The 57,671-nt window shown below is 71.4% G+C and carries 51 protein-coding genes (1 of these 51 running past the window's edge); 12 read left to right on the plus strand and 39 right to left on the minus strand.

The genetic code is table 11. The annotated features are described in order from the left end of the window. Positions 1-26: 26 nt before the first annotated feature. A complete protein-coding gene (locus tag AB0I29_RS13245; protein ID WP_285100829.1) occupies positions 27-1,202 on the plus strand; it encodes an acetoin utilization protein AcuC in 1,176 nt (391 codons plus the stop codon). A gap of 92 nt (positions 1,203-1,294) precedes the next feature. Further along, the gene (locus AB0I29_RS13250) at positions 1,295-2,617 is read left to right on the plus strand and encodes a phytase (RefSeq protein ID WP_357482037.1); all 1,323 of its coding nucleotides are present in this window, start codon (positions 1,295-1,297) and stop codon (positions 2,615-2,617) included. Positions 2,618-2,673: 56 nt separating this feature from the next. On the opposite strand, the gene AB0I29_RS13255 is transcribed toward AB0I29_RS13250, so the two are convergent. The 11 genes from AB0I29_RS13255 to AB0I29_RS13305 form a co-directional block, all read right to left on the minus strand. After that, positions 2,674-3,399 carry an ABC transporter permease gene (locus tag AB0I29_RS13255; RefSeq protein ID WP_285100827.1) on the minus strand — a complete coding sequence of 242 codons (726 nt, stop codon included), beginning with the start codon at positions 3,397-3,399 and terminating at the stop codon, positions 2,674-2,676. After that, the gene (locus AB0I29_RS13260) at positions 3,396-4,151 is read right to left on the minus strand and encodes an ABC transporter ATP-binding protein (protein WP_357482039.1); all 756 of its coding nucleotides are present in this window, start codon (positions 4,149-4,151) and stop codon (positions 3,396-3,398) included. Before AB0I29_RS13260 ends, AB0I29_RS13255 begins: the two co-directional genes overlap by 4 nt. A 25-nt stretch (positions 4,152-4,176) precedes the next feature. After that, positions 4,177-4,803, minus strand: coding sequence for a TetR family transcriptional regulator (locus AB0I29_RS13265; protein WP_285100825.1), 627 nt, complete (start codon positions 4,801-4,803; stop codon positions 4,177-4,179). Positions 4,804-4,963: 160 nt separating this feature from the next. Then, positions 4,964-6,145, minus strand: coding sequence for a multiple monosaccharide ABC transporter permease (mmsB, locus tag AB0I29_RS13270; RefSeq protein WP_285100824.1), 1,182 nt, complete (start codon positions 6,143-6,145; stop codon positions 4,964-4,966). Further along, positions 6,142-7,722 (minus strand): multiple monosaccharide ABC transporter ATP-binding protein, encoded by a 1,581-nt coding sequence (gene mmsA, locus AB0I29_RS13275; RefSeq protein WP_285100823.1) that lies wholly within the window; start codon positions 7,720-7,722, stop codon positions 6,142-6,144. Before mmsA ends, mmsB begins: the two co-directional genes overlap by 4 nt. A gap of 150 nt (positions 7,723-7,872) precedes the next feature. Continuing rightward, the gene (gene chvE / locus AB0I29_RS13280) at positions 7,873-9,048 is read right to left on the minus strand and encodes a multiple monosaccharide ABC transporter substrate-binding protein (protein ID WP_285100822.1); all 1,176 of its coding nucleotides are present in this window, start codon (positions 9,046-9,048) and stop codon (positions 7,873-7,875) included. Positions 9,049-9,327: 279 nt separating this feature from the next. Next, positions 9,328-10,194, minus strand: coding sequence for a carbohydrate ABC transporter permease (locus AB0I29_RS13285; protein ID WP_285100821.1), 867 nt, complete (start codon positions 10,192-10,194; stop codon positions 9,328-9,330). A 44-nt stretch (positions 10,195-10,238) separates the two neighbouring features. Beyond that, positions 10,239-11,174, minus strand: a complete 936-nt coding sequence (locus tag AB0I29_RS13290; protein ID WP_357482044.1) for a sugar ABC transporter permease — start codon at positions 11,172-11,174, stop codon at positions 10,239-10,241. Beyond that, positions 11,171-12,523 (minus strand): extracellular solute-binding protein, encoded by a 1,353-nt coding sequence (locus AB0I29_RS13295; protein WP_357482046.1) that lies wholly within the window; start codon positions 12,521-12,523, stop codon positions 11,171-11,173. The genes AB0I29_RS13290 and AB0I29_RS13295 overlap by 4 nt, the downstream gene beginning before the upstream one ends. Before the next feature lie 134 nt (positions 12,524-12,657). Further along, complete coding sequence (locus tag AB0I29_RS13300; protein WP_285100818.1) at positions 12,658-13,017, minus strand: hypothetical protein; 360 nt, start codon at positions 13,015-13,017, stop codon at positions 12,658-12,660. 1 nt (position 13,018) lies between these two features. Continuing rightward, positions 13,019-14,095, minus strand: a complete 1,077-nt coding sequence (locus tag AB0I29_RS13305; RefSeq protein ID WP_285100817.1) for a LacI family DNA-binding transcriptional regulator — start codon at positions 14,093-14,095, stop codon at positions 13,019-13,021. Between the two features lie 116 nt (positions 14,096-14,211). Between AB0I29_RS13305 and AB0I29_RS13310 the strand changes: the two genes are divergently transcribed. Beyond that, a complete protein-coding gene (locus AB0I29_RS13310; protein WP_357482049.1) occupies positions 14,212-15,768 on the plus strand; it encodes an alpha-L-arabinofuranosidase C-terminal domain-containing protein in 1,557 nt (518 codons plus the stop codon). Between the two features lie 87 nt (positions 15,769-15,855). Here the strand turns inward: AB0I29_RS13310 and AB0I29_RS13315 are convergent, their stop codons facing one another. The 16 genes from AB0I29_RS13315 to AB0I29_RS13390 all read right to left on the minus strand — a co-directional run bounded on the left by AB0I29_RS13315 (position 15,856) and on the right by AB0I29_RS13390 (position 36,808). After that, positions 15,856-16,635 (minus strand): GTP pyrophosphokinase family protein, encoded by a 780-nt coding sequence (locus AB0I29_RS13315; protein WP_285100815.1) that lies wholly within the window; start codon positions 16,633-16,635, stop codon positions 15,856-15,858. A 45-nt stretch (positions 16,636-16,680) separates the two neighbouring features. Continuing rightward, the gene (locus AB0I29_RS13320; RefSeq protein WP_357482051.1) at positions 16,681-20,295 is read right to left on the minus strand and encodes an alpha-L-arabinofuranosidase C-terminal domain-containing protein; all 3,615 of its coding nucleotides are present in this window, start codon (positions 20,293-20,295) and stop codon (positions 16,681-16,683) included. Between the two features lie 150 nt (positions 20,296-20,445). Continuing rightward, the gene (gene yjfF, locus AB0I29_RS13325; RefSeq protein ID WP_357482053.1) at positions 20,446-21,471 is read right to left on the minus strand and encodes a galactofuranose ABC transporter, permease protein YjfF; all 1,026 of its coding nucleotides are present in this window, start codon (positions 21,469-21,471) and stop codon (positions 20,446-20,448) included. Then, positions 21,468-22,544: an ABC transporter permease gene (locus AB0I29_RS13330; protein WP_357482055.1), complete on the minus strand. Its 1,077-nt coding sequence runs from the start codon at positions 22,542-22,544 to the stop codon at positions 21,468-21,470. The genes yjfF and AB0I29_RS13330 overlap by 4 nt, the downstream gene beginning before the upstream one ends. Then, entirely contained in the window at positions 22,541-24,067 is a 1,527-nt protein-coding gene (locus tag AB0I29_RS13335; RefSeq protein ID WP_357482057.1) for a sugar ABC transporter ATP-binding protein, read from the minus strand. The genes AB0I29_RS13330 and AB0I29_RS13335 overlap by 4 nt, the downstream gene beginning before the upstream one ends. 100 nt (positions 24,068-24,167) lie before the next feature. Then, complete coding sequence (locus AB0I29_RS13340) at positions 24,168-25,172, minus strand: ABC transporter substrate-binding protein (protein WP_285100810.1); 1,005 nt, start codon at positions 25,170-25,172, stop codon at positions 24,168-24,170. Between the two features lie 272 nt (positions 25,173-25,444). Next, a complete protein-coding gene (gene araA / locus AB0I29_RS13345) occupies positions 25,445-26,959 on the minus strand; it encodes an L-arabinose isomerase (protein ID WP_357482059.1) in 1,515 nt (504 codons plus the stop codon). Then, a complete protein-coding gene (locus tag AB0I29_RS13350) occupies positions 26,956-27,696 on the minus strand; it encodes an L-ribulose-5-phosphate 4-epimerase (RefSeq protein ID WP_357482061.1) in 741 nt (246 codons plus the stop codon). The genes araA and AB0I29_RS13350 overlap by 4 nt, the downstream gene beginning before the upstream one ends. Further along, positions 27,696-29,360 (minus strand): FGGY-family carbohydrate kinase, encoded by a 1,665-nt coding sequence (locus tag AB0I29_RS13355; RefSeq protein WP_357482064.1) that lies wholly within the window; start codon positions 29,358-29,360, stop codon positions 27,696-27,698. The genes AB0I29_RS13350 and AB0I29_RS13355 overlap by 1 nt, the downstream gene beginning before the upstream one ends. Positions 29,361-29,692: 332 nt before the next feature. Next, complete coding sequence (locus AB0I29_RS13360; protein WP_285100805.1) at positions 29,693-31,042, minus strand: sugar ABC transporter substrate-binding protein; 1,350 nt, start codon at positions 31,040-31,042, stop codon at positions 29,693-29,695. 62 nt (positions 31,043-31,104) lie between these two features. Next, positions 31,105-31,968 (minus strand): carbohydrate ABC transporter permease, encoded by an 864-nt coding sequence (locus AB0I29_RS13365; protein ID WP_285100804.1) that lies wholly within the window; start codon positions 31,966-31,968, stop codon positions 31,105-31,107. Beyond that, positions 31,968-32,861 (minus strand): sugar ABC transporter permease, encoded by an 894-nt coding sequence (locus AB0I29_RS13370; RefSeq protein WP_357482067.1) that lies wholly within the window; start codon positions 32,859-32,861, stop codon positions 31,968-31,970. The genes AB0I29_RS13365 and AB0I29_RS13370 overlap by 1 nt, the downstream gene beginning before the upstream one ends. A 229-nt stretch (positions 32,862-33,090) precedes the next feature. Continuing rightward, positions 33,091-34,092, minus strand: a complete 1,002-nt coding sequence (locus AB0I29_RS13375; protein WP_285101245.1) for a LacI family DNA-binding transcriptional regulator — start codon at positions 34,090-34,092, stop codon at positions 33,091-33,093. A 47-nt stretch (positions 34,093-34,139) separates the two neighbouring features. Further along, positions 34,140-34,943, minus strand: coding sequence for a pyrroline-5-carboxylate reductase (proC, locus tag AB0I29_RS13380; RefSeq protein ID WP_285100802.1), 804 nt, complete (start codon positions 34,941-34,943; stop codon positions 34,140-34,142). 76 nt (positions 34,944-35,019) lie between these two features. Then, positions 35,020-35,673 carry a hypothetical protein gene (locus AB0I29_RS13385; RefSeq protein WP_285100801.1) on the minus strand — a complete coding sequence of 218 codons (654 nt, stop codon included), beginning with the start codon at positions 35,671-35,673 and terminating at the stop codon, positions 35,020-35,022. A 190-nt stretch (positions 35,674-35,863) separates the two neighbouring features. Beyond that, positions 35,864-36,808: a phosphatase PAP2 family protein gene (locus tag AB0I29_RS13390; RefSeq protein WP_357482070.1), complete on the minus strand. Its 945-nt coding sequence runs from the start codon at positions 36,806-36,808 to the stop codon at positions 35,864-35,866. A 101-nt stretch (positions 36,809-36,909) separates the two neighbouring features. On the opposite strand from AB0I29_RS13390, the gene radA reads away from it, so the two are divergent. Both radA and disA read left to right on the plus strand, forming a co-directional pair. Next, positions 36,910-38,343: a DNA repair protein RadA gene (radA, locus tag AB0I29_RS13395; RefSeq protein WP_285100799.1), complete on the plus strand. Its 1,434-nt coding sequence runs from the start codon at positions 36,910-36,912 to the stop codon at positions 38,341-38,343. Between the two features lie 53 nt (positions 38,344-38,396). Continuing rightward, complete coding sequence (gene disA, locus AB0I29_RS13400; protein ID WP_285100798.1) at positions 38,397-39,479, plus strand: DNA integrity scanning diadenylate cyclase DisA; 1,083 nt, start codon at positions 38,397-38,399, stop codon at positions 39,477-39,479. A 19-nt stretch (positions 39,480-39,498) separates the two neighbouring features. Here disA and AB0I29_RS13405 read toward each other — a convergent pair whose 3' ends face one another. After that, positions 39,499-40,311, minus strand: a complete 813-nt coding sequence (locus tag AB0I29_RS13405; protein WP_357482073.1) for a hypothetical protein — start codon at positions 40,309-40,311, stop codon at positions 39,499-39,501. A gap of 252 nt (positions 40,312-40,563) precedes the next feature. Between AB0I29_RS13405 and AB0I29_RS13410 the strand changes: the two genes are divergently transcribed. Then, on the plus strand, positions 40,564-41,460 hold the full coding sequence (locus tag AB0I29_RS13410; protein ID WP_357482075.1) for an A/G-specific adenine glycosylase: 897 nt from the start codon (positions 40,564-40,566) through the stop codon (positions 41,458-41,460). A gap of 7 nt (positions 41,461-41,467) precedes the next feature. Here the strand turns inward: AB0I29_RS13410 and AB0I29_RS13415 are convergent, their stop codons facing one another. Continuing rightward, on the minus strand, positions 41,468-41,995 hold the full coding sequence (locus AB0I29_RS13415) for an amino-acid N-acetyltransferase (RefSeq protein WP_285100796.1): 528 nt from the start codon (positions 41,993-41,995) through the stop codon (positions 41,468-41,470). A gap of 184 nt (positions 41,996-42,179) precedes the next feature. On the opposite strand from AB0I29_RS13415, the gene AB0I29_RS13420 reads away from it, so the two are divergent. The 3 genes from AB0I29_RS13420 to glpK all read left to right on the plus strand — a co-directional run bounded on the left by AB0I29_RS13420 (position 42,180) and on the right by glpK (position 46,345). Further along, positions 42,180-43,925 carry a glycerol-3-phosphate dehydrogenase/oxidase gene (locus AB0I29_RS13420; RefSeq protein ID WP_285100795.1) on the plus strand — a complete coding sequence of 582 codons (1,746 nt, stop codon included), beginning with the start codon at positions 42,180-42,182 and terminating at the stop codon, positions 43,923-43,925. A gap of 107 nt (positions 43,926-44,032) precedes the next feature. Then, positions 44,033-44,767: an MIP/aquaporin family protein gene (locus AB0I29_RS13425; RefSeq protein ID WP_285100794.1), complete on the plus strand. Its 735-nt coding sequence runs from the start codon at positions 44,033-44,035 to the stop codon at positions 44,765-44,767. Positions 44,768-44,830: 63 nt separating this feature from the next. Further along, positions 44,831-46,345 carry a glycerol kinase GlpK gene (gene glpK / locus AB0I29_RS13430; RefSeq protein ID WP_357482078.1) on the plus strand — a complete coding sequence of 505 codons (1,515 nt, stop codon included), beginning with the start codon at positions 44,831-44,833 and terminating at the stop codon, positions 46,343-46,345. Positions 46,346-46,416: 71 nt separating this feature from the next. Here glpK and AB0I29_RS13435 read toward each other — a convergent pair whose 3' ends face one another. Further along, positions 46,417-47,010, minus strand: a complete 594-nt coding sequence (locus AB0I29_RS13435; RefSeq protein ID WP_357482080.1) for a helix-turn-helix domain-containing protein — start codon at positions 47,008-47,010, stop codon at positions 46,417-46,419. Further along, complete coding sequence (locus tag AB0I29_RS13440) at positions 46,994-47,701, minus strand: hypothetical protein (RefSeq protein ID WP_357482082.1); 708 nt, start codon at positions 47,699-47,701, stop codon at positions 46,994-46,996. The genes AB0I29_RS13435 and AB0I29_RS13440 overlap by 17 nt, the downstream gene beginning before the upstream one ends. Positions 47,702-47,793: 92 nt before the next feature. On the opposite strand from AB0I29_RS13440, the gene AB0I29_RS13445 reads away from it, so the two are divergent. Beyond that, positions 47,794-49,098 carry an alpha/beta fold hydrolase gene (locus tag AB0I29_RS13445; protein WP_285100790.1) on the plus strand — a complete coding sequence of 435 codons (1,305 nt, stop codon included), beginning with the start codon at positions 47,794-47,796 and terminating at the stop codon, positions 49,096-49,098. A 159-nt stretch (positions 49,099-49,257) separates the two neighbouring features. Here the strand turns inward: AB0I29_RS13445 and AB0I29_RS13450 are convergent, their stop codons facing one another. Next, entirely contained in the window at positions 49,258-49,869 is a 612-nt protein-coding gene (locus AB0I29_RS13450) for a hypothetical protein (protein ID WP_285100789.1), read from the minus strand. Between the two features lie 121 nt (positions 49,870-49,990). Next, positions 49,991-51,481, minus strand: a complete 1,491-nt coding sequence (locus AB0I29_RS13455) for a helix-turn-helix transcriptional regulator (protein WP_285100788.1) — start codon at positions 51,479-51,481, stop codon at positions 49,991-49,993. 187 nt (positions 51,482-51,668) lie between these two features. On the opposite strand from AB0I29_RS13455, the gene AB0I29_RS13460 reads away from it, so the two are divergent. Then, entirely contained in the window at positions 51,669-53,591 is a 1,923-nt protein-coding gene (locus AB0I29_RS13460; protein WP_357482085.1) for a phosphoenolpyruvate carboxykinase (GTP), read from the plus strand. Between the two features lie 147 nt (positions 53,592-53,738). On the opposite strand, the gene trpS is transcribed toward AB0I29_RS13460, so the two are convergent. Both trpS and AB0I29_RS13470 read right to left on the minus strand, forming a co-directional pair. Beyond that, positions 53,739-54,896, minus strand: coding sequence for a tryptophan--tRNA ligase (trpS, locus tag AB0I29_RS13465; RefSeq protein ID WP_357482087.1), 1,158 nt, complete (start codon positions 54,894-54,896; stop codon positions 53,739-53,741). A gap of 106 nt (positions 54,897-55,002) precedes the next feature. Continuing rightward, the gene (locus AB0I29_RS13470; protein WP_357482089.1) at positions 55,003-55,170 is read right to left on the minus strand and encodes a hypothetical protein; all 168 of its coding nucleotides are present in this window, start codon (positions 55,168-55,170) and stop codon (positions 55,003-55,005) included. On the opposite strand from AB0I29_RS13470, the gene AB0I29_RS13475 reads away from it, so the two are divergent. Continuing rightward, the gene (locus AB0I29_RS13475) at positions 55,169-55,648 is read left to right on the plus strand and encodes a tRNA (cytidine(34)-2'-O)-methyltransferase (RefSeq protein ID WP_285100785.1); all 480 of its coding nucleotides are present in this window, start codon (positions 55,169-55,171) and stop codon (positions 55,646-55,648) included. The genes AB0I29_RS13470 and AB0I29_RS13475 overlap by 2 nt on opposite strands. A gap of 7 nt (positions 55,649-55,655) precedes the next feature. Here the strand turns inward: AB0I29_RS13475 and AB0I29_RS13480 are convergent, their stop codons facing one another. The 4 genes from AB0I29_RS13480 to AB0I29_RS13495 form a co-directional block, all read right to left on the minus strand. Next, a complete protein-coding gene (locus AB0I29_RS13480) occupies positions 55,656-56,399 on the minus strand; it encodes a hypothetical protein (RefSeq protein ID WP_357482091.1) in 744 nt (247 codons plus the stop codon). Between the two features lie 43 nt (positions 56,400-56,442). Further along, positions 56,443-56,793, minus strand: a complete 351-nt coding sequence (locus AB0I29_RS13485) for a type II toxin-antitoxin system PemK/MazF family toxin (RefSeq protein WP_285100783.1) — start codon at positions 56,791-56,793, stop codon at positions 56,443-56,445. Then, positions 56,780-57,001, minus strand: a complete 222-nt coding sequence (locus AB0I29_RS13490; protein ID WP_357482094.1) for an antitoxin — start codon at positions 56,999-57,001, stop codon at positions 56,780-56,782. The genes AB0I29_RS13485 and AB0I29_RS13490 overlap by 14 nt, the downstream gene beginning before the upstream one ends. Positions 57,002-57,068: 67 nt before the next feature. Further along, on the minus strand, positions 57,069-57,671 hold the 3' portion of the coding sequence (locus tag AB0I29_RS13495; RefSeq protein ID WP_357482096.1) for a ThuA domain-containing protein. Its footprint extends 66 nt past the window's final position; 603 of the gene's 669 nt are visible here — the last part of the coding sequence; its start codon lies off the right edge, out of view — the gene reads right to left on this strand; it ends in the stop codon at positions 57,069-57,071.

Consider the following 57,671-nt stretch of genomic DNA (forward strand, 5'->3'; position numbering starts at 1 on the left):
CGGGCCGGGTCCGTTACCGTGGGCGGGTGCACCTCGCCCGGCTGGTCTGGAGTCCGCGACTCCTCGAGTACGACTTCGGCCCCGGGCACCCCATGTCGCCCGCCCGCCTCGACCTGACGATGCGGCTCATCAAGGCGCTCGGCCTGCTGGAGAGGCCCACGCTCGAGGTGGTGGACGCCGAGCCCGCGACCGACGCCGTGATCGAGTCGGTGCACGACGCCGAGTACGTCGCCGCCGTCCGGCACGCCGGGACCACGCTGGAACCCGACCTGATGCGGGGCCTGGGCACCGACGACGACCCGCTCTTCGCGGGGATGCACGAGGCCGCCGCCCGCCAGCTCGGCGGGTCCGTCGCGCTGGCCGACGCCCTGTGGCGCGGCGAGATCACGCACGGTGTGAACGTCGCGGGCGGCATGCACCACGCGATGCCGGGCGCGGCGTCAGGCTTCTGCGTCTACAACGACGCGGCGGCCGCGATCCGCCGGCTGCTGGACCTCGGCGCGGAACGCGTCGCCTACCTGGACTTCGACGCCCACCACGGCGACGGCGTCGAGGCGATCTTCTGGGACGACCCGCGGGTCCTGACCGTCTCGATCCACGAGGACGGCCGCACCCTGTTCCCCGGCACGGGCGCCTCGGCCGACGTCGGCATGCCGGGCCCCGCCGAGGGGACGGCCGTCAACATCCCCGTCCCGGCGCGCACCTCGGGACCGGCCTGGCTGCGGGCGATCGACGCCGTCGTGCCCGCGCTGGTCCGGGAGCACCGCCCGCAGGCGATCGTCTCCCAGCACGGCTGCGACGCCCACGGCCGCGACCCGCTCTCCAACCTCAACGTCTCCGTGGACGCGCAGTGCACCGCGCAGCAGTGGGTGCACGCCCTCGCGCACGAGCACGCCGACGGCCGCTGGCTCGCCCTGGGCGGCGGCGGGTACGCGGTGTCCGACGTCGTCCCGCTCGCCTGGGCGGCGCTCGTCGCCGAGGCCGCGCACGCGCCCCTGGCGCAGGGGACCGCGCTGCCTGCCTCGTGGCGCGACGCCGTCGAGGCCCTGGACCTCGAGGCCGCCCACACGCTGGGCGCGGCCGAGGTGCCGTTCCGGAGCTGGCGCGACGGCTACGACCCGGCCGACCCGGTGGACCGCGCGGTCCAGGCCACCCGCCGAGCGGTCTTCCCCTTCTGGGGCCTGGACCCCCTGCTGGACTGACACCCCGGGTCTTCGGGCCCAGCCGGATCGGCGGCCGAAGCGTTCGTGTGGAGTTCAGGTCGGCGACACCTGGGGGCGGGAGGCTCGGGGCCATGCGACGTCGCCTCGCCGCCCTGCCGGCCGCCCTGCTGCTCGTGTCCCTGCTCGCGCCCGTCGCGGCACCCGCGTCGGCCGTCGCGGACGGCCCGGACGGCGTCGGCGGGAAGCACCGGACCGCCACCGTGACCACCTCGGTGGAGACTCCCCCGCTGTACGACGACGAGGCCGGCGGCAACGCGTCCGGCGACGACCCGGCGATCTGGGTGCACCCGGACGACTCGGACCGCTCGATCGTGGTCGCGACGGCCAAGGAGGGCGGCCTGCGGGTCTACGACGTGGCCGCGACCGAGCTGCAGTCGGTCGCGGCCACGCCGGCCCCGCGCGCGGACGGTGTGCCCGGCCGGTTCAACAACGTGGACCTCGCCTACGGCCTGGACGTGGCAGGCGAGCCGACCGACGTCGCCGTCGTCTCGGACCGGTACAACGACCAGATCCGCTTCTTCGCGATCGACCCGGCGGGCGCCGACGCCGCGACGCCGCTCACCGAGATCACCGCGCCGGAGCTGGAGTTCCTGTTCAGCCCGGACCGCGAGACGGTCGCCGAGGACCAGACCGCCTACGGCCTGGCCGTCTACCAGCCGCGGCGCGGCGGGACGTACGCCGTGGTGACCCAGGAGGGCAGCACCACCATCGCGACGGCGCGCCTCACGACCGGCCCGGACGGCGTGGGCTACACCGACGTCGAGCACCTGGAGATCCCCGGCGAGTTCCGCCTGCCGGACGGGACCACCTGGGTTCCGTGCGAGGAGCCGGGCGTCGAGCCGCAGCTCGAGGGGGTCGCGGTCGACCGCCGCACCGGCACCCTGTACGCGACGCAGGAGGACGTCGGCCTGTGGCGTGTGCCGCTCCCGCTCGGCTCGGGCGAGCCGCGCCTCGTCGACAAGGTCCGGGACTTCGGCGTGCACGACGCCTACGACCCCGAGACCGAGGAGTGCGCCCCGGTGGACCCGGAGGCACCGTCGTACGGCGGGACGAACCTGACCGCCGACGCCGAGGGCGTCGACATCTGGTACGGGCCCGGCCGCACGGGCTACGTGATCGTCTCCAGCCAGGGTGACGACACCTACGGCGTCTACGCCCTGACCGGCCGCAACCGGTCGCTCGGCACCTTCCGCGTGGCGGGCGACGGCGTGGACGACGTCAACGGCTCCGACGGCCTGGCGGTGTCCAACGCGCCGGTCGGCGAGTACCGGTCCGGGCTGCTGGTCACGCACGACGAGCCCGAGACCGGCCCCGACGTCGACCCGGACCGGGACGCCACGGGCTTCTCGTACGTGCACTGGGGCGACGTCGCGAAGGTCCTCCGCCTGCGGTGACCACGTGTCAGACGTACAGATCACTCGAGTGATCTGTACGTCTGACACGTGGTGGGTCAGGCCGTGCGGCGGCGGAGCGTCAGGACGCCCAGCACCACCGCGCCCACGATGAACAGGACGATCACGCCGACCGCGCCACGGACGTCGGCCCACTCGTCCCCCGCGGCGAGCGACGTCATCGCCTCGATGGCGTAGGTGAGCGGGAACACCCGGGACAGCCACTCCAGGACCTCGGGCATCTGGTCGCGCGGCATGAGGAGGCCGCAGGTGATGAGCTGCGGAAAGATGATCGCGGGCATCATCTGAACCGCCTGGAACTCGCTGCGCGCGAGCGCCGACGCGGCCAGGCCGAGGGTGCAGCCGAGGATCGCGTCCAGCAGCGCCACCACGACGACGAGCCAGAGCGGGCCGGCCACGTCCATCCCCACGAGGACGGCGAACCCGACCACCACGAACGCCTGGACCAGCGCGAGCGTCGCGAACGCGAGGCCGTAGCCCGCCACGAAGTCGCCCTTGCGGATGGGCGTGGTCATGAGCCGCTCCAGCGTGCCGGACTGCCGCTCGCGCAGCGTCGCCACGCTCGTGACCAGGAACATCACGATGAGCGGGAACAGGCCCACGAGCATGGGGCCGAACTGGTCGAGCACCTGGGGCTGGTCGTCGAACATCCAGGCGATGAGCCCGATCAGCAGGCACGGCAGCAGCAGGATGAGGGCGACCGTGCGGTGGTCGCCGCGCAGCTGGGACAGCACGCGGCCGGCGGTGGCGAGGGTCAGGGTCATCGCGCGGTCTCCTCGTGCGTCGGGCTGGCGGCGGCGTCGGCCGCGTCGATCAGGGCGAGGAACGCGCGCTCGGCGTCCGGCGCCCCGGTGCTGGTGAGCAGCTCGTCGGGCGTGGTGTCGGCGACCAGCCCGCCGGCCCGCATCAGCAGCAGGCGGTCGCACTGCGTGGCCTCGTCCATCACGTGGCTGGAGACCAGGAGGGTGCGCCCCTCGGCCGCGAGCCGCCGGAACATCGTCCACAGGTCGCGGCGCAGCACGGGGTCGAGGCCGACGGTCGGCTCGTCCAGCACGAGCAGCTCGGGGTCGCCGACCAGCGCCGCGGCCAGCGAGACGCGGGACCGCTCACCGCCGGACAGCGTGCCGACCCGCTGCTTCTCGTGCCCGCCGAGGTCGACGGTCGCCACGGCGGCCGCCACCGCCCTGGCCGGGGCAGGGACACCGGCGAGGGCCGCGAAGTACCGCAGGTTCTGCGCCACGGTGAGGTCGGTGTAGACGCTGGCGTCCTGCGTCACGTAGCCGACCTTGCGGCGCAGGCCCGGGCTGCCCGCCGCGGCGTCGAGCACCTGGACCGTGCCGGTGACGTTGTCCTGCACGCCCACGACGGTGCGCATGAGCGTGGTCTTGCCGGAGCCGGACGGCCCCAGCAGCCCCACGACGGATCCCGCGGGCACGTCGAGCTCCAGCCCGTCGATGATCGGCCTCCCGCCCCGGACGACCCGTAGGTCCCGGATGACGACCGCGTTTTTCCTCATGTGAGGAATTGTGCTCCTGCGGCGGCTACCGCGCAAGGCCCTCCGCCGCGGAGAGGGCGCCGGTGAGATAGCGCTGCAGGGTGGGGCCCACGAGCCGCGCCACCTCGGCCGGGGCGAGCGAGGCCAGCGGCTCCACGGGGATCAGGTAGCGGGTGAGCAGCACCCCCGACATCTGCGAGGCGACGAGCGCGGTGCGCAGCGGGGCGTCGGGCACGGCGAGGGCGCGCATCACCGGTGCCAGGATGGCCGCGCCGATGAACTGCGGCAGCAGGCCGCGCAGCTCGGCATCGGACATGACTGCGGGGATGACCACGCGGACGGTGTCCCCGCCGTCGAAGTCCCAGATGCCGATCACCGCCTCCACGAGGCGCTCCCCGAGCGACTCGACCGGGCCGGCGGAAACCCGCTCCACCACCTTGTCCGGCTCGATCCCCGCCACGCCGAGCGTCGCCGTCAGCAGGCGCGCCTTGTCGGGGAACCAGTGCCGCACCGTGCCCGGGTCCACCCCGGCACGCCGGGCCACGGCCCGGAGGGAGGCCGCCTGGTAGCCGTTCTCGACGAACTCGTCGCGGGCGGCGGCCAGGATCTCGGCGCGGGCGTCCTGCCCGGCGGGACGGCGGCCTCGCCGGGGCGCGGGATCGGGTTGGGCCATCCCGCCATTCTCGCCCACCACCCACCGTCGGCCCGGCCCCCAAGGACGATGGAGCGTCGAGACCGCCGAACGACAACGACCTCAGGCACCGCCCCCGGAGGAGTCGGTGCTTGAGGTCGTTCCTCGGAGGCGGGCCCCGAAGAGGCCCGCCCCGCACGGGTCAGCGGGTGGCCGACGCCCGCTTCTTGTTCCAGACGTCGAACGCGACGGCCAGGAGGAGCACGATGCCCTTGACGATCTGCTGCGTCGACTGGTCGACGCCCATGAGCGACATGCCGTTCGACATGACGGCCATGATCAGTCCACCGACCATCGCGCCGGTCACGGTGCCGATGCCGCCGGTCACGGCGGCACCACCGATGAAGCACGCCGCGATCGCGTCGAGCTCGAACATGTTGCCCGCGGCCGGCTGGGCGGCGCTCGACCGGGCGGAGAACACGATGCCCGCGACGGAGGCGAGGAAGCCCATGTTCACGAACATCCAGAAGTTCACGCGCTTGACCCGGACGCCGGAGAGCTGCGCCGCGGCGAGGTTGCCACCGATGGCGTAGACGTGGCGGCCGAACACGCTGTGCTTGGTGATCAGCGTGTAGGCCAGGACCAGCACGGCCAGGATGATCAGCACGGCAGGCAGGCCGCGGTACGTGGCGAGGTTGTAGGCGAACCACATGACGACGGCGGCGACCACGACCAGCTTCAGCACGAACAGGACCGGAGCCTCGACCGTCTGGTTGTAGGCGATCCGCGCGCGGCGGTTGCGCCACGAGTTGTAGGCGAAGCCCAGCACGCCGATCGCGAAGATGACCAGCGTGAAGGTGTCGTACCCGTACCCGCCGAGCAGGCCGTTGAGGAAGCCCGTGGCGATGCTCGTGTACTCGGCCGGGAACGGCGAGAGCGAGACGTTGTTCAGCACCTCGAGCGTGAGGCCGCGGAACAGGAGCATGCCCGCCAGCGTCACGATGAACGCTGGAATTCCTACGTACGCGACCCAGAACCCTTGCCAGGCGCCGACCAGGAGTCCCGTGCCGAGTGCGGCGAGGACGCCGACCCACCAGGGCAGCCCGTTCCGGATCACGACGACGGCGGCGACCGCACCGGTCAGCGCGACCACCGACCCCACCGACAGGTCGATGTGCCCGCCGATGATGATGATCACCATGCCGATGGCGAGGATCAGGATGTACGAGAACTGCAGCACGAGGCTGGTGAGGTTGCGCGAGCTGAGCAGCAGTCCGTCGGTGAGCACCGAGAACAGCACGATGATCAGCACGAACGCGATGTAGATACCGCTGGTGCGGATGTTCCGGGTGAGCAGGTCCCGGATGTCGGCGATGCCGGTCATGCCGTCGCCTCCTGCGTCTCCTGCGTGGTCTCCTGCGTCATGAGAGCCATGAGTCCTTCCTGGGTGGCGGAGGGCACGTCGACCTCGCCAGTGATACGGCCGAAGGCCAGGGTGTAGATGCGGTCACAGATGCCGAGGAGCTCGGGGAGCTCCGAGGAGATGACCAGCACCGCCTTCCCTGCCGCGACCAGCTCGTTGATGATGGTGTAGATCTCGTACTTGGCGCCGACGTCGATGCCCCGGGTGGGCTCGTCGAGGATCAGCACCTCAGGGGCGGTGTACAGCCACTTGGACAGCACCACCTTCTGCTGGTTGCCGCCCGACAGCTTGCCCACCTCCACCAGCACGTTGGGGGTGCGGATGTTCATGGACGCGCGGTACTCCTCCGCGACCTTGAGCTCCTCGTTCTCGTCCACGAAGCCGTTCTTGGACAGCTTGCCGAGGCCCGCCGCCGAGATGTTCCGGCGGATGTCCTCGATGAGGTTGAGCCCGTACTGCTTGCGGTCCTCCGACACGTAGGCGATACCCGCCTTGATCGCGTCCGGCACGTTGTGCACGTCGACCGGCTGGCCGTGGATGTACGCCGTGCCGCTGATGTCCCGCCCGTAGGAGCGGCCGAACAGCGACATCGCGAGCTCCGTGCGCCCGGCGCCCATGAGGCCGGCGATGCCGACGACCTCGCCCGCGCGGACGTTCAGGTTCGCCTTCTCGACGACGACGCGCCCGGGCTGGGTCGGGTGGTAGACCGTCCAGTCCTCGACGCGCAGCACCTCGGCGCCGGGGTTGGACACGCGGTCGGGGTACCGGTTGTCGAGGTCACGCCCCACCATGCCGCGGATGATGCGGTCCTGGATCGCGTCGGACGAGGCACCCGCGGTGGCCATGTCGAAGGTCTCGATCGACTTGCCGTCGCGGATGATCGTGGTGGTGTCGGCGATCTCGGCGATCTCGGCCAGCTTGTGGGAGATCATGATCGAGGTGATGCCCTGCTCCTTGAACTGCCGGAGCAGGCCGAGCAGGTGCTCGGAGTCGTTGTCGTTCAGCGCCGCCGTCGGCTCGTCGAGGATGAGCAGGCGCACGTCCTTGGAGATCGCCTTGGCGATCTCGACGAGCTGCTGCTTGCCCACGCCGAGCGCGGAGATGGGCGTCGTGGGCGACTCGCTCAGACCCACCCGCGCGAGCAGCTCGGCCGCCTCGGCGTTGGTGCGGTTCCAGTCGATGGCGCCGCCGGCCCGGAGGCGCTCGTTCCCGAGAAAGATGTTCTCGGCGATCGACAGGTACGGGACGAGGGCGAGCTCCTGGTGGATGATCACCACGCCCAGCGCCTCGGAGTCGTTGATCGTGCCGAACTGGGCGGTCTCGCCGTCGAGCACGATGTCGCCCTCGTAGGTGCCGTACGGGTACACACCCGACAGCACCTTCATCAGGGTGGACTTGCCCGCCCCGTTCTCGCCGCAGATCGCGTGGATCTCGCCCCGACGGACGGTGAGGTTGACGTCCTGGAGTGCCTTGACCCCAGGAAATGTCTTGGTGATGCCGCGCATCTCGAGGATGTCGGTCGGCGCCGAATCGGCCATGCCAGTCCTTGTCGCGTACTTGTCGCCAATAGAGATGGTGCGAGGCCGTGCCCGCCCGACGACCCCGTGTCAGGCCGTCAGGACACCGAGGTGTCCTGACGGCCTGACACGGGTCAGCGGTGTCGAGCCGGTGTCGCGAGGAGGTCAGACCTACTCGTCGACCTGACCGGAGGCGACCTCGTCCTCGGTGAGGTAGCCGGAGTCGATCAGCTCGGCCTGCAGGTTGTCCTTGGTGACGATCACCGTGGGCAGCAGGAACGACGGCACGACCTTGACGCCGTTGTCGTACGTCTTGGTGTCGTTCGCCTCGGGCTCGTTGCCCTCGAGGTAGGCCGTGGCGGCGGTGACGGCCTGCTCGGCCAGCAGACGCGTGTCCTTGAAGATGGTCGAGTACTGAGCGCCGTCGACGATCAGCTTGGCGGACGACGCCTCGGCGTCCTGGCCCGTGATGATCGGCATGGCGAGGTCGCCCTTGCCGTAGCCGGAGTTCTCGAGGGCCGTGATGATGCCGCGCGAGATGACGTCGGCCGGGGCCAGCACGCCGTCGACGGTCACGTCACCCTTGGTGTACGTGGCGGTCAGGAGGTCCTCCATGCGCTTCTGCGCACGCTCCTGCTCCCAGCGCTGGATGGCGACGGTGCCGAAGTCGACCTGCTCCGAGGGCACGACGAGCGTCTTGTCGTCGATGTACGGCTGGAGCACGGACATCGCGCCGTCGAAGAAGAACCCGGCGTTGTTGTCGTCGGGCGAGCCGGCGAACAGCTCGATGTTGAACGGGCCCTCGGGCGCGTCCGCGGCCTCCTCGCCGTTCTCGTCGAGGATGCCCAGGCCGGTCAGCAGCGAGGTGCCCTGCTGCACGCCCACCTGGTAGTTGTCGAACGTGACGTAGAAGTCGACGTTCTCCGAGTCGCGGATCAGGCGGTCGTAGGAGATGACCGGGATGTCGGCGGCGGCGGCGGCCTCGAGCTGGCTGCCCAGCGCGGTGCCGTCGATCGAGGCGATGATGAGCGCCTCGGCACCCTTGTTGATCATCGCGTCGATCTGCTGCTGCTGGGTCGGGATGTCGTCGCCCGCGAACTGCAGGTCGACGTCGTACCCGGCCTCCTCGAGACCCGTCTTCACGGCGTCGCCGTCGGCGATCCAGCGCTCGTACGTCTGGGTGGGCATGGCCACACCCACGAGGCCGCCGGCCTCGCCGTCCCCGGCACCGCCATCGGCGCCGCCACCCGCACCGGCACCGCCACCGCCGCACGCGGCGAGCGAGACGGCCATCGCGCCCGTTGCCAGCGCGGCCAGACCACGCGTAGCCCACAGCTTCCTTGCCATGACTTCTCCTCTTCGAGTGTTGCCCGGGCAACGTCTCTGCAACCCGGCCGACTTCACTTTGTGAACGCAACAGATTGTGAACGCTCACAAGCCCATTGGTCAAAGTCGCGTCGGCTGAACCCCGCCACGACCCATCGGTGACGGGGTTCACGGTAGCCGTGGTCCCGGAAAAGTAAGGAAGCCTTCTTGAATGGTTACGGCATCGAGACCGTCAACCGGCCGGGAGCTGGGTCAAGGGAGTCTGAGCCTCGGCCGGCCCGCCACGCGGGCCGGCCGGCGCTACCGGACGCTGCCGAGCGACAACCCGCCCTGCCAGTACCTCTGCAACGAAAGAAACGCTGCGACCAGCGGAACCACCGACAGGAACGACCCTGTGACGATCAGGTTCCACACCTGCTCGCCGCCCGCGCCGGCGTTCGAGAGGGCCTGCCAGTTGTAGATGCCGACCGTCACCGGCAGCAGGTTCGGGTCCCGCAGGACCGCCAGCGGCAGGAAGAAGTTGTTCCAGGTCGCGACCGTGGTGAGGAGCAGAACGGTCACGATCGCCGGTCGCAGCAGCGGAAGCACCACCTGGAAGAAGAGGCGAAGTTCACCCGCGCCGTCGACCCGTCCGGCGTCGAGCACCTCCTCCGGCACCGCGTCCTGGGCGTAGACCCGCACGAGGTAGACGCCGACCGGGCTGAGCAGCGACGGCAGGATCACCGCCCACATGGTGTTGAGCAGGCCCATCCCGCTCAGCAGCACGAAGGTGGGGATCACGAGCGCCGTCATCGGGACCATGACCGAGCCGAGCAGCAGCGCGAAGAACGCCGAACGCCCCCGGAACCGGTACTTGGCGAGGCCGTACCCCGCGAGCACGGAGAGCGCCGTCGCGCCCACGCCGCCCGCGATCGCGTAGACGAACGAGTTGCGGAACCACGTCCAGTAGATGCCGCCCTGGTGCGTGAAGAGCCCGGCGATGTTGTCCCAGAGCGCGAAGTCGGAACCGAACCAGAGCGCGTCCCCGGCGAACAGGCCCGCGTTCGTCTTGGTGGACGCCACGGCGAGCCACCACAGGGGCACCACGAAGTAGATCGCGAGGATCACGAGCACCACGTGCGAGCCCAGGCGGCGGCCCTGGCCCACGGGCCCCGAGGTGTCCTGCACCGCACGGTCGGTACGAGACCTGGAAAGGAGGGTCGAGGTCGTCATCACTTGAGCCCGCTCTGCTTGCGCGTGAGGAACAGGAACACGTACGAGCCCACGAACACGAGGAAGCCGAGCGCGAACGCCAGCGTCGAGGCGTAGTTGAACTGGCTGTAGTTGAACGCCGTGGCGAACGCGTACATGTTCGGGGTGTAGTCGGACGGGATGGCGCCCTGCGCGGAGGACCGCAGCACCTGCGGCTCCGTGAAGAACTGCAGGGTGCCGATGAGCGCGAAGACCACGATCATCACCATCGACGACGAGATCATCGGCACCTTGATGCGCAGCGCGATCTGCCGGCCGTCCGCGCCGTCGAGCACCGCGGCCTCGTAGACGGACGGGTCGATCGAGCGCAGGGCCGCGTAGATGATGATCATGTAGTAGCCCACCCACTGCCAGGTCACGATGTTGACCAGCGACCCGAAGATGTTGGCGGAGCTGAGGAAGTTCGGCGCCGCCAGGCCCACCAGGCCGAACACGTCCTGCGCCGGGCCGAACCGGGGGCTGTACAGGAAGCCCCACATGAGCGCGCCGATCACCGCGGGGATCGCGTACGGCACGAAGATCAGCAGGCGCGTGGCCCGGCTGAGCCGCGTGGCGAGCGTGTCGAGCAGGAGCGCCGCCACGAGCGCGACCACGATCTGCACCGGCACCATGACCAGCACGAACCGGAGCACCCGCCACAGCCCCTCCAGGAACACCGGGTCCGTGAACGCCTTGACGTAGTTGTCGGCGCCCACGAACACGCTGCGTCCGGCCGTGGCGATGCCCTTGTTGTGCAGGCTCATCCACAGCGCGTAGCCCAGCGGCAGCACGAGGAACACGGCGAACACCGCGGCGAACGGCGCCACGTAGACGTATCCCCAGCGCTGCCGCCGGCTGGCGATCTTGCTGGTGGGGCGGGTCGCGGACGGCGCGACGGCGCTCTTGCTCGCACTCATTCGGAGACCGTGAAGCCCTGCTCGGTGGCGTACTGCACCAGCCCGTCCTGGACGGTGCCCAGCGCGGTCGCGGCGTCCGTGCCGTTCTGCACCATGTCGTACAGGGCCTGGGTCTGCTGGTCGTAGGCGTAGACCTGGAACGGGCTGAACGAGAAGCCCTCGTACCCGTTGGCCGCGTCCAGGAACACCTCCTCGTTGATCTTCTGCCCGCCGAAGAACGGCGCCTCGAGACCCGTGAACCAGTCCGACTCGAGCATCGGCTTCCACTGCGGCCACAGGGCCGCCTCCTCGACGCCGAGCCTCCAGGCCTCGTCGGTGTCGAACAGCTCCTTGGCCACGGTCGCGGCCGCCTCCGGCTGCTCGGACTGCGTGGTCACGGCGAACGTGGAGCCGCCCCAGTTCACCTGGACCGGGTTCTCCGGGTCCCACTGCGGCAGCGGGGCCGCGCGCCACTCGGCGTCGGCGTCCGCCTCCGAGAGGCCCTGCAGGTAGCCGGGGCCCCAGGCGGCGGCCAGGTAGACGGCGTAGGTGCCGTCCACGAGCGCCGCGTTGTAGTCGGTGGTGAAGGCGTCCTCGGTGGCCACCAGGTCGTCGTCGATCAGGCCCTTCCAGTAGCTCAGGACCTCCTCGGCCTCCGGGCTGTCGACGGTGATGCCCACCTCGGTCGGCTTCGCGGCGTCGTACTGGAACGGCTCCCAGCCGTTCTGGGCGAACAGCGCGTAGTTGAGCGCGTTGCCGTTGGTCGGGAAGTCGGTGATTTGCCCCTCGAAGCCCGCGTCGCGCAGGTCCTGGGCGGCGGTCGCGAACTCGTCCCAGGTGGTCGGCACCTCGACGCCGTACTCCTCGAAGATGTCGGCCCGGTAGAGCATGCCCATGGGGCCGCCGTCGACGGGGATCGCGTAGACCGCGTCGCCGTTGGAGACGTCGGACCAGGAGCCGGGCGTGTAGTCGCCCTCCAGCTCCCCGGCGCCGTACTCGGACAGGTCCACCAGCGACTCGAGGATCGTGAAGGTGGGCAGCACCTCGGCCTCGAGCATGATCACGTCGGGCGCGCCGGTGCCCGCCTCGATGGCGGTCTGGAACTTGTTGTACTCGTCCGCGCCCTGGCCCGCGTTGGTCCAGCAGACCTGCAGGTCGGTGTGGGTCTCGTTGAAGTTGTCCACGACCGACTCGAACGACGGGTACCACGCCCACACCGTCACCTGGGCGGCGTCGGGCTGCTTGATCTCGTTGGTGCAGGTCGCCTCCTCGGCGCCCCCGCCGCCGCCGGAGCAGGCCGTGAGGCCGATGGCGGATACGGCCACGGCGGCTGCGGCGGCCACGCCTCGGCGTCGGGCTGAAGTACGCATCCGAGTCCTCCTTGATTCGGTGCTCCGCGGTCGAGGGACCACGTCGCTCCCGGCGTCGTCACCGGGGTCACTTTTCAACGTTGTAGGAACGCCGGGCACCGTTCTACCGGCAACCATGCCGCCCTGGCAAGGGGTCAGGGGCGAGCAGCCCAGATCCGCCGGCCCACGACCCCTGACGTCCACAGCGCCGCGGCGAAGAGCACCATGCCGCCGCCGGAGAGAGTCAGGACGGCGACCGTCGGGTTGACCCAGCCTGGAACCAGGTCATAGTGCTCGTTGCACATGTTGTGGAGCGGGTACAGCGGTTGCGGGCCGCTCCACTCGCGGTGCCGGTACTCGTCGTCGAACGGCTGCCCATGGACCTGCTGGCACATCTCTTCGACGTCGTTACCCCCGGAACCCTCGAGGAATCCGTGCCCCCAGACGACGACGGCCGCGACCACGGCGGCGACTCCCCACCGGAACCAGGTTCGAGGCGCGGTGTCCCTGTCCATCTCAGGCCCAGGTCATGTCGACGGCCACCTGCTCGGTGCCGCCCGGCTGGACGCCCACCACGTCGCCGTTCTCGCCCGTGGACTCCCGGCCCACGATCCGGGAGTCCGGCACCACCTTGCGGAACGGCGCGGGGTCACCGGACGCGCCGATGCGCTCCAGCAGCAGCTCCACCGCGGTGTGCGCGATCTGGTCCCGGCCCGGGTCCACGGAGGAGAGCGCGGGGACCGAGTAGCGCGCGTCGTCGACGTCGTCGAACCCGATGAGCGCCACCTGCCCCGGCACGTCGATCCGGTGTGCGTGCAGGGCGTGCAGCGCGCCGAGCGCGAGCGCGTCGTTGAGGGCGAAGACGGCGTCGATCTCCACCCCGTCGTCGAGCATCCGGCTCATCGTCTCCGCGCCGGTCGAGCGGTGCCACAGGCCCGCCTCGCCGACCAGCTCCGGGTCGAACGGGAGCCCGGCCTCCGCGAGCCCCGCACGGTAGCCCTCCGTCCGCAGCGCGGCGGAGCCGACCTGCTCCCCCTCGTGCGCCCCGATCACGGCGATCCGACGCCGCCCGAGCGACGCCAGGTGGAGCGTCGCCGCCTTGGCCGCGGCCACGTTGTTCATCGTCACGTGATCGGCGGGCGCCCCGAACACACGCTCGCCGAGGATCACCAGGGGGAAGTCCACCGAGAACAGCTCGATGTCGTCCGGCCCGAGCGCCAGCGGCGAGAAGATCAGCCCGTCGGTGAGGTGCCGGCGGCGCCCCGAGAGCACCTCGGTCTCCCGCTCGCGGCTGGCGCTCGTCTGCTCGATGAGCACGGTCCAGCCCGCGGCGTCGGCGGCGGAGATGACGGCGTCGGCCAGCTCCGCGAAGTACGGGAGCGACAGCTCCGGGACCGCGAGCGTGATCAGCCCGGTGCGTCGCGTGCGCAGGTTCCGCGCGGACATGTTGACGCGATAGCCCAGCTCCTCGATCGCGGCCTCGACGCGTTCCTTGGTGGCGGCGCGGATGTACGGGTAGCCGTTCACCACGTTCGACACGGTCTTGATGGAGACGCCCGCGCGCTGCGCCACGTCGTGCATCGTCACGGCCACGCTGCCTGCCTCCGCTCGTCAGGTTTTTCCACAGGGTAGAGGACGGGCATCGCTGCCGCGTCGTCCATCGGCTAGTGTGCAACGTTGTAGAACCGCCGACCGATCAGCGAGGAACAATGACGACCTCCCGCACCCGCGTCCTGCTGCACCCCGACTTCACCGTGGGTACCGTCGACCGCCGCCTGTTCGGCTCCTTCGTGGAGCACCTGGGCCGCGCCGTGTACACGGGTATCCACGAGCCCGGCCATCCGACGTCGGACGAGCACGGCTTCCGCCGCGACGTCGCCGACCTGACCCGCGAGCTGGGCGTCACGACCGTCCGGTACCCGGGCGGCAACTTCGTGTCGAACTACCGCTGGGAGGACGCCGTCGGGCCGGTGGAGCAGCGCAAGCCGTTCCTCGACCTCGCCTGGCGCACCGTGGAGCCCAACCTCGTGGGCACCGACGAGTTCCTGCAGTGGGCCGAGCGCGAGGGCATCCAGCCGATGATGGCGGTCAACCTCGGCACGCGCGGCGTCGAGGAGGCCGTGGCCCTGCTCGAGTACTGCAACGGCGAGGCGGGTACCCGCTGGGCCGACCTGCGCATCGCCAACGGCCGCGAGAAGCCCTACGGGGTCAAACTCTGGTGCCTGGGCAACGAGATGGACGGCCCGTGGCAGATCGGGCACAAGGACGCGCACGAGTACGGCAAGCTGGCCCGCAACGCCGGCGCCGCGATGAAGCTCGTGGACCCGTCGATCGAGCTGGTCGCGTGCGGCTCGTCCTCGATGCAGATGCCCACGTTCGGCGAGTGGGAGCGCACCGTCCTGGAGTACACGTATGACCTGGTCGACCACATCTCGATGCACGCCTACTACGAGGAGGTCGACGGCGACCGCGCGTCGTTCCTCGGCTCGGGCACCGCGATGGACCGGTTCATCGAGCGGGTCGTGGCCTCTGCCGACGCCGTGGGCGCGCAGCGGCGCTCGGACAAGAAGATCACCGTGAGCTTCGACGAGTGGAACGTCTGGTACCTGACGACCCGCTTCCCGGGCGAGGAGAACCTACCGATCCAGCGGGACGCGCCCCGCATCATCGAGGACGTCTATTCGGGGCTGGACGCCGTGGTGGTGGGCGACCTGCTGGTCACGCTGCTGAACCACGCCGACCGGGTGCCCGTGGCGTGCCTGGCGCAGCTCGTCAACGTGATCGCGCCGATCATGACCGAGCCGGCCGGCGAGGCGTGGCGGCAGCCCACGTTCCACCCGTTCGCGACGACGGCGCGGCTCGCGCAGGGCGAGGCGCTCGACCTGCGGGTGACCACACCGACCATCACCACCAAGGCCCAGGGTGAGGTGCCGTCGGTGACGGCGGCGGCCACGCTGGCGGACGGCGCGGTGGCGCTGTTCCTGACCAACCGCTCCCCCGAGCCGGTCGAGGTCGAGCTGGCACACCCGGGCGCGGCGCTCGGGATCACCGAGGGCTGGTCGATGACCGCCGACCACGAGCCCGCCGTCGTGGGCCCCGAGCATGCGGCGAAGGTGGCCGAGAAGCACTGGGGCGCGTTCGACGTCGCCGGCCGCGTGACCGCGGGGGGTGCCGCCGGGCCCGACGCCGACACCGCCGGCAGCACCACGATCACCCTCCCGCCGGAGTCGTGGACGGCGCTGTCGGGCACCCTCGCCTCGTCCTGAGAACGGGACGACGTGACGACGTGTCAGACGTACAGGTCACAGGAGTGACCTGTACGTCTGACACGGTGGGAGCGCGAAAGGTGCGGATCAGGACTTGCTGTCGAAGCCGAAACCGCCGTCGGCCTCCGCCCCACGCCAGAAGTCGCGCAGCATCTCCTCCGGGGTGTGCAGGTTGTGCCGGCTCGCGACCGGCTCCTCGTCGCCCGAGATGGCCTTGACCTCGTCGTGGATGCGCTCCATCGAGGTGTCGAGCGACCAGGCGACGTCGGCGGCGAGCTTGAGCGAGTCGGTGAGGTGCCGGGGCACGTCGCCGTCGTACTTGTAGTAGATCTTGTGCTCCAGGCTCGCCCAGAAGTCCATGGCGATGGTGCGGAGCTGGATCTCGACGATGACCTTCTCGACCCGGTCGGACAGGTACACGGGGATCTGCACGATGAGGTGCAGCGACTTGTACCCCGTCGCCTTCGGGTGCTTGATGTAGTCGCGCTCCTCCAGCAGCGTCAGGTCCGCCTGCTGGAGCAGCATGTCGCGCACCAGGTAGATGTCGTTGACGAAGCTGCAGGTGATCCGCACCCCGGCCACGTCGAACATCTGGTCGCGCACGCCGTCCGGCGTCAGCGGGATGCCCTTGCGGCGGCACTTGGCGACGATCGACTCGAACGACTTGAGCCGGGACCCCACGTGCTCGACGGGGTTGTAGTTCTGCATGTGCCGGAACTCGTCCCGCAGGATCGAGACCTTGGTCATGACCTCGTCGATCCCGAACTTGTAGGTCAGCACCAGGCGGCGGAGGTCGGCGACCAGCTGACGTAGCTCGGCAGGATCAGGCATGGGGCGTTCCCGGACGTCCTCGGGCAGCTTGCTCACGGGACCACCGTACGGGGTGACGGTGGTCCCGTGGGCGTGAACCGGCTAACGCTCCTGAAGACGCAGGAACGTGACCGAGTGGGCCGGGAAGTCGTACGTGAACGCCGAGCCGCCGCCGGAGCGGGACACGTCGAGCCGCGTGCGGCTCTCGACGGGTATCACCCGTTCGGGCTGGGTCTTGGTGTTCCTGGCCGACGGCGCCCCGCTCATCTCCGTCACGGACGCCCGGGAGGCCACCTCGGCCCCGTCGACCGACACCGACGTCCGCGCGACCGACTCGTACGGGTTGACCACCTTGAGCACCAGGTCGCCGCTGCGCTCGTCGCGCGTGACCACCTGGTACAGCGACTCCGTGGTCGGCTCGGTGTACGTCATCTGCAGCTCACCGTCGAGGTAGAGCCTGATCGTCCGCCCGGAGACCACCACCTTCACGTGGTAGTCCCGGCCCGTCTCCAGGGAGTGCCCCTCCACGGCCGCGACCTCGTTCGCCGAGCTGTTGTCGGCCCGCTGCAGCGCCTGCCGGGTGTTGTTCCACCCGCCGAGGTTCCACCAGTAGAAGTCGTCCCGGCCGCCGGCCGCGAACCCGACGAGGAACGCCTCGCTGCCGCCGAGCTTCCGGGCGTCGAGCTCCAGGGTGTAGTTGTCCCAGTCCTTGGCGTAGGCGTCGGTGATGATCGAACGGGCGTCGGTCACGTTCCCGGCCGACTGCACGTACTCGCCGTCGGTCACGGCCCACGTCCCGGACTGGGGGTCCCAGCCGGACGCGTCGTCGAACGAGTCGGAGAAGAGCACCTCGCCGGACGCGTTGTCGGTGACCACGACGTCGTCGTAGGCGGCCCGGGTGTTCCACGTCGACAGGAAGACGCCGCCCGAGATGTCCGCGGGGGTCTCCTCCGGGCCGTCGTGCGTGGACGGGACCACCTCGTCGCCCGTGTTCGTCATGAACATCTTCTGCGTCCAGTACGACGTCGAGCCCCACGACTCGTCGTTGTCGAACCACATCATGTCCGGCGACCACTGCACGTAGTCCTCGTTGGCGAACATCGGGGCGTAGGACGCGAGCTCCACGAGGTCGGAGTTGCGCTCGATCCCGGTCATGTACGCGGCCTCGGACAGCGCGTTCGACCACGCGTTGCCCCGCGAGGCGTACTCACCGAGAAAGACGTGCGGACCCTCGCGGTCGTAGGAGTCGTACCGCTCGGTGTTCGACAGGAACCACGACGGGTCGTTGTAGTAGTGCTCGTCGACCATCGCGACGCCCTGCTCGCGGTTGAAGTCCCACAGCTCCTCGAACCGGGCGCCGGTGTCGTCCGGGCCGGAGTTCGAGATCACGGTGACCTCCGGGTGCGCCGCCTCGACGGCGTCGCGGAACCGCGGGAAGTTTGCCTGGAAGGTGTCGGTGTTCTCCTCGTTGCCCAGGCCGATGTACTTCAGGCCGAACGGCTCGGGGTGACCCAGCGACGCACGCACCTTGCCCCACCTGGTCTTCACGGACCCGTTGGCGAACTCGATGAGGTCCACGGTGTCCTGCACCCAGCGGTCGATGCGGGCGTCGTCGGTCATCTCGGGGATGGTGCTGCCGCAGCCGTTGGCACCCACCGAGAGCACGGGCAGGGGCGTGGCGCCGAGGTCCTCGGCGAACTCGAAGTACTCCAGGTAGCCCAGGCCGTAGGTCTGGTTGTAGCCCCAGAAGTTCCAGTTCGTGGGCCGCTCCTCGACCGGCCCGATGGTCTCCTTCCACTGGTAGGTCCGACGGCGGTCCGCGCCGTCCGACTCCAGGTACGTGTCGAAGGTGCCCACGTTGGTGACGCAGCCGCCGGGGAAGCGCAGGAACGACGGCTCCAGCTCGGCGACCTTCTCCGCGAGGTCCGCGCGCAGCACCGAGCGCCCGTTGACCGGGCCGACCCACGTGTCCCGCGGGAACAGCGAGACCATGTCCAGGCGCAGCGTGCCGCGAGCGCCCCCGGTCACCACGAGTCGCGCGTCGTTCACGGTGCGGTTCGCCGTGAGGGTGGCCGTGTGCTTCTTCCAGCGGTCGGAGCCGCTGACGCTCACCGTGGTGGACGCGTACGTGGTCGTCCCGTCCGGGGACTCCAGGCTGACGGTGAGGCGCTGCCCCCGCTCGGCCCGGGCGAACACCGAGAAGTCGTACTTCTCGCGCTTCTCCAGGGCGAAGCCCTCGTTGTAGCTCGCGTTCCGCACGCCGACGCCGGGGCCGTCGGCCTCGACCGTCAGGTACGCCCGGTTCGACGCGTTGAGCCACTCGCCCCGCTCGGACCCCACGACCGCGGTCCCGGTGGAGCCGCCCCGCTGCACCACGTCCCAGCCGGTCATGCCGGTGAAGCTCGCGTTGTCGGTCGCGGCGAACTCGAAGGACCGGTTGCGGACCAGCTCGGCGTACAGGCCGCCGTCGGCCGCGTAGTTGATGTCCTCGTAGAAGACGCCGTAGAGGTCGTCGCTCATCTCGGTGCCGGCGGCGTCGGCGTCCACCTCCAGCGTGTGCTCCTGGACCGGGGTCTCGGCGGGCGGGTACGCGGCCAGCAGGCGCTCCCGTTCCTCGGCCGTGACCGGCAGCACCGTGCCGTGCCGGGGGCTGGCCGGCAAGATCGCGTCGAGGTTGGCCGTCCACTCGCCGCTGCTCAGGTCGTCGGTCTCGAAGAGCATGTAGCCCTGGCCGCCGTGGTAGCTGGGCTGGTCCTGGAGCAGGAACCAGCGGTCGTCGGTGAGCGACGGGAACAGCGTGGGGCCCTCGCCCCCGGTGAACGTGCCGCCCCAGGGGTTGGGCTGCCCGAACCCGACGCGCTCCTTGATGAGATCCCAGCCGTCGCCGTCGGACACGCCCTGGGTACGGCGCAGGTCGGTGGACGACTCCTGCCGCATCCCCATGTACGACTCGTCCTTGGTGAGGCGGTAGTAGACGCCGTCCTCCTGCGCGACCGTGGAGTCGATCATGCCGAGGCCGTCGCCCTGCGGCTCGTCGATCCAGGGCTGTGGCTCCGAGAACGTCTCGAAGTCGGTGGTGGTCGCGTACAGCATGCGCTGGTACGAGTCCCGGATGTCGCGCTCGGCGGGCGGGACGTCGGCCGGGTACAGGGCGGAGGCCCAGTAGACGACGAACTCCCCCGCCGCCTCGTCCCAGTAGGCCTCGGGCGCCCACAGGTTGCCGGCGTTCTCGGGTGCCAGCTCGATCTCGCGCTGCTCGCCCCAGCTCACCAGGTCGGTGGACTCCCAGACCATGATCGACCGGCTGCCGGTCTCCTGGGCGTCGCCGAAGTTGCCGCCGCCGTAGATCTGCAGGTCGGTGGCGAGCAGGTAGTACGTGCCGTCGCCGCCGCGGATCAGGAACGGGTCGCGCAGGCCCTTGGTCCCGAGGTCGGAGGTGAGCACGGGCTCGCCGCCGTTCAGCGCGGTCCACTCCAGCGGGTCGGGCCCGTTCGAGACGGCGAACGAGATGGTCTCGCCGTCGGCGGTGGACTCGCCGGTGAAGTAGGGGAAGAAGTAGGCGGCGTACTCGCCGTCCGCGGTGGCCGACGCCGGGGCGGGCAAGGCCACCGCGGCCGGGCCGGCCGGGGTGGTGGCCGCCGCGACGCCGGGGACGGCAAGCCCCAGGCTCAGTGCTGCCGCCACGAGGGCGGTCCTGCGTCTCGTCGATCTCTTCATCGTTGTAATTCCTTTCGTCACGTCGTTGTGGCTGTCGGATGGGACTGTGGCACTGACTCGCCATGCGTGGCTCGCCGAGTCAGTGGAGTGGTCGGACCCCGCCCCTGACTCGGCGCAGCCGGTGCGGCGAGTCAGGGGCGGGGTACCGGGTCACGTGCGGCGGAGGCTCAGGACTCGCTGGAGCAGCACGAAGATCAGCAGCAGCACGCCGATCACGATCTTGGTCCACCAGGAGCTGAGGGTGCCCTCGAAGGTGATGATCGTCTGGATCAGGCCGAGCACGAGCACGCCCAGCACGGACCCGAGCACGAACCCGGTACCGCCCGTGAGCAGCGTGCCGCCGATGACGACCGCCGCGATGGCGTCGAGCTCCATGCCGACGCCGGTCAGCGAGTAGCCGGACCGGAAGGCCATCGCGAACAGCAGGCCGCCGAGCCCGGCGCACGTGCCGCTCACCACGTAGGCGAGCACCTTGGTGCGGGGCACGGGCAGGCCCATGAGCAGTGCGGACTGCTCGCCGCCGCCGATCGCGTACACCGTGCGCCCGAACCGCGTGAAGTGCAGCACCAGGAATCCGAGTCCCACCACGATGAGCGCGACGAGCACGCTGGAGGTCATGCGCCATTCCCCGAAGATCTGCACCCAGGTGGCGAGCTCGACGAACGACGCGTTGTCGATGGCTATCGACTCCGGCGCGATGAGGAAGCACAGCCCGCGCGCGAAGAACATGCCCGCGAGCGTGGCCACGAACGGCTGCACCTGGAAGTAGTGGATCATCACGCCGTGGGCCAGGCCGATCACCGTCCCGGCGCCCACGGCGAGCGGTAGCACCACGGCCACCGGCCAGCCGGCCTGGAGCAGGGCCGCGGTGATCACCGTCGACAGCGCCAGGACCGACCCGACCGACAGGTCGATGCCGCCGGTGAGGATCACGAACGTCATGCCCACCGCGAGCACGATGAGGTGCGCGTTGTTGATGAACAGGTTGGAGATCACGGCGGGCGTCAGGAAGTTCTCGTACCGGGTGCCGCCGATGATCAGCATGAGGGCGAGCACCACGAACGTGCCCAGCACCGGCAGGTAGCGCCGGTCCAGCCGGGTGGGGAGCTTCCAGGCGCGCGCCTTGGGGGTCTTGCGGGGCGCGGGGGGTGCGCCCGCGGGGGCCGACGTCGTCATCCGGCCTTCACCTCCGTCGAGTCGGGAGTCGAGTCGGGGCGAGCGGCGGGCTGCGGCTCGGTCGGTGCCATGACCTGGCGGCGGCGCGCGGCCGTGAGCCGCTCCCGCATGCGGGGCGACTGGAGCAGGGTCACGGCGATGACGACGAGGGCCATGAACAGCGGCGTGACCAGCGGCGAGATGCCGAGCACGGTGACGGTCCGCTCCAGGGTAGCGATGACCAGCGCGCCGACCAGGGTGCCCGACAGGTTGAACTTGCCGCCCGAGAGCGCCGTCCCGCCGATCACCACCGCGAGGATCGCGTCGAGCTCGATGAACAGGCCGGCGTTGTTGGCGTCGGCCGCCATGGTGTCGGCGCTGATCAGCAGGCCGGCCAGGCCGGCAAACAGGCCCGACGCCGTGTACACGGTCCAGGTCAGCGTCCGCGACCGCACGCCGGAGAGCCGGCTGGCGGCGGGGTTGATGCCGGTGGCCTCCAGCAGCATGCCGAGCGCGGTACGCCGCACGACGAACGCGACCACGGCGAAGACGCCGAACGCGATGACGGCGGCCACGGGCAGGCCGAGCCAGAACCCGGAGCCCAGCACCTTGAACGGCGCGCTGTTGACGGTGGTGATCATGCCGCCGGTGATCAGCATGGCCACACCGCGGCCCGCCGTCATGAGGATCAGCGTGGCGATGATCGGCTGGATGCCCAGCGCGGACACCAGGAACCCGTTCCACACACCCAGCACCAGGCAGAGCGCCAGGGCCAGGCCGATGGCGGTGAGCACGGTGACCGGCGACTCCGGGTCCGGCGACGACGCGATGTGCGACAGCGCGACCGCCCCGGAGACCGCGACCACCGCGCCGACCGACAGGTCGATGCCGCGCGTCGCGATGACCAGCGTCATGCCGAGGGCGACGAGCAGCAGGGGCGCCGTCGTCCGCAGGATGTCGATCGGGGCCCCGAAGAGGTGGCCGTCCCGGACGGTGACCGCCAGGAAGCCCGGCCGGGCGACCGTGTTGGCGACCAGCAGCGCGACGAGCGCGGCCACGGGCCAGAACAGGTGGTGGCGCAGGACGTCCCTCACGCTGCCCCACCTCCCGCGATGAGGTCGACCACCTGGTCCATCGTGGCTCCTCCTCCGTCGATCTCCGCCACCTTGCGGCGGTCCCGCATCACGGCGATGCGGTGCGAGATGCGCAGCACCTCCTCGAGCTCCGCGGAGATGAAGACGACGGACATGCCGTCGGCGGCCAGCTCGGCCACGAGCTTCTGGATCTCCGCCTTGGCGCCGACGTCGATACCGCGCGTCGGCTCGTCCAGCACGAGCAGCTTCGGCGCGGTGGCGAGCCACCGCGCGAGCAGCACCTTCTGCTGGTTGCCGCCGGACAGGTTGCGCAGCAGCGCCTCCGGGTTGGCGGGCCGGATGCCGAGCTGCTTGATGTACCGCGCGACCAGCTCGTCCACCTGCTTGCGGGGCAGCGGCCGCATCCAGCCGCGCTCCGCCTGGAGCGCGAGCACGATGTTCTCCCGCACGGTGAGGCCGTCCACGACGCCCTCGCCCTTGCGGTCCTCGGACGTGTAGGCGATGCGGTGGCGCATCGCCGCGCGCGGGTTCCGCAGGCGCGTCGGCCGGCCGGACACGCGGGCCCGCCCGACGTCGGCCCGGTCGGCGCCCGTGAGCAGGCGCGCCAGCTCCGTGCGGCCCGAGCCGAGCAGACCGGCGAGCCCGACCACCTCTCCCTCGTACAGGTCGAGGTCGAACGGCTGCACCGAACCCTTGCGGCCCAGGCCGACCACCTGCAGCAGCGGGGTGGTCTCGGCGGGTCGCTCGGCCTGCTCCAGCACCTCCTCCGCGGCCTCCAGCACGTCCATGGACCGGCCGATCATGTGCTGCACCAGCTCGGCGGCCGGCAGGTCGGCGGTCACGTACTCCCCCACGAGGGTGCCGTTGCGCAGCACCGTCATCCGGTCGGAGACCTCGTAGACCTGGTCCAGGAAGTGGCTCACGAACAGGATCGCGACGCCGTCGGCGCGCAGCCCGCGCATGACGGTAAACAGGCGCTCGACCTCGTCGGTGTCCAGGCTGGAGGTGGGCTCGTCGAGGATGAGCACCTTGCAGTCGCCCACCGTGGCCCGGCAGATCGCCACGAGCTGCTGCACCGCCAGCGAGTGCGACCCCAGGGACGACGCCGGGTCGATGTCCAGGCCCATCCGCTCCAGGTGCGTGGCCGCCTGCCGGCGGATCGCCCGCCAGTTCAGGCCGCCCAGCACGCGCGGCTCCGCGCCGAGCATGATGTTCTCTGCGACCGTGAGGTTCTCGCAGAGGTTGACCTCCTGGTACACGGTGCTGACGCCGTGCGCCCGGGCGTCGGCGGGACCGCTGAACCGGCGTTCGACGCCGTCGACGCGGATGGTGCCCGCCGTCGGCGAGTGGATGCCCGTCAGGGCCTTGATCAGGGTGGACTTGCCTGCGCCGTTCTCGCCCATGAGGGCGTGGATCTCACCGGGACGCAGGCTGAAGTCGACGCCGTCGAGGGCCTTGACCGGTGGGAACTCGACGCTGATGCCGGTCATCTCGACGACGGGTGGTGTTGTCTGCTGGGTCATCCTCGACCTTCTGTCTGGCGTGCTGCGACACCCTGGCTACGTGCTCCGTGGCCGAGGTGGGGCGCCCGTCGCACGGGCGCCCCACCTCGGCCACGGCCGGTCAGTACTCGCGGGTGGGCAGCGCTTCCACTGCCGCCTCCTGGTCGAACGCCTCGTCCTTGACCACGATGCGCTTCTCGACCTCCTCGCCGGCGATGACCTTCTCGGCGATCTCCGCCAGGTCCGGGCCGAGCAGCGGGTTGCACTCGACGATGTAGTTGATCTTGCCGTCGGCGAGCGCCTGCATGCCGTCCTTGACGGCGTCGATCGTGATGATCTTGATGTCCTCGCCCGGCGTCAGGCCGGCGGCCTCGATCGCCTCGATCGCGCCGAGGCCCATGTCGTCGTTGTGCGCGAACACGAGGTCGATGTCGTCGTGGGCGTTGAGGAAGCCCTCCATGACGGTCTTGCCCTCGGCGCGCGTGAAGTTGCCGGTCTGGCTGTCGATGATCTCGATGTCGGAGCCCTCGATGGCGGACTCGAAGCCCTCCTTGCGGTCGATCGCCGGCGCGGCGCCGGTGGTGCCCTGGAGCTCGACCGCCTTGTAGCCCTCGCCGTCGTACTGCTCGACGGCCCACTCGCCGGCCATCTCGCCCTCCTTGACGAAGTCCGAGCCGATGAACGACTCGTAGAGGGTCTCGTCGCTGGAGTCGACGGCGCGGTCCGTGAGGATCACGGGGATGCCGGCGGCCTTGGCCTCCTGGAGCACGGCGTCCCAGCCGGTCTCGACCACCGGGGAGAACGCGATGACGTCCACACCCTGCGTGATGTAGGAGCGGATCGCCTGGATCTGGTTCTCCTGCTTCTGCTGCGCGTCGGAGAACTTCAGGTCGAAGCCGTTCTCCGTGGTGAGCGTGTCCTGGATCGACTTGGTGTTGGCGGCGCGCCACCCGGACTCCGCGCCGACCTGCGAGAAACCGAGCGTGATGACGCCGTCGTCGGCGGCGCCGGTCTCACCGCCACCGCCGGTCTGGGTGCCGGCGTCCGAGCTGCACGCGCCGAGTGCGAACAGCGCGGCTGCCGACACTGCGGCCAGAACGGTACGGGTCAGGGTCGTGCGTGCCATGTCTCCTCCTTGAGATCCCGCACGGCTTCGTGCGGGTGCTAGCGGCGTGGTGCCCGTTGGAATGTTAGCGCTCACAAATACGGATCGAAAGTGGAGGACGTCACATTCCAGTAACGAGTCCGTCTGATTTGCCCAGATCAGGAACCCGTCCCACCAAGCCCTGGCAATCCCCCCGCCCCCGAACGCGCGTTGACCACAGCACTTTCTGCCGGACGAGGCTCTCGTCCGGCAGAAAGTGCTGTGGTCAACGTCCCCGGCGAGCCGCGGAGGGGTCAGAACCCCTGGGCCAGGCGGTAGTAGGCCTGGTTGTGGCGCACCTGGTCGGCGAAGCCGCGGCGCGTCGTGTCCTCGTCGATGACCAGCAGCTCGGTGCGCGCGATGTTCGCGAACACCTCGAAGGCCTCGATGCCCGCGGCGGTCGACATGACGGTGTGGTGCGCGCCGCCCGCCGTCAGCCACGACTCGGCGGAGATCTCGAACGACGGCCGGGGCGCCCACATGGCCCGCGCCACGGGCAGGTTCGGCAGGTCGCGCGGCGGCGTGACGACGTCGACCACGTTCGCCGTCAGGCGGAACCGGTCGCGCATGTCGGCGAGCGACACCACGACGGCGCCCTCGACGGCGTCCGCCGAGAACACCATGCGGACCGGGTCCTCCTTGCCGCCGATGCCGAGCGGGTGGATCTCGATGCGCGGCGTCGAGGTGGTCAGCGACGGGCAGACCTCCAGCATGTGCGCGCCGAGGATCAGCTCGGAGCCGGGCGTGAGGTCGTAGGTGTAGTCCTCCATGAGGCTCGCCCCACCCGGGAGACCGAGCCCCATCACCTTGGCCGCGCGGACCAGCACGGCCGTCTTCCAGTCGCCCTCGGCGCCGAAGCCGTAGCCCTTCTCCATGAGGCGCTGGACCGCCAGGCCGGGGAGCTGGCGCAGGGCGCCGAGGTCCTCGAAGTTGGTGGTGAACGCCTTGGCGCCGGCCGCCTCCAGGAAGCCCTCCAGGGCGATCTCCTGACGCGCGGCGTACCGCAGCGACTCGTGCCGCTCGGCGCCGGCGCGCAGCTCCGGGGCGACGTCGTACTTCGCCTCGTACTCCGCGACGACCGCGTCGACCGCGGACTCCTCGACCGCGTCGACCGCCGCGACCAGCTCGTTGACGCCCCAGGTGTTCACCGAGACGCCGAACCGCAGCTCGGCCTCGGTCTTGTCGCCCTCGGTGACCGCGACGTTGCGCATGTTGTCGCCGAACCGGACCAGCTTGAGCTCGTGCGTGGCGGCCCAGCCGGCCGCGCCGCGGGCCCAGGTACCCACCCGGCGGGTGACGGCCGGGTTGGAGACGTGTCCCACCACCGTGGTCCGCGCGACGCCGAGCCGCGTGGCGATGTACGCGTACTCGCGGTCGCCGTGCGCGGCCTGGTTGAGGTTCATGAAGTCCATGTCGATCTCGTCCCAGGGGAGCTCGACGTTGGCCTGCGTGTGCAGGTGCAGCAGCGGCTTGCGCAGCGCGTCCAGGCCCGCGATCCACATCTTCGCCGGGCTGAACGTGTGCATCCAGGTGATGACGCCCAGCACCCTGTCGTCGCCGTTGGCGTCGAGCATGGCGCGGCGGATGGCGACCGAGTCCTTCAGGACGGGCTTCCACACGACCTTGACCGGCACGTCGGAGGACGCGTCCAGGGCGCGGGCGACCTCCTGCGACTGCTCCGCGACCTGGGCCAGGGTCTCCTCGCCGTAGAGGTCCTGGCTCCCGGTGAGGAACCAGACCTCACGGTCCGCGTAGGGCTTGGTGCTCATGCCTGTCCTTCCGTGGTGGTCGCGGCCTGCTGGCCGTAGACGTTCTGGTAGCGGTCGTAGAGAGCGTCGATGTGGTGCTGCTCGATCGGCACGGGCTCGCCGAGCTGGCGGGAGACGTGCACCGTGCGAGCGACCTCCTCGACCATCACGGCGGCCTTCACGGCGGCGCGCGCGTCCTTGCCGATGGTGAACGGGCCGTGGTTGCGCATCAGCACGGCGGGGCTGCGGTGGCCGCTGAGGGTCTCGACGATGCCGCGGCCGATGGAGTCGTCGCCGATGATCGCGAACGGCCCCACGGGCACGGGCCCGCCGAACTCGTCGGCCATCATCGTCAGCACGCAGGGCACCTCCTCGCCGCGCGCGGCCCAGGCCGTCGCGTAGGTGGAGTGCGTGTGCACCACGCCGCCCACCTCGCGCATGTGGCTGTACACGTAGGCGTGCGCCGCGGTGTCCGACGACGGCGAGCGGGTCCCGTCCACGAGGTTGCCGTCCAGGTCGCACACCACCATGCCGGCCGGGGTGAGGTCGTCGTAGGAGACGCCCGACGGCTTGATGACGAACAGGTCGGCACTGCCGTCCGGCACCTCGGTGTTCGGCACGCGCTGCGACACGTTGCCCGCGGTCCAGACCACCAGGTCCCAACGCGGCAGCTCCGCGTGCAGGTCCGAGACGACGGCGCGGACGCGCGCCACCTCCTCCTGGACGGCCGGCGGGTAGTCGGTCAGTGTCTTGCTCATCAGTCGCTCTCCTGCGTCGTGTCTCGGGTCCGGAGCGCGGCGACGGCGGCGCGCTCGACCGCCAGGCCCGCGCTGTAGCGCTCCAGGAAGGCGGCGAAGCCCGCCACGTCACCGGCGTCCGGCTCGACGACGTCGAGCGCGGCGTCCGCGAACACCTCGGTGCCCAGGTACTCGCCCAGGCCCTTCGCCGGGGCGGCCGCGCCACCTGCGGACGCCCGGTAGGCGGCCAGCACGGCGATGCCCCAGGCACCGCCCTCGCCCGCCGTGCGGCCCACGGCCACCGGGGCGCCGAGCGCGGCGGCCAGCAGTCGCTGGGCCACGCCCTCGGTCTTGAACATCCCGCCGTGCGCGAACATCGCGTCCAGCTCGACCCGCTCCTGCGCGAGCACACGCATGCCGAGGCTCAGGGTGCCGAACGCGCTGTAGACCTGCGTGCGGGCGAAGTTGGCCAGCGTGAGCCGGCTGTCCGGCGTGCGGGTGAACAGCGGGCGCCCGGCCTCCAGGCCCGTGATGGGCTCACCGGACAGGTAGTTGTACGCGAGCAGGCCGCCGCCGTCGGCGTCGCCGTCCAGGGCGGACCGCAGGAACGCCTCGAAGACGGCGCCCGGCTCGGCCGGCTGCCCCAGGGCGGCCGCGAACTGGCCGAACACCTCGGCCCAGACGCCCAGCTCGCTCGCCCCGTTGTTGCAGTGCACCATCGCCACGAGGTCTCCGGCGGGGGTGGTGACGAGGTCCAGCTCGTCGTGCACCCGCTCCAGCGGCTTCTCCAGGACGACCATCGCGAAGATGCTGGTCCCGGCGCTCACGTTGCCGGTGCGCGGCGCCACCGAGTTGGTCGCCACCATGCCGGTCCCGGCGTCACCCTCGGGCGGGCACAGCGGGATGCCCGGGCGGAGCGTGCCGCTCGGGTCCAGCAGGGCGGCGCCCTCCTTGGTCAGGACGCCGGCATCCGCGCCGGCGGGCAGCACACCCGGCAGCAGGTCGGCGATGCCCCGGCCGAACCCATGGCCGGACGCCGCCTCGTCGAACTGCGCCAGCATCCGCTGGTCGTAGCCCCCGGTGGCGACGTCGATCGGGAACATGCCCGAGGCGTCGCCCACGCCGAGCACCTGCTGCCCGGTCAGCTTCCAGTGCACGTACCCGGCCAGCGTGGTGACGTGCCGCACCCGCGGCACGTGCGCCTCCTCGTCGAGGATCGCCTGGTACAGGTGGGCGACCGACCAGCGCAGCGGGATGTTGTGCCCGAACAGGCCGGTCAGCTCCGTGGCCGCGCGCTCGGTGGTGGTGTTGCGCCAGGTGCGGAACGGCACCAGCAGCTCGTCCGCGTCGTCGAAGGCGAGGTAGCCGTGCATCATCGCCGAGACGCCGATGGCGCCCACCGTGGTGGGCCGCACGCCGTACTGGCGCTCGACGTCGGCCAGCAGCGCGGCGACGGACTCCTGCAGGCCGGTCCGGACAGCCTCCAGCGAGTAGGTCCACACACCGTCGACGAGCTGGTTCTCCCAGTCGTGGCTGCCGCTCGCGAGCGGCACGTTGTCGGGTCCGACGAGGCACGCCTTGATCCGGGTGGAGCCGAGCTCGATGCCGAGAGCGGTCCGTCCCTGCTCGATCGCCTCCCGGTGGCCGGCGAGCTGCCCCGCTCCTTCGTCCTGCCGCTCCACCATCGTGGACCGCTCCGTCCTGCCCGCACCGTCGCGAGGCGTAGCTCGTGTATCCGTCGTTCGGCCGCGGCGGTGAGCAGCCCGCTCCCTCGCCCGGCGATGTTAGCGCTCACACGATACCCGCCTACAACGCGGTACCCAAGCCGGTCCCCCGGACGTGTCAGACCCCCAGGTCACCCGGGGGACCTGAGGGTCTGACACGTGCGGGGCGGTGGATCACCACCCGGTGCGGCTGAGCCGGAGGTGCAGCGCAGGATAGGGGCCGAGGAACGAGGCACCTGCCCGGAGCGGAACCGCAGGCTCATGCGACCGACGAGCAACGAGAGGGCCTGGCGTCAGCCGCCGTTCACCTCGAAGCCCTGCTCGGTGCCGTACGACACGTTCTCCTCCTGCCAGGCGGCGAGGCCGTCCATCAGCGAGGACTTGTCGAGGTAGGCCTGGCCCACCGTGTCCGCGAAGATGCTGTTCGCGTACGACTGCCACGGCAGGTACTGCCAGCCCTCGTTGACGTCGGCCGCACCCGCGGCGAGCACCTCGTTGATCTTCTGCCCGCCGAAGTACTCGGACTCGTAGCCCAGGAACTCCGGGGACTCCAGGTGCTTGACGGTGGCGGGGAAGCCGCCCGTCTCCATGAAGGCGTCGATCGACTCGTCGCTCGAGTTGAGCCACTTGAGGAAGCCGGCCGCGAGCAGCTTGTTCTCCGCCGCGCCGGGGATGGACTCGGCGCTGCCGCCGTTCTCGGCGTTGGTGGGGGTGCCGTCGTAGGTCGGCATCGGGGCGACGCGCCACTTGCCCTTGCCGTCCGGCACGCCGTCCTCGAGGATGCCGGGCATCCACGCGCCCAGCGCGACCGAGCCGATGGTGCCGTCGTTCAGGGCCTGGTACCACTCGTCGCTCCAGCCCGGGAGCTGGCACAGCAGCTCGTCGTCGATGAGCGGCTGGTACATGTCGGCCCACTTGGTGGTGCCCTCGTCGGCCAGGTCGATGGTCACGGCGCCGTTCTCGGTGTGGAACGGCTTGCCGCCGGCCTGCCAGATCATGCTGGTGGTGAAGCCCGCGTCGCCCGTGTCGTTGCCGATGCAGGTGTCGGGGTCGTTCTCCTTGATGGTGCGCGCGGCCTCGATGTACTCGTCCCAGGTCGTGGGCGCCTCGACCCCGGCGTCGTCGAACACCTCCTGGTTGTAGAAGAACGCCATGGGGCCGGAGTCCTGCGGCAGGCCCCAGATGCCCTGCTGCGAGACCGCACCCCACGTGGAGGGCGTGTACAGGTCCTCCAGGTCGGCGAACCCGAACGCGGTGAGATCCACGAGCTGGCCGGGGAGCTGGAACTGCGGGATGGACTGGTACTCGATCTGCACCACGTCGGGCACGCCGTCGCCGGCGGCGATCGCGTTCTGCAGCTTGGTGTTGGCGTCGCCGGCGCCCACGGTGTCCACGAGGGTCACGTCGACGTTCGGGTACGCCTTCTCGAACGCCTCGACCTGCGTCTCGGCCTGCGGCGTCCAGGTCCAGTAGGTCAGGCTGCCGCCCTCCTGGAGCGCGGCCTCGATCTCGTCGGCGTTGGCACCCTCGGAGGCGCCGCCGCCACCGTCGTCGTCCCCGCCACCCGAACAGGCGGTGAGCGAGGCTGCCATCAGGGCGGCCAGGGCGCCGAGCGCGACCCGGCGGTTACGGGTGATGGTCATGGTCTTCCTTCTTCCACATCGTTGTAGTTCAGGTATCTCGACGTCGGCGGGGCCGACCTCGCCTATGCCTTGACGCTGCCCGCGTTCAGGCCGGACTGCCAGTACCGCTGGAGCACGAGGAACACGAGGACGATCGGCACGATCGTCAGGAACGAGCCTGTGATCACCAAGTTGAACACCGGCTGGGCGCCGATGCCCGACGCATCCGCCAGCCACTGGTAGAGGCCCAGCACCAGGGGGTAGAGATCCGGGTCGTTGAGCATGATCAGCGGCAGGAAGTAGTTGTTCCACGTGGCGACGATCGCGAACAGCGCCACCGTGACGATGCCCGGCGCCAGGAGGCGCAGCGAGATCGTGAAGAAGGTGCGCCACTCGCCCGAGCCGTCGACCCGGGCCGCCTCCAGGATCTCGGTGGGCACGGCCTCCGCCGAGAACACCCACATGAGGTAGAGCCCGAAGGGCGAGACGAGCGACGGCAGGATGACGGCCCACATGGTGTTGGTCAGACCCCACTGGCTGAACAGCAGGAACGTGGGCACCGCGAGCGCGGTGCCGGGCACGGCGATCGCCCCGAGGATGACGGCGAACACCGCGTTGCGCCCGCGGAACCGGTACTTGGCCAGGCCGTACCCGGCGGCGGTCGCGAGGACCGTGGCTCCGCCGGCGCCCACCACCACGTAGACCAGCGTGTTGCCGAACCACTTCAGGAAGACGCCGTCGTCGTGCGTGAGCACCGCCTGCACGTTGTCGAAGAACGCGAACGGCCCCGAGAACCACAGGCCGAACGAGCTGAGCAGCTCGGGCTGCGTCTTGGTGACGCTGAACAGCATCCAGGTCAGCGGCAGGATCGAGTAGATCAGCAGCGCGCCGAGCAGGACGGTCAGCGTGATCGACCTGCGCGGCCGAAGGTAGGAGTAGGCGGCCATCAGATCTCCCTCCGGGTCCCGCGGAGCTGCACCACATAGGCGACCACGGCGGTGACCAGGCCCATCACGATCGCGACCGTGGCGGCGTAGCTCACCTGGTTGCCCACGAAGCTCAGGTTGTAGGCGTAGATGTTCGGCGTGTAGTAGGTCGAGATCAGCGCGGGTTCGATCTGCTTGAGGATGGTGGGCTCGTTGAAGAGCTGGAAGCTGCCCAGGATCGAGAAGATGGTGGCGATCACGAGCGCCCCGCGGACGGCGGGAATCTTGATCGACCGGACGATGCGGAACTGGTTCGCGCCGTCGATCGCCGCCGCCTCGTAGATCTCGAGCGGCACCGTCTTGAGCGCCGCGTACAGGATCAGCATGTTGTAGCCCACGAACTCCCAGGTCACGATGTTGCCGATCGCGGTGAGGATCCATTGCTTGGTGTACGGGTCGATGAGCGGGAAGCCCACCAGGTCGTTGACGCTGCCGGTGAGACCGAGCCGGTCGTCGTACATGAAGCCCCACATCAGCACCGCCACCACGCCGGGCACGGCGTACGGCAGGAACAGCGCCACGCGGAAGAAGCTCTTGCCGTGCAGACGGCCGCTGTCGATCGCGAGCGCGGCGATCAGGGCGATCCCCAGCATGATCGGCACCTGCACCACCAGGAACAGGCTCACGCGACCCACGCCGTCCCACAGCTTGGGGTCGCCGAAGGCCGTCACGTAGTTGGCCAACCCCGCGAAGGTGGTGCCGCCCATGAGCTGGTTGCGGAACAGGCTCAGGTACATCGAGTAGACCAGCGGGGTCACGATCATCAGGGCGAACGCCACCAGGAAGGGCGTCACAAAACTCCAGCCGGCCGCGGAGACGCGGCGGCTCGGTGGGCGGCGACCGGGCACGGGCACACCCCTTTCCCCGGACGACGGCGTCCGGATTCACCTGGACGGCAATGTCCTGGAACACGCCGGACGACATTGCCCGACGACGGGAATGTGAACGTAAACATCCTCGTGCGCGGTGACTCTGCCACTGCCTCGCGAACGTGTCAACGCTCTCTTCGGCAACGTTCTGAGAAAGGTATACGGGGCGTCGTGGACCGGTGAGTGCGCAGTGCCGGACCGGGCGGAGTGCCCGTCAGGCGCGCGGGGCCGCCGCGCTCCTGCGCACCACCAGCTCGGGCGCGATCAGCTCGGCGGCGGGCCTGCCGCCGTCGACCGCCGCGAGGAGCAGGGCCACGCTCCGCCGGCCGAGGTCGACGAACGGCTGGCGCACGGTCGTCAGCGGCGGGATGAAGTGGCCGGAGCCGTCGACGTCGTCGAAGCCGACCACCGACACGTCGTCGGGCACCGAGACGCCGCACTCCCAGAAGGCGCGCAGCAGGCCGAGCGCGAGCTGGTCGTTGGCGGCGAAGACCGCCGTGGGACCGTCGCCGGACCGGACGCGCTGGGCCAGGTCGAGGCCCACCATGTAGCCGCGGTCGGCGGTCCAGCCGGCGATGACCGGCTCCGGCACGGGCAGGCGGTGCTCGCTGAGGACGGCGCGCCAGGACTCCTCGCGCTCGACGGCGTCCAGCCAGTCCAGCGGGCCCGCGACGTGCAGGATCTGCCGGTGTCCCAGCTCGATCAGGTGCTCGACGGCGAGCCGGGCGCCGGCCCGCTGGTCGACGGACAGCGGGATGACCGGGACGTCCGGCTGAAGCTCGCGGGCGGCGATGAGGACCACGGGCACGGGCGCCTGGAACGACTCCACCGCGTCGGCCACGTCGCTGTGCGGCGCGATGACCACGATGCCCTCGACCGCCTGGTCCATGAAGTGTTCGAGGGCCTTGTGCAGGGTGGCGCCGTCGTACTGCCGCAGCGTCGCGACGCTGACGTACCAGCCCTGCTCCCGCGCCGCCTCCTCGACCGCGATCAGCGTGCTCGACGGGCCGAACAGCGGCGACCCGGTGGTCACCACTCCCACCGTGGCCGACCGGGCCGTGACCAGGGCACGCGCCGCGCTGTTGCGGCGGTAGCCGAGCTCGGCGATCGCCTCCAGCACCCGCTCACGCGTCGCCGGGCGCACGCTCCGGTGGCCGTTCAGCACACGCGAGACGGTCTGGTGGGACACGCCGGCGAGCGCGGCGACGTCGGCCATGGCCGGCGGCCGCGTCGTCGCGGGTCGAGAGATGGTCACGGGAGGAATCATCCACCCAGCTCACGGGCGCGGTCACGCGCCGCGGTCGCGGCGGTCAGGAACGAGGCGCGCACCCCGCCGTCGTCCAGGGCCCGCAGGGCGGCCGCCGTGGTGCCGCCGGGCGAGGTGACCTTCTCGCGCAGGATCACCGGGTGCTCCCCCGTCTCGTCCATGAGGCGGGACGCGCCGAGCAGCGTCTGGATCGCGAGGCGACGCGCGACGTCGCGCGTCAGGCCGAGCAGCACGCCGGCCTCGGCGAGCGCGTCGGCCACGTAGAAGACGTACGCGGGGCCGGAGCCCGAGATCGCCGAGACGGCGTCCAGGTCCTTCTCCGCGGCACGCACCACCGCGCCGGTGCCGGCGAACAGGTGCTCGACCGCCTCGAGGTGGACCTCCGTGGCGGCGGCGCCCGGTGCGATCGCCGTGATGCCCGCGCCGACCGCGGCGGGCGTGTTCGGCACGGTGCGCACCACGGCGACGCCGGCTGGCAGCCGCCGCTCGTAGAACGCCGTGGGGTGCCCGGCCGCGACGGTGACGACGACGGCGGTGGGGTCGATCGCGGACGCGATCTCGTCGAGCAGCGCGCCGACGTCCTTGGGCTTCACGCCGACGAGCACGATGCCCGCGCCCTGGACCGCGGCGACGTTGTCGCTGGTGGTGGCCACCTGATAGGTCTCGCGCAGGTGCTGTGCCTTGGCCTCGGTACGCACGGTGGCGACGACGTCGGACGCGGCCCAGCCCGCCGACAGCGCACCCGCGAGCACCGCCTCGCCCATGTTCCCGGCCCCGAGCACTGCAAGTCGCTGGTTCACCACACCATTGTCCCCCGGCGCGCGGGAACCGGGTGCCGCACCTGCCCGTCCGTCGGTCGCGCCTGCCGCGCTCCCGTCACAGGGGGAACGCCGTGTAGAAGTCCTCCATGACGTCGGTCGGGCCGGTCGCCTGCAGCACGGCGGTGCCGTTCTGCCACACCACGACGGTCTTGCCGCCCTTGGCCTGCACGAACGTGTACTGCCCCACGACCTTCTTGCCGACCTTGACGTCGCCCGTCCGGTCGGCCTCGCCCGCGGACGCGGTCCAGGCCGCTGCGCCGGTGGCCGCCTCGTCCTCCGTGGCCCACTGGCCGGCCACGACCGCGACCTCGACCGAGTCGCCGTCGGAGTACTCGGCGTTCCAGGCCTCCAGCGCGCCCTCGCCCTTGGGCTCCTTGGCCTCGGTGAGCGAGCCGAGCGCGAGCTGCAGCACCGCCGACGGCAGGGCCTTCTGGAACGCGGTCTCCTCGCCGCTGCGGTCCATCGCCTTGACCGTGGGTGTCGGCACGGGCGCGGTGACGGTCACCGTGGGCACCGGCTCCGGCGTCGCCTCGGAGCGCCAGAAGCCGGGCCACGCGAAGCCGGCCAGAAGGACCAGCACGAGCACCACGACGAGCACGCCCACGAACACGACGAGGCGACGACGCCGGTACACGGCGGGCGACGCCTTCCTCGCGGTCACCGATGCTGTCGCACCGGTGCGCGGTGACTTCACGCGCTGGTCGGTCATGTCTGGCTCCCCCGTGCTAGGTCCATCGGATACCTCACGATGGCTCATCCGAGACCTTATGTCGCGCCACTGACATCGGCAGGGAGGCACGCCCGGCGGAACCGGGTGAGGGATGGGTGGCTTCGGCGGAGCCCGACGCTCAGCAGGCCGGCACGGTCAGTGCGGTCGCTGGGTCAGTGCGGTCGCACGGTCAGCGGGGCCGCGCCGCCGCCTGGCACAGCGGGAGCAGCACCGCGAACGCGGCCGCCGCGACGGCGCACGCCGCGAGGTGCCCGCCCACGTACGCGACGAGACCGGTGTCCCAGGGCAGGCCTGATCCCAGGCGCCCCTCCGCCGCGGCGGCGGCCAGGACCGACAGCACGGCCGCCGGGACCGCGGCGACGCCGAGCGCGACCGCGACCAGCCGGGTCGGCCGGACGGCGCGCCCGAGCGGGTCGTCCTCGGGCCGGTCCGCCCACCCGGCGGGCGGCGCGGCGCCCGCGAGCGCCGTCCACAGCACCACGACCAGGACCGCGGCGACGACGTCCGACGGGCGGTGCCACCGGTCCGCGATCGTCGCGAGGCCCATGGCGCAGGTCGCGGCCGCGCCCGCGAGCGCCGTCGCGGGTCGCAGGCGGCGGGGCACGACGAGCAGGAGCGACGCCCAGGCCGCCGCGACCACGGTGACGTGGCCGCTGGGCAGGGTGTTGATGTCGCGGTTCCACTCCCCGACGAGCCCCGTGCGGTAGAACAGGCCGTCCTTGATCACCTGCGTGGTCAGGTTCGAGCCGAGGATCACGGCGGCGGCGAGAGCGGTGGCGCCCCACCTGCGCCGGACCAGCCCGATGCCGCACACCGCGAGGAAGCCGGTCACGAGCCACGGCGGCGAGCCGAGCAGCAGCACGGGCTCCACGGGCCGGTTGACCACGTCCTGGAAGAGGTCGGCCGTGACGAAGACGAGCTCCTCGACCCGCTGCCCGGGCCATGTGGTGACCATCGCCCACCAGACCAGCAGGGTGCCGAGCGCCGCGGCGGACGCGACCGTGATCCCGGCCAGGCGGGTCGCCGAACGGTGCGCGTCGCGCGTGGGGGCGGGGAGGTCCGGGCCGGTGCGCGACCGGCCGGGGCGCACCATGCGCCCGTCGGTGGCCGGCATGGTCGCAAACTACCTGGCCGGGGCGCGCGCCGCGGCCGCCCGGGGGCCGTGGCCCGGGTGATCTTCGGCCGGTGTCAGTGGTGGCACGTACGGTTCCCCTCGTGACCTCATCGACCTCCAAGAAGGCTCGCCCCGCCTACCGGTGCACCGAGTGCGGCTGGACCACCGTCAAGTGGGTCGGCCGCTGCGGGGAGTGCCAGGCGTGGGGCACCGTGACCGAGGACGGGCCGGCGGCGGCCGGACCGCGCACCGCCGCCGTCTCCCCCGCCCGCGCACCCGCCCGGCCCATCGCCGACATCGACGTGGAGTCGGCGCGCGCCAACCCGACCGGCGTCGGCGAGTTCGACCGGGTCCTCGGCGGCGGCCTCGTGCCCGGGGCCGTGATCCTGCTCGCGGGCGAGCCGGGCGTGGGCAAGTCGACGCTGCTGCTCGCGGTCGCGAGCAACGTGGCCGACGGCGCGCTGGGCCCCGACGGGTTCGAGTCGCCCCGCACGGTGCTGTACGTGACCGGCGAGGAGTCGGCCGGGCAGGTGCGGCTGCGGGCCGAGCGGATCGGGGCGCTCTCGCGCACCCTGCTGCTGGCCGCCGAGACGGACCTGGGCACCGTGCTGGGCCACCTGGAGGCGAACCAGCCGGACATGCTGATCGTCGACTCGGTGCAGACCATCGCGTCCGCGCAGGTGGACGGGGCTCCAGGAGGCGTCTCGCAGGTCCGGGAGGTCGCCGCGGCGCTGATCGCCGTGGCCAAGGAGCGGCAGATCCCGACGATCCTCGTGGGGCACGTGACCAAGGACGGCTCGGTGGCCGGCCCGCGCACGCTGGAGCACCTGGTGGACGTGGTCTGCCAGTTCGAGGGCGACCGGCACTCGCGCCTGCGCATGATCCGCGCGGTGAAGAACCGGTACGGCCCCACGGACGAGGTGGGCTGCTTCGACCTGTCCGAGGACGGGATCGTGGGGCTGCCCGACCCGTCCGGGCTGTTCCTGTCGCACGCCGGCACGGGGGTGGCCGGGTCGTGCATCACGGTCACGCTGGAGGGACGGCGCCCGCTCGCCGTCGAGGTGCAGGGGCTCGTCGCGCCGAGCCCCCTGAACAACCCGCGCCGCGCGACCAGCGGTGTGGACTCCAGCCGGCTGGCGATGATCCTCGCCGTGCTCCAGCGGCACGGCGGGCTGCGGCTCGCCGACCAGGACGTCTACGCCTCGACGGTCGGCGGCGTCCGGATCACCGAGCCGGCGTCCGACCTCGCGGCCGCCCTCGCGCTGGTGTCCGCACGGACCGGAAAGCCGCTGCCCGGCGCCACCGTGGCCGTCGGGGAGGTGGGCCTGGCCGGGGACCTGCGCCCCGTCGCCGGGCTGGACCGCCGCCTGGGCGAGGCCGCCCGCCTGGGGTTCGCGCACGCCGTCGTACCGCACGGGACCGGGGTCAAGGCACCCGAGGGGCTCCAGCTCGTCGAGGCGACCCACATCCGCGACGCGGTGGAGTGGGCGCAGGGCCTAGGACGTCGAGGCGACAACAAGGTGGACGACAGATGACCGGTTCATGAAACCAACTGCTTGCCCCCAAGGGCACAGCGTAGGATTTCTTCGTGGCCACGACCTCCTCGCACACTGACGAGCTGCTCCGTGAGACCCTGGCCGCGGTCGCGCCCGGGACCGAACTTCGCGACGGACTCGAACGCATCCTGCGCGGCCGCACCGGCGCGCTCATCGTGCTCGGTCTCGACCCGGTCGTCGAGCAGATCTGCTCCGGTGGTTTCTCGCTCGACGTCGACTTCTCGGCCACCCGCCTCCGCGAGCTGTCCAAGATGGACGGCGCCGTGGTGCTCGACCGGCACGCCACGCGCATCCGCAAGGCCGCGGTCCAGCTGCTGCCCGACCCGACCATAGAGACCACCGAGTCGGGTACCCGCCACCGCACGGCCGAGCGCGTGGCCAAGCAGACCGGGTTCCCGGTCATCTCGGTGAGCCAGTCCATGCGGATCGTCGCCCTCTACGTGGGCGGCCAGCGGCACGTGCTGGAGGACTCGGACACGATCCTCGGCCGGGCCAACCAGGCGCTCGCGACGCTCGAGCGCTACCGCGCCCGCCTCGACGAGGTGTCCGGCACGCTGTCAGCGCTGGAGATCGAGGACCTGGTCACGGTGCGCGACGTGTGCTCCGTGGTGCAGCGCCTGGAGATGGTGGGGCGCATCTCCGACGAGATCGCGGGCTACGTGATCGAGCTCGGCGTGGACGGCCGCCTGCTCGCGCTGCAGCTCGACGAGCTGATCGGCGACGTCGGCTCGGACCGCGAGTTCGTGATCCGCGACTACGTGCTGAGCCGCAAGGACCGCACGCTCGCCGACGTGCAGGCCGAGCTCTCCGCGCTCACGTCGCAGGAGCTGCTCGACATGAGCCAGATCGGCCGGATCCTGGACCTGCCCGGCGGTGGGGACGCGCTCGACGCCGCCGTCGCGCCGCACGGCTACCGGCTCCTGTCCAAGGTGCCGCGCCTGCCCAGCGTCACCATCGAGCAGCTCGTGGGCCACTTCAGCAGCCTCCAGAAGCTCCTCGCCGCGAGCGTGGACGACCTCATGTCGGTCGACGGCGTGGGCGAGCAGCGCGCCCGGACGATCCGCGAGGGGCTGTCCCGGCTCGCCGAGTCGAGCATCCTCGAACGCTACGTCTGACAGGTCCTGAGGCCCGGGCTCAGGGCTGCTTGCTCGCGGTGTCCGACGACGCGTCCGACGACGCGCTCGGGTCCGCGCTCGGGTCGTCGGACGCGCCCCCGGACGGCTTCCCGGACGGTTCGCCCGACGACGACCCGGACGGCGACGGCGACCCGGACGGCTGCGGCACCGTGTACGTCAGCCGCACGACGTCGCTGGCCGCCCCCTCGACACCGGCGAGCGTGACCTGCGCCGTGTACTCGCCGGCCGTCGGCTTGGGCTGGTCCGCCGCGCAGCCCGGCGCCGAGCGCGCGTCGGACCAGCTCACGTTCGTGACGTCGACGTCGCCCGACCCCAGGAGCAGCAGCCGCTCCTCGTCCTGGTCGGCGCAGTCCGCCGACGACCAGGCCCGCTCCGCCGTCTGCTCGCCGAGCTCGCCCTGGTACACGGTGACGGCGAGGCCGTGCCGGGGAGCGTCGACCAGGCACTGCACCTGGCCGGTGTTCCGCACCGAAACGGTGAACCTGACCGGCACCCCGGGCGTGACCGCCGTGCGGTCGGCCGCGAGCCCCACGTCGAGGTCCTCGGGCGTGCACGGCGCGGCCGCGGCGTTCGGGTCCACGGGCTCCGGCGGGCTCAGCTTGTCCGCCGCGATCGGGGGGTCCGGCTGCGGCCACGTCACCGCGACCCCGATCCCGGCCAGCCCCAGCACGACAAGCACCGCGATCAGCCGCCCGGGCCGGCGCGGCCGTCTGCCGGACGGGCGCTGCTCCACCGCGACCCGACCCAGGGACCACTCGGCCCGTTCCGGCGCACTGACCACCTGCTCGACCCCCTGAAGCTGTTGCGACACCTACGGCCTGACATGCTCGGACGGCCGCGGCACCAAAGTACGACCCCGCGCGCGGCCGGGGCGGCAGCCGCGCCGCCGAGTCGGTCACATGTCCGACTTCACGATCCGGCCGGCCGACTCAGGATCCGGCCGGCCGCCCCGGGCACACAGGACCCCGCCGGGCCACGCCGGACCCCACCCGACCGCGGCGGCCCGACGCGACACCACCACCGGGTCCGCCGGACCACGACCCGTGCGGCAGGATGAGTCCCCGTGACAGCAGTGGAGGCGACGCGACGTGCCGAGGTGCGCTCCGGCGTCGTGCAGTGGTTCGACGGCGCCGCGCGCGACCTGCCCTGGCGCGCGCCGGACCGCACCGCGTGGGGCGTGCTGGTGAGCGAGGTCATGCTGCAGCAGACGCCGGTGGTGCGCGTCGAGCCCGCGTGGCACGCGTGGCTGGAGCAGTGGCCCACGCCCGCCGACCTCGCGCGGGCCCCGACCGCCGACGTGCTGCGCGCCTGGGGCCGCCTCGGCTACCCCCGCCGCGCGCTGCGCCTGCAGGAGTGCGCCCGCGTGATCGTCGAGCGGCACGACGGCGCGGTGCCCCGCACCGAGCCCGAGCTGCTCGCCCTGCCCGGCGTCGGCGAGTACACGGCCGCCGCGGTCCTGGCGTTCGCCTACGGGAAGCGGTCCGTGGTGGTCGACACGAACGTGCGCCGGGTGCTGGCCCGGGCGGTCGGTGGGTCGGCGCTGCCCGCGCCGTCGTACACGGCCGCCGAACGGGCGCTGGCGACGTCGCTCGCCCCCGAGGGCGACGCCGACGCCGCGCGGTGGGCCGCCGCCTCGATGGAGCTGGGCGCGCTGGTCTGCACCGCGAAGGCGCCGAAGTGCGGCGCCTGCCCCGTCGCCGGGCTGTGCGCGTGGCGCCGGGCCGGCTCGCCGCCGGACGCGCACGCCGACAAGCGCCGCACCCAGGCCTGGGCGGGCACCGACCGGCAGGCGCGCGGGCGCGTCATGGCGGAGCTGCGGCACGCGTCCGAGCCCGTGGACCGGGCCCTGCTCGCGAGCCTCTGGCAGGACCCGGCCCAGCTCGACCGCGCGATCGCCGGCCTGGTCGAGGACGGCCTGGCCGAGCAGGACGACGCGGGCCGCCTCCACCTGCCCCGGTAGCGCGGGGTCAGAGCTCCAGCAGCATCCGCGAGTTGCCCAGGGTGTTGGGCTTCACGCGCGCCAGGTCGAGGAACTCGGCCACGCCCTCGTCGTACGAGCGCAGCAGCTCGGTGTACACCTCGGGCGTCACGGGCGTGCCGTCGATCTCCCTGAACCCGTGCGCGGCGAAGAACTCGACCTCGAACGTGAGACAGAAGACCCGGCTCAGCCCGAGCGCGCGGGCGCGCTCGACGAGCGCCTCCAGCAGCGCGTGGCCCACCTTGCGACCGCGCCAGTCGCGGTGCACGGCCAGCGTGCGCACCTCTGCGAGGTCGTCCCACATCACGTGCAGCGCGCCGCAACCGACCGCGGCGTCCGGCGCGGCGGGGTCGGCCGCCACGAGGAACTCCTGGACGGCCTCGTAGTACCCGACCATCTCGTACGGCCGGAGGATGCGCTCCTGGCTGAGCGGCTGGACGAGGTCGCGGATGGTGCGCACGTCGGCGGGAAGGGCGGGTCGGATCACGGGCACTGCCGGCGCCTCGGGTGTCGTCACGGCGACACACTACGGTGGGCGGGCGCAACGGGTGACGTGCGGGTGACATCCGGACGGCCCCACAAGCCCCGTACCTGGTGAAACGAATGGCAAACCGGAAAGTGAGCGAGAGAACATCCCAACACACCCTCGCCACAAGGGCAAAGGTCTTGCCAAGTCACGGAATGCGTGGTGAGTTTGGCGCATGGCCTCTACACGCCTGACCGCAGAAGCGAGGACCCAGGCGCTGGCTGCGCTCGAAGCCAGTGTCAGCCCCGCCGCAGAGCTCGACGTGCTGGTGATCGGGGGCGGCGTCACCGGCGCCGGCATCGCGCTCGACGCGGTCACCCGGGGGTTGTCGACCGCCGTCGTCGAGGCGCAGGACTGGGCGCAGGGGACGTCCAGCCGCAGCAGCAAGCTGGTGCACGGCGGCCTCCGCTATCTCCAGATGCTCGACTTCGAGCTGGTGCACGAGGCGCTCACGGAGCGCGACCTCCTGCTACGGGACCTGGCACCGCACCTCGTGCGGCCGGTCCCGTTCCTGTATCCCCTGGAGCACCGGGTCTGGGAGCGCGCCTACGTGGGCGCCGGCATCGCGATGTACGACGTGCTCGCGACGCTCACCCCGGGCCGCCGGCCGATGCCGTTCCACCGGCACCTCAGCCGCCACCAGATGGAGGCCAAGTTTCCGGACCTGGCGCACGACGCCGCCGTCGGGGCCGTCCAGTACTGGGACGCCTCGGTCGACGACGCCCGCCTCGTCGCGACCCTGATCCGCACGGCCGCCAGCTACGGCGCGCACGCCGCCAGCCGCACCCAGGTGGTCAGCCTGACGCAGGGCGCGACCGGCGCCGTGAACGGCGCGGTGGTCGTGGACCTGGAGACGGGCAAGGAGATCACCGTCCGGGCGCGGTCCGTGATCAACGCGACCGGCGTGTGGACCGAGGACACCGAGGCCCTGGCGGGCTCGGAGGGCGGGCTGCGCGTGCTCGCCAGCAAGGGCGTGCACCTGATCGTCCCGCGCGAGCGCATCCGGGGTCACGCGGGACTGATCCTGCAGACGGAGAAGTCCGTGCTGTTCGTCATCCCGTGGAGCCGGTACTGGATCATCGGCACCACGGACACCCACTGGAGCCTGGACCCGACGCACCCCGTGGCCACGAGCACCGACATCGACTACGTGCTGGACCACGCGAACGCCGTGCTCGCGCACCCCCTGACCAGGGAAGACGTCATCGGCACGTACGCGGGCCTGCGGCCGCTGCTGCAGCCGGGCACCAAGGCGGGCACGAGCAGCGCCAAGGTCAGCCGCGAGCACACCGTCGCGTCGCCGACACCGGGCCTCACCGTCGTCGCCGGCGGCAAGCTCACGACGTACCGGATCATGGCCAAGGACGCCGTGGACTTCGCGATCGGGCAGCGCGCCGCCGCGCTCCCGTCGATCACGCACCAGATCCCGCTCACGGGCGCCGTCGGGCTGCGGGCGGTGCAGCGCCAGGCGCGCACGTGGGGCAAGCGGTTCGGCTGGTCGCCCCCGATGCTGGACCACCTGCTGCACCGCTACGGCGCCAACCTCGCCGAGATCGTGGAGCTGTGCGACGCCGACCCGTCGCTCGCCAAGCCGCTCGAGCACGCCTCCGCCTACCTGCGCGCCGAGGTGCACTACGCGGTGAGCCACGAGGGCGCCCTCCACCTGGAGGACGTGCTCTCGCACCGCACGCGCCTGGTCTACGAGGTGGCGGACCGCGGCACGGCGGCCGCCGAGGAGATCGCCGCCGTCGTCGCCCCGCTGCTCGGCTGGGACGCGTCGGACGCCGAACGTGAGGTCCGCTCCTGGCAGGCGCGGATCGACGCGGAACGCCAGGCCGAGCAGGCGCCTGACGACGAGGGCGCAGAGCGGGCGCGCCTGACCACACCGGACGTAGCGGCCATGCAGCCGCTCCGAGGCTAAGGAAACCGAGGGAACCACTTCTACTCACAGCCGACGGGTCGCCCCAGAGGGACCGCCGGGACTACCTCCGTACGCCGACAGAGCTGTCGGCAGAAAGCGAGTCAGCGATGAACGCATTCTCGGACATCATCGTGCCGGAGTTCCTGGGCACGATGATCCTGCTCCTCGGCGGTGCCGGCGTGGTGGCCAACGCCATCCTCCCCAAGAACAAGGGGTTCAACGGCGGCTGGCTGATGATCAACTTCGGGTGGGGTCTCGCGGTCTTCGCGGGTGTCTTCGTGTCGCTGAGGTCCGGCGCGCACATCAACCCCGCCGTCACCCTCGGCATCCTGGCCAGCGGGGCCGAAGAGTTCGGTCCGGGCATCCCCGCCACCTTCGGCAACATGCTCATCTACTGGGTCGCGCAGCTCGTCGGCGCCTTCGTGGGCGCCGTCGTCGCGTACCTGACGTACAAGCAGCACTTCGACCAGGACGCCGACCCGGCGACCAAGCTCGCGGTCTTCTCCACCGGCCCGGCGATCCGCTCGTACGCGTGGAACTTCGTCACCGAGGTCGTCGGCACGTTCATGCTGGTCTTCGTCATCCTGTCGTTCGGGAACTGGCCCGGGGACATGGGGCCGCTGGCCGCAGCGCTCCTGGTGCTCGGTATCGGCGCCAGCCTCGGTGGCCCCACGGGGTACGCCATCAACCCGGCCCGTGACTTCGGACCTCGCATCGCCCACCTGGTCCTGCCCATCCCGGGCAAGGGCTCGAGCGACTGGGCCTACTCGTGGGTGCCGGTGCTCGGCCCGCTGGTCGGCGGCGCGCTCGGCGGCCTGCTCGCCGCGGCGGTCGCCGTCTGAGCCTGAGCCTGAGCCTGAGCCGCAAACACGCAGACCTCGAAACAGACAAGGGAGTCAACTCCGATGGCTGACTACGTACTCGCGATCGACCAGGGCACCACGAGCACCCGGGCGATCGTCTTCAACCACGCCGGGACCATCGTGTCCTCCGGCCAGCTCGAGCACGACCAGATCTTCCCCAAGGCCGGCTGGGTGGAGCACCAGCCGGAACAGATCTGGGACAACACCCGCCAGGTCGTCGGCCTCGCGCTGACCAAGGCGAACATCAACCACACCGACCTCGCGGCGGTGGGCATCACCAACCAGCGCGAGACCACGGTGGTGTGGGACAAGACGACGGGCAAACCGGTCTACAACGCGATTGTCTGGCAGGACACCCGCACCCAGGCGATCGTCGACGAGCTCGGCGGGTCCGAGGGCGCGGAGAAGTACAAGGCGATCGTCGGCCTGCCGCTCGCCACCTACTTCTCCGGCCCCAAGGTGAAGTGGATTCTCGACAACGTGGAGGGCGCGCGCGAGGCCGCGGACCGCGGCGACCTGCTGTTCGGCAACACGGACGCGTGGGTGCTGTGGAACATGACCGGCGGCGTCGACGGCGGCGTGCACGTCACCGACGTCACGAACGCGTCCCGCACCATGCTGATGGACCTCGACACGCTGTCCTGGCGCGAGGACATCGCGGCGGACATGGGCATCCCGCTGTCGATGCTCCCCGAGATCCGCTCCTCCTCGGAGGTGTACGGCACCGGGCGGCCCCGGGGCATGGTGCCCGGCGTGCCCATCGCAGGCATCCTCGGTGACCAGCAGGCCGCGACGTTCGGGCAGGCGTGCTTCGAGGTCGGTACGGCCAAGAACACCTACGGCACCGGCAACTTCATGCTGCTCAACACGGGCACGGAGAAGGTCCCGTCCGAGAACGGCCTGCTCACCACGGTCTGCTACAAGATCGGCGACGCGGCAGCGATCTACGCGCTCGAGGGCTCCATCGCCGTCACGGGCTCGCTCGTGCAGTGGCTCCGCGACAACCTGGGGATGTTCACCGACTCGGAGGACATCGAGTGGCTCGCCCGCAAGGTCGAGGACAACGGCGGCGCCTACTTCGTGCCGGCCTTCTCCGGCCTGTTCGCGCCGTACTGGCGGCCCGACGCGCGCGGTGCGCTGGTGGGGCTGACCCGGTACGTCAACCGGAACCACATCGCGCGGGCCGCGCTGGAGGCCACGGCGTTCCAGACCCGCGAGGTCATGGACGCCATGCGTGCCGACTCCGGCGTCGACCTCACCGAGCTCAAGGTCGACGGCGGCATGGTCGCCAACGAGCTGCTGATGCAGTTCCAGGCCGACCAGCTCGGCGTTCCCGTCGTCCGGCCCGTCGTCGCGGAGACCACGGCGCTCGGCGCCGCGTACGCCGCGGGTATCGCCGTCGGCTTCTGGAAGGGCGAGTCCGACGTCACCGCGAACTGGGCGGAGGACCGGCGCTGGACGCCCTCCGTGGAGGAGGGCGAGCGGGACCGGCTCTACCGGAGCTGGAAGAAGGCCGTGACGAAGACGTTCGACTGGGTCGACGCCGACATCGGCTGATCTCACCACCCCTGTCAGACGCTCAGGCCACCGAAGGTGACCTGGGCGTCTGACACGTTCCGGGGCAGGCGTCAGGGAGCCAGGAACCGGCGCGCCGTCTCCACGAGCGTCGCCTTCTCGCCCTGCGCCGTGAACCCCTCGTCGACCGCCACGCGCCCCAGGAATCCGTCGGTCAGGAGGTACAGCCACGAGGTGATCCGGTCCGGGGTCAGGTCCGTCCGGATCTCGCCGGCCCGCTGGGCCCGCTCGACCCAGGGCCGGATCAGCTCCTGCTGGGCGTGGGTGTCCTCGTCGAGCTTGGCAGCGACGTCGGGCAGGTGCATGACGCCGCCGACCGCGCGCACGAAGCCGGGCATCCGGGGGTCCGCGGCGTCGTCGGCGCCCTGCCGGACGATGTCGAGCACGACGCCGAGCGCGTCGGTCCGGTCCGCGTACCGCGCCTCGGCGTGGCGCACCTCCTGGATGCCGAGCGTCAGGATCGCGAGCAGGAGCTCCAGCTTGGTCGGGAAGTAGTGGAAGAACGTGCCCGACCCGATCCCCGCCCGCCGGCAGATCGCCGCGGTGGTGGTGCCGTCGTAGCCCCGCTCCGCGAAGACGGTGAGCGCGGCGTCGATGATGACCAGCCGGCGCGCCTCGTGGCGTGCGGGATCAACGGTCCGCGCCACGGGCACCCTCAGCGGACACCGTCCGGCGCACCTGGATCCGGTCGTCCCGGACGCGGGCCACCAGGCCGAGCGCGGCCAGGTCCTCGTCCGCCTGGCGGCGGGCGACGGCGTCCTTGCGCTCCTCCAGCCGACGGCGGAGCGCCTCGTGCTCGGCGGCCGTGAACCCCGGGCGGCCGTCCACCCAGCGCTCGAACAGCTGCTCGTGCGGGTCGGCGTCCCGCCAGGGCCAGCCGTGCCCGGTCAGCGCCTCGCGCACCCGCGCCGCCGACAGGGTGTCGGCGTCGAGGCGGGCGCGCAGGCCGCCGTCGGGCCGCAGCAGCACCAGGTACTCCTTGTCCCGGAACGCCGCGCCGACGTCGGACCGCTCGATCCACACCTCGCGCTCCTCCTGCCTGTGCTCGAGGTGGTCGTCGGCGACGGTGAGCTGCGGCGCCTCCCCCACCGTCATGAAGGCGATGAAGCCGCCACCCACCAGGCCGAGCCCGCCCAGGATGCCGAGCGTCCAGGGCAGGGGGAGCGACTCGATCAGCGTGAGCAGCCGCGGCACGGGCAGCGGCGTCGCATCGATCAGCCCGGCGATCCCGCCCGCCAGCGGTGCGGCGAACCAGCCGAGCACGAGGCCGAGCGCGAGCACGGCGAGGCCCAGCACGAGCGGGAGCGCGGGGGGCTGGCGTACCTCGGTGGTCGTCATGGCCCAATTATTAGAGCAGGCACTCCACTAATGCAATCAATATCGCGGACGAGGCGCTGCACTGGCGGAGCGTGCGGTCGTAGGCTCGGCCCGTGCCCATCAGCTACACGCTTCCCGGTGTCCATGTCACCGACCACTCCGTCGACGTCCCGCTCGACTGGTCCCAGCCCGACGGGTCCCCCACGATCTCCGTGTTCGCCCGGGAGCTCGTCGATCCCACCCGCCGCACCGAGGACCTGCCGCTCCTCGTATTCCTCCAGGGCGGCCCGGGCGGCAAGGGTCCCCGCCCCACCGGCCCGGACGGCTGGGTGGGCACGGCGCTCAAGCGGTTCCGCGTGGTGCTCCTCGACCAGCGCGGCACCGGGCGGTCCAGCGCCGTCCGGGCGGAGGCGCTGAACGCCCTCGGCACGCCCGAGGAGCAGGCGGAGTACCTCACGCACTTCCGCGCCGACAACATCGTGCACGACGCCGAGCACGTCCGGAAGACGCTCTTCGGCGGCCGGCGCTGGACCTCGCTGGGCCAGTCGTACGGCGGCTTCATCACCATGACGTACCTGTCGTTCGCGCCCGAGGGCCTGAACGCGAGCCTCGTGACCGGCGGCCTGCCGAGCCTGACGGCGTCGGCCCGGGAGGTCTACGAGCGCACCCAGCCGCGCGTGGTGGCCAAGAACGAGCGGTTCCGCGCGCGCTACCCGCACGTCACCAAGACCCTCGGCCGGATCGTCGACCGCCTAGCGGCCGGCGGCGTGACGGAGCCCGGCGGCGACCCGCTCACCGTGCGGCGGTTCCAGACGCTCGGCATGGACTTCGGCATGCAGCCCGGGTTCGAGCGCGTGCACTGGATCGTCGACGAGGCATTCGACTCCCCGCACGGCGGCCCGCTCAGCGACACGTTCCGCGCGACGGTCGGGGCCGAGACGTCGTTCGCCACCAACCCGCTGTACGCGCTGCTGCACGAGTCGATCTACGCCCAGTCCCACACCGGCCCCACCGCGTGGGCGGCCCAGTCCGTGCGCGACGCCGACCCGGCGTTCGGCGAGGACGCCCGGCCGCTGCTGCTGACCGGCGAGATGATCTACCCCTGGATGTTCTCCGAGATCAGCGCGCTGCGACCGTTCGAGGCCGCGGCCGACGCCCTCGCCCGGCGGCAGGACTGGGGCGACCTGTACGACCTGCACCGGCTCGCGGACAACGAGATCCCGGTCGAGGCCGCCGTGTACTTCGACGACATGTTCGTCGACGCGTCCCTCTCGCTGGAGACGGCGGCCCACGTGGGCAACGTCGAGCCGTGGGTCACCAACGAGTTCGAGCACGACGGGCTGCGGCTCGGCGACGTCCTGCCCAGGCTGCTGGACCGCCTGGACGCCCGGGGCGGCCCGCTGACATCGGCGGAGTAGACCGCCGCCGGGTTCTGGACGGGCTGCACTTCGCCCCTCCCCTTCGCCCGCCCTCTCCTTCGAGACCTAAGTTTCTTGGCTTTGAGCGGCCGCAAAGCGAAGAAAACTTGGGTCTCGAAGGAGCGGAGCCGGCGGGGAGGAGCCGGCACCAAGCAGCCGTCAGCGCAGCCCCGGCAGCGAGGCGACCACGTACCCGTCCACCTCGACGACGTCCCCCGGGGTCAGGCCGGGCCGGCCCGCCGGGTGGCAGAGGGTCACCTGGAAGCCGTCGGTCTGCACGCGGGCGGCGGTGAAGTCCTGGCCGGTGCGGGCGACGGAGCGCTGCTCGATCGCGAGCACCACGCCGGTCAGGTGCGCGACGGCGTCCGTGGACGCGGCGTACGCGCCGGTGGGCTCGAAGACCAGGCCGGACACCGCGGCGTCGGCCCGCCCGATCACCTGGACGGAGTTGCCGAGCACGACGATCGACGCCGGACCCGTGACCGGCGCCTCCGCGGTGCCCAGCAGGGCGAGCTCCTCGAGCTGGCAGGCGATCTCGGTGATGACCTCGTCGTGCTGGTTCACGAGCTCGGCGAGCACCAGCCCGCCGTCGACCGCCTGCGGCTCGGAGAGGATGGCGCCGGGCGCGGCGTAGAACGTGGGCGTGACCACCCGCACCAGGTCGCCCTCGGTGGTGATGATCAGGCGGGCACCGGACACGTCGGTCCAGATGTGCACGCCGACCTCACCGTCCTTGGCGATGGTCTCCGCCTCGGCGCGAGCCGAAGCCACCAGGTCGCGAAATTCGCTACGTCGCCAGACGTCCAGTCCGATGCAAGCCAGGTTCGATGCCACGGTCGCCTACGCTAACCCGGCGACGGCGTCCGGACTCGACGGAGGGGTCATACGTGCGTCACTCCGGGGCGTGCTTGTCCAGGAACGCGTACACCTCGGCGTCGTCCACGCCGGGGAACGCGCCCCGCGGCAGGGCCGCGAGGATCTGCTGGTGCATGCGCCCCGACGGCCAGGCCTCGCCCGACCAGCGGTCGGTCAGCTCCGGCGACGGGCGCTGGCAGCACGCCGGGTCCGGGCACGTCGAGACGCGCCGCACCTGCGTGTCCCGCCCGCGGAACCACTTCGCGTGCGCGTACGGCACCCCGACGGTGATCGAGAAGGCGCCCGAACCGCCGTCCGGCCCGCCCGCGGGCGACGTCGACCCCGTCTGGGTGGAGCACCAGAACGTCCCGGCCGGGGTGTCGGTGTACTGGTAGAACTCGGTGGCGCGGTCGCGGCGCTCGAACGCCTCGCGCGCCGCCCAGCGCCGGCAGATGAGCTGCCCCTCGATGGCGCCCGTGACGTCCTGCGGGAACGGCAGGCCGTCGTTCGCGTAGCCGCGGAACAGCGCGCCGTCGGCCCCCACGCGCAGGAAGTGCAGCGGGATGCCGAGGTGGTGCGTCGCGAGGTTGGTGAGCCGCATCGCGGCCGCCTCGTGCGTGATGCCGAAGGCGTCACGGAAGTCCTCGACCGCGAGGTCGTGCTCCCGCTTGCGCTCCTGGAGGAACGGCACGGCCACGAACTGCGGTACCAGGCAGGCGGCGGCGAAGTACGTGATCTCGACGCGCTGCCGCAGGAACTCGCCGTACGAACGCGGCCGGTCGTGCTCCAGCACGCGGTGCGCCAGCGCCTGCAGCGCGAGCGACCGCAGGCCGTGCCCGCCCGGGGTCGACGCCGGGGGCAGGTAGATGCGCCCGTTGCGCAGGTCGGTCACCGAGCGGGCGGACCGGGGCAGGTCGCCCACGTGCAGCAACGTGAAGCCCATCTGCTCCGCCATCCGCGCCACCGTGCGGTGGGTCAGCGCGCCGCCCGTGTACCCGGCGGCCTTGACCATCTGCTCCGCGACGGCCTCGAACTGCGGGTAGTGGTTGTCGCGGGCCTCCCGCTCCAGGCGCAGCTCGGTGTTGGCCCGCCGCGCCTCCTCGGGGGTGGCGATCGCCATCTGCTCGCGCCGGGCCAGCTCGTCGTGCAGGCCCACCAGCTGCTCCAGGACCGGCATCGGCAGCTTCTGGCTGGGCTTGACCGCGGGCACGCCCAGGGTGGTGAACAGGGGTCCACGCTGCGCCCGGTCGAGCGCGATCTCCAGAGCGGCCCTGCGCGACGGCGGCTCGGCGCTGAGCAGCTCGCTCATCGGCACGCCGAACGCCTCGGCGATCGAGCGCAGCAGCCCGAGCCGCGGTTCGCGCCGGCCGTTCTCCACGAGCGAGAGCAGGCTCGGCGCGGAGCCGACCTTCTCGCCGAGCGCGTCCAGCGTGAGCCCCCGCGCGGTGCGCAGGTGCCGGATCCGGCGGCCGAGGGTGATCAGGTCCGTCTCGGTGCCCGACGACGTCGGCTCGCCTCCGGCAGGCATGTCGCCCTCCGCTCGTGGTCGCTTCACCCGGTCGCTGCCCAGGACGGGCCAGCAGGAACCCGCTCCTTCACACTACGTGAAGATCGGCGATTCTTGACAGCCCATGGACTGGAATTCGGGGCGATCCGCACGTGAAGGTGGAAACAAGCCCGCCACCGTGGCCCGCAGTCTGACGATCGGAGCGCACATGTCCGTCCTCGCGAACCCCCGCCGAACCCGGCTCGTCGCCGAGCTCGTGGCCGACGTGACCATCGGCCAGGACTCCACCACGGCAGACACCTCGGCGTCCACGGCCGCGAACGGCATCCCGCCCGCCGGAGACCTGGACGTGCGCGACTGGGTCGCCCGCGTGGCCGAGCTCACGCAGCCGGACGAGATCGTCTGGTGCGACGGCTCCGGGCAGGAGAAGCAGCGTCTCATCGACCAGATGCTGGCCGCGGGCACGCTCGTCGCGCTGAACCAGGAGAAGCGGCCGGGCTCGTACCTGGCGCGCTCCAACCCCGCCGACGTCGCCCGCGTCGAGTCGCGCACCTTCATCTGCTCGCAGGACGAGGAGGACGCCGGCCCCACCAACAACTGGGTGGCCCCGGCCGACATGCGCACCGAGCTGAAGGATGTCTTCGAGGGCTCCATGAAGGGCCGCACCATGTACGTGGTGCCGTTCTCGATGGGCCCGGTGGGCGGACCCATCTCGCAGGTGGGCATCGAGCTCACCGACTCCCCGTACGTCGTCGTCTCGATGCACGTCATGACCCGGGTCTCGGACGAGATCCTGCGCCTGATCGACGCCGGCCAGCAGTGGGTCCCCGCCGTGCACTCGGTGGGCGCGCCCCTGGCCGAGGGCGAGGCGGACGTGGCCTGGCCGTGCAGCGACACCAAGTACATCGTGCACTTCCCGGAGAGCCGCGAGATCTGGTCGTACGGCTCCGGCTACGGCGGCAACGCCCTGCTCGGCAAGAAGTGCTTCGCGCTGCGCATCGCCTCGGCGATGGCGCGTGACGAGGGCTGGCTCGCCGAGCACATGCTGCTGATCCGCATCACCTCGCCCGAGCAGCGCCAGTACCACCTGGCCGCCGCCTTCCCGAGCGCCTGCGGCAAGACGAACCTCGCGATGCTGCAGCCCACGATCCCGGGCTGGAAGGTCGAGACCCTCGGCGACGACATCGTGTGGATGCGCCCCGGCCCGGACGGGACGCTGCGCGCCATCAACCCCGAGGCCGGCTTCTTCGGCGTCGCACCCGGTACCGGCATCGACACCAACCCGACCGCCGTCGCGACGTTCGACCGCGACACCATCTTCACGAACGTCGCGCTGACCGACGACGGCGACGTCTGGTGGGAGGGCCTCACGGCCGAGCCGCCGGCGCACCTGACCGACTGGCAGGGCAACGACTGGACGCCGGACTCCGAGACGCCCGCGGCCCACCCGAACTCCCGCTTCACCGTGTCCGCCGCCCAGTGCCCCACCATCGCGGACACCTGGGAGGACCCGGCGGGCGTGCCCGTCGACGCGATCGTGTTCGGCGGCCGCCGCCCCAGCAACGTGCCGCTCGTCGCGGAGTCCTTCGGCTGGGAGCACGGCGTGTTCATGGGCGCCACGATCTCCTCGGAGCGCACGGCCGCCGCCGAGGGCGCGCTCGGCGAGCTGCGCCGCGACCCCTTCGCGATGCTCCCGTTCTGCGGCTACAACATGGCCGACCACTGGGCGCACTGGCTGGAGGTCGGCGCGGGCATCGAGGAGTCCAGGCGCCCGCGGATCTTCCAGGTCAACTGGTTCCGCCGCGGCGAGGACGGCCGCTTCCTGTGGCCCGGGTTCGGCGAGAACTCGCGCGTGATCGAGTGGATCGTGGGCCAGGTCGAGGCCGGCCGCGGCCTGCGCGAGGACACCTCCGTGGCCACGCCGGTGGGCAGCCTGCCCGCGCCCGGCACCCTGAACCTGGACGGCATCGACGTGCCGGACGCCGACATGGCGGCCCTCTTCGACGTGCCGACCAAGCCGTGGCAGGACGAGGCCGACCTGACCGAGGAGTTCTTCGACCGGTTCGGCGACCACACGCCGGCGGCGCTGCGCGCCCAGCTCGACGCCCTGCGGGAGCGTCTGGCCCGATGATCTCGGCCGGCTGACGGCGCGACCTTCTCGGGTGGCTACCCGTCGCGCCGTCGGCCGTCCGAACAGATTTCCCCGGCCGGGTTATTGAGGCATCCCGGCCGGGGATCTCCTTTGTCCACAGGCCTGTTCGTCCACAGGCCTGTGGACTCAGTAGCGCATCCCCATCAGATCGCGGACGTCGTCCAGGGTGCGGTCCGCGATCTCGTTCGCCCGCGCATTGCCTCGCGCGAGCACCTCGTCCAGGTGACGGGGCCCCGCGGAGGCGAGCTCCCGCCGTCGGGCACGGAGAGGGCGCAGGCCCTCCACGACGGCCTCGGTGACCACCGCCTTGAGGCGCCCCGCGCCGGCCGCGCCCACCTCGTCGGCGAGCGCCTCCGGCGAGGTGCCGGTGAAGGAGGCGCCGATCTGGAGCAGGTTCGCGATCTCCGGCCGCTGCTCCGGCTCGTAGGTGATGGTGCGCTCGGCGTCGGTCCGGGCGCGCCTGAAGAACGTCGCGGTGTCGTCCTCCGAGGCCCGCAGCTCCAGCGCGTTGCCCCGCGACTTGGACATCCGGCGCCCGTCGCTGCCGAGCACGGTGGTCGACGGCGCGATGAGCGCGTCCGGCTCGGGGAAGTACGGCCGCGTGGCGGAGTACCGCTGGTTGAACCGCCGTGCGATGGTCCGGGTGATCTCCAGGTGCGGCAGCTGGTCCACGCCGACCGGCACGAGGTTGCCGTGGCAGAACAGGATGTCGGCGGCCTGGTGGACCGGGTAGGTGAGCAGCAGGCCGGAGATGCCGCGGCGCTGCCGCAGCACGGCCGCCTCCGCCTCCGACTTCACCGTGGGGTTGCGCTCCAGCTCGGCCACCGTGACCAGCGACAGGAACGGCAGCAGGAGCTGGTTCAGGGCCGGCACCGCCGAGTGCGTGAAGACGGTGCTGCGGTCGGGGTCCAGGCCCGCCGCGAGGTAGTCGAGCAGCACCTCCCGGACCGTGGCCGGCAGGTCGCCGGAGTCGTCGCGGTCGGTGATGACCTGGTAGTCGGCGACGATGAGGAACACCTCGACGCCCAGGTCCTGCAGGCGCACGCGGTTGGCGACCGTGCCCATCAGGTGCCCCAGGTGGAGGGCTCCGGTGGGGCGGTCGCCGGTCAGCACCCGGTACTCCCCCGGGTTCCGGGCGATCAGGCCCTCCAGGACGGCGGTGCGCTCGCGCGCCGCCTCGGCGGAGCGGGTGGCGCTGCGCTTCTCGCGGGCAGCTTCGAGGTCGAGGAGTGCGCCGGGGGCGGACGACGTCGGGGCCGCCTCGGGCGGCAGGGTCACGGACATGCTGGGTCTCCTTGGTCAGGGAGCCGCCCGCGCACGACGTCGGGCACAGAAAAGTCCCGGGCTGCGGCGAGCAGCTCGGGACTTCTGTGCGGGTGGGCGCGTCAGGTCACTGCTGCGGGTGCAGCCGCCACCAGTTCAGCCCGTGCGTCATGCGCCCAGGGTATGCGGGCGTCCGACGGCGGGCAAGGGCCGGCACCCGCTCGACGGCGCCGGACGCCGCCGCGCCGTCCGGCAGCGAGAATGGACCCGTGCCGCACCAGCCTGACGCCCCCATGCCCGAGAACCCCCTGGCTCACATCGTGTACTTCGAGCCCCGCATCCCCGGGAACACCGGCTCCGCGATCCGGCTCGCCGCCGTGACCGGGGCGCGGCTGCACCTCGTGGAGCCCCTGGGCTTCGACCTGTCGGAGGCCAAGCTGAAGCGCGCCGGCCTCGACTACCACGACCTCGCCGTCATGGACGTGCACCCGTCGCTCGACGCCGCCCTCGACGCGCTGCCCGAGGCCCGGGTGTTCGCGTTCACCACCCGTGCGACCACGCGCTTCACCGACGTCGAGTACCGGCCGGGCGACGTGCTGCTGTTCGGCCCGGAGCCCACCGGACTGCCGCCCGAGGCGCTCGAGCACCCCCGCGTCACCGACGAGCTGCGGATCCCGATGCTGCCCGGCCGCCGGTCGCTCAACCTGACCAACGCGGCGTCGATCGCGGTGTACGAGGTGTGGCGCCAGGCGGGGTTCGCCGAGGGGGCGTGAGGCTCGGCTACGCCCGCACCACCAGCACCCGGCCCGGGGCCAGCTCGTACCGCCCCGGCATCACGCCCGGGCTCGCCGGCCCCGCCTGGGCGACGACGGCGACAGGCGGCTCGCCCACGACGCGGTCCGACGTCGGGAACCACGTGCGGCCCACGCTGACGAGGATCAGCATGCCGTCGATGTGCCCCGCCGGGCTGAACGTCGCCGACCCGGCCGGGTAGCGGCCGATCCCGGCCTCGGTGAGCCGGTCGGCGGTGTCCACGACGTCGGGCACCGCGATGCCCACCTCGCTCACGGACAGCAGGTCGCCCGGCCCGAACGGGTCAGGCTGGGTGCCGGGCACGTGCGGGCTCGAGGCCTTCGCACCCGCGCCGGGCCCGGCACCCAGGTCTCGGGGGAGATCACGGCGCGCGATGACTTCCAGGACCGAGCGGTCCGGTCCCGGGAAGTACAGTGACCGCGCGTTCCAGGCGTCCTGCGCCTCGAACTCCGTGCGGTCGCCCTCGCTCAGCAGACCGGGTCCCGCCGTCAGGAACGCGCGGGCGGCGTCGAACCGCGCGTCGTCGATCAGGAACGCGTAGTGCTGGTCGCCCGTGGCGTCGGTGTCCTCGCGGAAGCGCAGGACCGTGCGCCCGGCGGTGACCTCGACCGCGCCGATCTCCTTGCTGACCGGGAGCCCGAGGACCGTCTCGTAGTACGCGGCCGTCTCGGCGATCGAGCGGGTCACCGTGTCGATGCTGATGATCTCCATGCGGCCCAGTCAACAACCTCAACAACGGTTGAGGTCAAGCGGCTCAGGAGATGCCGAGGTGCACCAGCAGGGCTTCGTCGAGCGCCGCCGCCTCATCGGAGGACAGCTTGCCGACCCGATTGACCAGGCGCCCCATGTCGACCGCCCGCACCTGCTCCGCCTGCGCCTTGGAGTCGACCGCGAGCCCGGAGCCCCGCTTCGAGACGAGCACCTGGAACGAGAGCACGCGCTTCACGTTGCTCGTCAGCGGCACGACGGTCAGGACGCCACGGCCCAGTCGCCGGGCCGCCGCGTTGTAGGCGTCGTTCGACACGATGACGACCGGTCGGACCTTGTTCGCCTCGGAGCCGCGTACCGGGTCGAGATCCGCGTACCAGACCTCACCGCGATACATCGGACTCCAGGCCGTCGGCGACCGTCACGTCCCAGACCTCGGCCTCACCTGAGTCGTACCACTCCGAGATCGCCTGCTCGGCCTCCAGCGTGAGCGCCATCTGCCGAAGGGCACCGATCGCCTCGTGGACACCGGCGGAACGCGAGCCGAGCCCGTTGTCCACCACGTAGTCATCCAGGAACCGCAGGTCCTGTTCCGGAATGCTCACACTCACCTTCATACCCTTGATCCTACCCTGGGTGACAACTCCTGGACCAGGGGTAGTACCGTCCGTGCTACGACAGCAGCCAGGAAGCGGCGCGGCGCAGCAGCTCCTGGTGCCCCGCCGAGTCGAACGAGCGGACGTCGTGGCCGAGCCCGGAATACACGCTGCGGCCGCCGTGCGCCTCGTTGACCCACAGGACCGGGTGCGAGGCGCCGTCGTCGTCCAGGGTGGTGCCGAGCACGCGCGTGTCCGCGGCGACGCGGAGACGGCAGTAGCGCTCGTCGAAGGCCTCGACCACGCTCAGGCCCTCGGTGAGGGGGTGGCCGACCGTCAGCTCGAAGCGGGCGGTGCCGATCGGCGGGTGCATCGACTCGCCGGGGATCCAGCGCCCGCCGAGCACCGCCTCCCAGTCGGGCGCGTCGTAGAAGGTGTTCGCCGCCTGGTGCAGCCCGAGCACGGCACCCCCGGCCCGCGCCCAGGCGGACAGCCGGTCGTGAAAGGGGAGCCAGTCGTCGTCGGAACCGTCGAAGTCGGCGTCCCGGCGGCCCGTGCCGCCGTTGACGACCAGGAGGTCCACGGAGTCCAGGTCGTTCAGCGCGTCGCGGAACAGGCCGCGCACCTCGACGGCCCCCAGCTCACCGAGGATCCCGGCGGCCACGTGCGACGTCGCCGC

It is taken from the genome of Promicromonospora sp. NPDC050262 (assembly GCF_040655935.1).
Lineage (GTDB): Bacteria > Actinomycetota > Actinomycetes > Actinomycetales > Cellulomonadaceae > Promicromonospora.

Bases quoted from the DNA above. Each gene is read 5' to 3' on its own strand.
- AB0I29_RS13485 (WP_285100783.1), bottom strand. From the start codon at position 56,793: ATGTATCGCGGTGAGGTCTGGTACGCGGATCTCGACCCGGTACGCGGC.
- yjfF (WP_357482053.1), bottom strand. From the start codon at position 21,471: ATGACGACGTCGGCCCCCGCGGGCGCACCCCCCGCGCCCCGCAAGACC.
- araA (WP_357482059.1), bottom strand. From the start codon at position 26,959: ATGAGCACCAAGCCCTACGCGGACCGTGAGGTCTGGTTCCTCACCGGG.
- AB0I29_RS13340 (WP_285100810.1), bottom strand. From the start codon at position 25,172: ATGGCACGCACGACCCTGACCCGTACCGTTCTGGCCGCAGTGTCGGCA.
- AB0I29_RS13475 (WP_285100785.1), top strand. From the start codon at position 55,169: ATGCCCGAGAACCCCCTGGCTCACATCGTGTACTTCGAGCCCCGCATC.
- AB0I29_RS13260 (WP_357482039.1), bottom strand. From the start codon at position 4,151: ATGAGGAAAAACGCGGTCGTCATCCGGGACCTACGGGTCGTCCGGGGC.
- trpS (WP_357482087.1), bottom strand. From the start codon at position 54,896: ATGTCCGTGACCCTGCCGCCCGAGGCGGCCCCGACGTCGTCCGCCCCC.
- AB0I29_RS13390 (WP_357482070.1), bottom strand. From the start codon at position 36,808: ATGCCGGCCACCGACGGGCGCATGGTGCGCCCCGGCCGGTCGCGCACC.
- AB0I29_RS13355 (WP_357482064.1), bottom strand. From the start codon at position 29,360: ATGGTGGAGCGGCAGGACGAAGGAGCGGGGCAGCTCGCCGGCCACCGG.
- AB0I29_RS13375 (WP_285101245.1), bottom strand. From the start codon at position 34,092: ATGGCCGACGTCGCCGCGCTCGCCGGCGTGTCCCACCAGACCGTCTCG.
- AB0I29_RS13255 (WP_285100827.1), bottom strand. From the start codon at position 3,399: ATGACCCTGACCCTCGCCACCGCCGGCCGCGTGCTGTCCCAGCTGCGC.
- AB0I29_RS13350 (WP_357482061.1), bottom strand. From the start codon at position 27,696: ATGAGCAAGACACTGACCGACTACCCGCCGGCCGTCCAGGAGGAGGTG.
- glpK (WP_357482078.1), top strand. From the start codon at position 44,831: ATGGCTGACTACGTACTCGCGATCGACCAGGGCACCACGAGCACCCGG.
- AB0I29_RS13385 (WP_285100801.1), bottom strand. From the start codon at position 35,673: ATGACCGACCAGCGCGTGAAGTCACCGCGCACCGGTGCGACAGCATCG.
- AB0I29_RS13470 (WP_357482089.1), bottom strand. From the start codon at position 55,170: ATGGGGGCGTCAGGCTGGTGCGGCACGGGTCCATTCTCGCTGCCGGAC.
- AB0I29_RS13365 (WP_285100804.1), bottom strand. From the start codon at position 31,968: ATGGCCGCCTACTCCTACCTTCGGCCGCGCAGGTCGATCACGCTGACC.
- AB0I29_RS13420 (WP_285100795.1), top strand. From the start codon at position 42,180: ATGGCCTCTACACGCCTGACCGCAGAAGCGAGGACCCAGGCGCTGGCT.
- AB0I29_RS13310 (WP_357482049.1), top strand. From the start codon at position 14,212: ATGACGACCTCCCGCACCCGCGTCCTGCTGCACCCCGACTTCACCGTG.
- AB0I29_RS13455 (WP_285100788.1), bottom strand. From the start codon at position 51,481: ATGCCTGCCGGAGGCGAGCCGACGTCGTCGGGCACCGAGACGGACCTG.
- AB0I29_RS13295 (WP_357482046.1), bottom strand. From the start codon at position 12,523: ATGCGTACTTCAGCCCGACGCCGAGGCGTGGCCGCCGCAGCCGCCGTG.
- AB0I29_RS13335 (WP_357482057.1), bottom strand. From the start codon at position 24,067: ATGACCCAGCAGACAACACCACCCGTCGTCGAGATGACCGGCATCAGC.
- AB0I29_RS13425 (WP_285100794.1), top strand. From the start codon at position 44,033: ATGAACGCATTCTCGGACATCATCGTGCCGGAGTTCCTGGGCACGATG.
- AB0I29_RS13360 (WP_285100805.1), bottom strand. From the start codon at position 31,042: ATGACCATCACCCGTAACCGCCGGGTCGCGCTCGGCGCCCTGGCCGCC.
- AB0I29_RS13250 (WP_357482037.1), top strand. From the start codon at position 1,295: ATGCGACGTCGCCTCGCCGCCCTGCCGGCCGCCCTGCTGCTCGTGTCC.
- AB0I29_RS13290 (WP_357482044.1), bottom strand. From the start codon at position 11,174: ATGAGTGCGAGCAAGAGCGCCGTCGCGCCGTCCGCGACCCGCCCCACC.
- mmsA (WP_285100823.1), bottom strand. From the start codon at position 7,722: ATGGCCGATTCGGCGCCGACCGACATCCTCGAGATGCGCGGCATCACC.
- AB0I29_RS13440 (WP_357482082.1), bottom strand. From the start codon at position 47,701: ATGACGACCACCGAGGTACGCCAGCCCCCCGCGCTCCCGCTCGTGCTG.
- mmsB (WP_285100824.1), bottom strand. From the start codon at position 6,145: ATGACCGGCATCGCCGACATCCGGGACCTGCTCACCCGGAACATCCGC.
- chvE (WP_285100822.1), bottom strand. From the start codon at position 9,048: ATGGCAAGGAAGCTGTGGGCTACGCGTGGTCTGGCCGCGCTGGCAACG.
- AB0I29_RS13300 (WP_285100818.1), bottom strand. From the start codon at position 13,017: ATGGACAGGGACACCGCGCCTCGAACCTGGTTCCGGTGGGGAGTCGCC.
- AB0I29_RS13480 (WP_357482091.1), bottom strand. From the start codon at position 56,399: ATGGAGATCATCAGCATCGACACGGTGACCCGCTCGATCGCCGAGACG.
- AB0I29_RS13320 (WP_357482051.1), bottom strand. From the start codon at position 20,295: ATGAAGAGATCGACGAGACGCAGGACCGCCCTCGTGGCGGCAGCACTG.
- AB0I29_RS13460 (WP_357482085.1), top strand. From the start codon at position 51,669: ATGTCCGTCCTCGCGAACCCCCGCCGAACCCGGCTCGTCGCCGAGCTC.
- AB0I29_RS13265 (WP_285100825.1), bottom strand. From the start codon at position 4,803: ATGGCCCAACCCGATCCCGCGCCCCGGCGAGGCCGCCGTCCCGCCGGG.